The 57,671-nt window shown below is 44.8% G+C and carries 55 protein-coding genes, 1 tRNA gene and 2 pseudogenes (2 of these 58 running past the window's edge); 38 read left to right on the top strand and 20 right to left on the bottom strand.

The features are described from left to right. The 22 genes from C6G87_RS00775 to C6G87_RS00650 form a co-directional block, all read left to right on the top strand. On the top strand, nt 1–305 hold the end of the coding sequence (locus tag C6G87_RS00775) for an aromatic amino acid transport family protein (protein ID WP_233708934.1). Its footprint begins 946 nt before the window's first position; the window shows 305 of its 1,251 coding nt (coding positions 947–1,251); its start codon lies off the left edge, out of view; its stop codon occupies nt 303–305. Nucleotides 306–334: 29 nt separating this feature from the next. Further along, on the top strand, nt 335–1,741 hold the full coding sequence (locus C6G87_RS00770) for an L-serine ammonia-lyase (RefSeq protein ID WP_104751636.1): 1,407 nt from the start codon (nt 335–337) through the stop codon (nt 1,739–1,741). Between the two features lie 127 nt (nt 1,742–1,868). Further along, a complete protein-coding gene (locus C6G87_RS00765) occupies nt 1,869–2,825 on the top strand; it encodes a Gfo/Idh/MocA family protein (protein WP_104751635.1) in 957 nt (318 codons plus the stop codon). 79 nt (nt 2,826–2,904) lie between these two features. Then, the gene (locus C6G87_RS00760) at nt 2,905–3,609 is read left to right on the top strand and encodes a hypothetical protein (RefSeq protein WP_158653059.1); all 705 of its coding nucleotides are present in this window, start codon (nt 2,905–2,907) and stop codon (nt 3,607–3,609) included. 116 nt (nt 3,610–3,725) lie between these two features. Further along, nucleotides 3,726–5,696, top strand: a complete 1,971-nt coding sequence (gene uvrB / locus C6G87_RS00755; RefSeq protein WP_104751633.1) for an excinuclease ABC subunit UvrB — start codon at nt 3,726–3,728, stop codon at nt 5,694–5,696. Nucleotides 5,697–6,333: 637 nt separating this feature from the next. Further along, a complete protein-coding gene (locus tag C6G87_RS00740) occupies nt 6,334–6,612 on the top strand; it encodes an iron transporter (protein ID WP_233708933.1) in 279 nt (92 codons plus the stop codon). An 11-nt stretch (nt 6,613–6,623) separates the two neighbouring features. Next, nucleotides 6,624–7,046: a hypothetical protein gene (locus C6G87_RS00735; protein ID WP_104751631.1), complete on the top strand. Its 423-nt coding sequence runs from the start codon at nt 6,624–6,626 to the stop codon at nt 7,044–7,046. 15 nt (nt 7,047–7,061) lie between these two features. Continuing rightward, nucleotides 7,062–7,364 carry an iron transporter gene (locus C6G87_RS00730; RefSeq protein ID WP_104751630.1) on the top strand — a complete coding sequence of 101 codons (303 nt, stop codon included), beginning with the start codon at nt 7,062–7,064 and terminating at the stop codon, nt 7,362–7,364. A 9-nt stretch (nt 7,365–7,373) separates the two neighbouring features. Further along, the gene (locus tag C6G87_RS00725) at nt 7,374–7,646 is read left to right on the top strand and encodes a hypothetical protein (protein ID WP_104751629.1); all 273 of its coding nucleotides are present in this window, start codon (nt 7,374–7,376) and stop codon (nt 7,644–7,646) included. A gap of 33 nt (nt 7,647–7,679) precedes the next feature. Further along, the gene (locus C6G87_RS00720; RefSeq protein ID WP_104751628.1) at nt 7,680–8,291 is read left to right on the top strand and encodes a hypothetical protein; all 612 of its coding nucleotides are present in this window, start codon (nt 7,680–7,682) and stop codon (nt 8,289–8,291) included. A gap of 826 nt (nt 8,292–9,117) precedes the next feature. Next, nucleotides 9,118–9,678 (top strand): hypothetical protein, encoded by a 561-nt coding sequence (locus C6G87_RS00710; RefSeq protein WP_104751626.1) that lies wholly within the window; start codon nt 9,118–9,120, stop codon nt 9,676–9,678. A 596-nt stretch (nt 9,679–10,274) separates the two neighbouring features. Then, the gene (locus C6G87_RS00700; protein WP_104751624.1) at nt 10,275–10,556 is read left to right on the top strand and encodes an iron transporter; all 282 of its coding nucleotides are present in this window, start codon (nt 10,275–10,277) and stop codon (nt 10,554–10,556) included. Nucleotides 10,557–10,575: 19 nt separating this feature from the next. Beyond that, nucleotides 10,576–10,851, top strand: coding sequence for an iron transporter (locus tag C6G87_RS00695; protein WP_104751623.1), 276 nt, complete (start codon nt 10,576–10,578; stop codon nt 10,849–10,851). Between the two features lie 39 nt (nt 10,852–10,890). Further along, nucleotides 10,891–11,202, top strand: coding sequence for a hypothetical protein (locus C6G87_RS00690; protein ID WP_104751622.1), 312 nt, complete (start codon nt 10,891–10,893; stop codon nt 11,200–11,202). A gap of 9 nt (nt 11,203–11,211) precedes the next feature. Further along, on the top strand, nt 11,212–11,523 hold the full coding sequence (locus tag C6G87_RS00685; protein WP_104751621.1) for a hypothetical protein: 312 nt from the start codon (nt 11,212–11,214) through the stop codon (nt 11,521–11,523). Between the two features lie 16 nt (nt 11,524–11,539). After that, nucleotides 11,540–11,998, top strand: a complete 459-nt coding sequence (locus C6G87_RS00680; RefSeq protein ID WP_104751620.1) for a hypothetical protein — start codon at nt 11,540–11,542, stop codon at nt 11,996–11,998. Nucleotides 11,999–12,113: 115 nt separating this feature from the next. Continuing rightward, on the top strand, nt 12,114–14,183 hold the full coding sequence (locus C6G87_RS00675) for a methyl-accepting chemotaxis protein (RefSeq protein ID WP_104751619.1): 2,070 nt from the start codon (nt 12,114–12,116) through the stop codon (nt 14,181–14,183). A gap of 124 nt (nt 14,184–14,307) precedes the next feature. Further along, a complete protein-coding gene (locus C6G87_RS00670) occupies nt 14,308–15,453 on the top strand; it encodes an FtsW/RodA/SpoVE family cell cycle protein (protein WP_104751667.1) in 1,146 nt (381 codons plus the stop codon). Beyond that, nucleotides 15,415–15,491: transfer RNA gene (locus tag C6G87_RS00665), tRNA-Ile, on the top strand. The genes C6G87_RS00670 and C6G87_RS00665 overlap by 39 nt, the downstream gene beginning before the upstream one ends. 15 nt (nt 15,492–15,506) lie before the next feature. After that, on the top strand, nt 15,507–16,136 hold the full coding sequence (gene rpe, locus C6G87_RS00660; RefSeq protein WP_104751618.1) for a ribulose-phosphate 3-epimerase: 630 nt from the start codon (nt 15,507–15,509) through the stop codon (nt 16,134–16,136). 40 nt (nt 16,137–16,176) lie between these two features. Next, nucleotides 16,177–16,944, top strand: a complete 768-nt coding sequence (gene fliR / locus C6G87_RS00655; RefSeq protein ID WP_104751617.1) for a flagellar biosynthetic protein FliR — start codon at nt 16,177–16,179, stop codon at nt 16,942–16,944. 9 nt (nt 16,945–16,953) lie between these two features. Beyond that, nucleotides 16,954–18,168, top strand: coding sequence for a molybdopterin molybdotransferase MoeA (locus tag C6G87_RS00650; RefSeq protein ID WP_199767585.1), 1,215 nt, complete (start codon nt 16,954–16,956; stop codon nt 18,166–18,168). Nucleotides 18,169–18,174: 6 nt separating this feature from the next. Here C6G87_RS00650 and C6G87_RS00645 read toward each other — a convergent pair whose 3' ends face one another. The 14 genes and pseudogenes from C6G87_RS00645 to napA all read right to left on the bottom strand — a co-directional run bounded on the left by C6G87_RS00645 (nt 18,175) and on the right by napA (nt 35,914). Next, nucleotides 18,175–19,491 carry an outer membrane family protein gene (locus tag C6G87_RS00645; protein WP_104751616.1) on the bottom strand — a complete coding sequence of 439 codons (1,317 nt, stop codon included), beginning with the start codon at nt 19,489–19,491 and terminating at the stop codon, nt 18,175–18,177. A gap of 118 nt (nt 19,492–19,609) precedes the next feature. Further along, nucleotides 19,610–21,232: an outer membrane family protein gene (locus C6G87_RS00640; protein WP_382262650.1), complete on the bottom strand. Its 1,623-nt coding sequence runs from the start codon at nt 21,230–21,232 to the stop codon at nt 19,610–19,612. Between the two features lie 238 nt (nt 21,233–21,470). Continuing rightward, on the bottom strand, nt 21,471–22,922 hold the full coding sequence (locus tag C6G87_RS00635) for an outer membrane family protein (RefSeq protein WP_104751665.1): 1,452 nt from the start codon (nt 22,920–22,922) through the stop codon (nt 21,471–21,473). A 161-nt stretch (nt 22,923–23,083) separates the two neighbouring features. Beyond that, on the bottom strand, nt 23,084–24,448 hold the full coding sequence (locus tag C6G87_RS00630; protein ID WP_104751614.1) for an outer membrane family protein: 1,365 nt from the start codon (nt 24,446–24,448) through the stop codon (nt 23,084–23,086). Nucleotides 24,449–24,457: 9 nt separating this feature from the next. Beyond that, a complete protein-coding gene (locus tag C6G87_RS00625; RefSeq protein WP_199767584.1) occupies nt 24,458–26,065 on the bottom strand; it encodes an outer membrane family protein in 1,608 nt (535 codons plus the stop codon). A 188-nt stretch (nt 26,066–26,253) separates the two neighbouring features. Further along, a complete protein-coding gene (locus C6G87_RS00620; RefSeq protein ID WP_104751663.1) occupies nt 26,254–27,702 on the bottom strand; it encodes an outer membrane family protein in 1,449 nt (482 codons plus the stop codon). Nucleotides 27,703–27,925: 223 nt separating this feature from the next. Then, on the bottom strand, nt 27,926–28,864 hold the full coding sequence (locus C6G87_RS00615; RefSeq protein ID WP_104751613.1) for an ACP S-malonyltransferase: 939 nt from the start codon (nt 28,862–28,864) through the stop codon (nt 27,926–27,928). Between the two features lie 27 nt (nt 28,865–28,891). Next, on the bottom strand, nt 28,892–29,482 hold the full coding sequence (locus C6G87_RS00610; protein WP_233708932.1) for an outer membrane protein: 591 nt from the start codon (nt 29,480–29,482) through the stop codon (nt 28,892–28,894). Nucleotides 29,483–29,532: 50 nt separating this feature from the next. Further along, a complete protein-coding gene (locus C6G87_RS00605; protein WP_104751662.1) occupies nt 29,533–29,850 on the bottom strand; it encodes a hypothetical protein in 318 nt (105 codons plus the stop codon). Between the two features lie 195 nt (nt 29,851–30,045). Continuing rightward, a pseudogene (locus tag C6G87_RS09090) lies at nt 30,046–30,699 on the bottom strand (methyl-accepting chemotaxis protein); the annotation flags it as partial. Between the two features lie 63 nt (nt 30,700–30,762). Next, nucleotides 30,763–31,017 (bottom strand): annotated as a pseudogene (locus C6G87_RS08680) (PAS domain-containing protein); the annotation flags it as partial. 552 nt (nt 31,018–31,569) lie between these two features. Continuing rightward, nucleotides 31,570–32,361 carry a quinol dehydrogenase ferredoxin subunit NapH gene (gene napH, locus C6G87_RS00595; RefSeq protein WP_104751610.1) on the bottom strand — a complete coding sequence of 264 codons (792 nt, stop codon included), beginning with the start codon at nt 32,359–32,361 and terminating at the stop codon, nt 31,570–31,572. Then, nucleotides 32,361–33,092: a ferredoxin-type protein NapG gene (gene napG / locus C6G87_RS00590; protein WP_104751609.1), complete on the bottom strand. Its 732-nt coding sequence runs from the start codon at nt 33,090–33,092 to the stop codon at nt 32,361–32,363. The genes napH and napG overlap by 1 nt, the downstream gene beginning before the upstream one ends. A gap of 2 nt (nt 33,093–33,094) precedes the next feature. Next, nucleotides 33,095–35,914, bottom strand: coding sequence for a periplasmic nitrate reductase subunit alpha (napA, locus tag C6G87_RS00585; RefSeq protein WP_104751608.1), 2,820 nt, complete (start codon nt 35,912–35,914; stop codon nt 33,095–33,097). A gap of 148 nt (nt 35,915–36,062) precedes the next feature. Here napA and C6G87_RS00580 point away from each other — a divergent pair, with 148 nt between their 5' ends. Genes C6G87_RS00580 through dxs form a run of 5 tightly spaced genes read left to right on the top strand, consistent with a single transcriptional unit; the run spans nt 36,063 to nt 42,164 of the window. Continuing rightward, complete coding sequence (locus tag C6G87_RS00580) at nt 36,063–36,767, top strand: phosphatase PAP2 family protein (protein WP_104751607.1); 705 nt, start codon at nt 36,063–36,065, stop codon at nt 36,765–36,767. A 16-nt stretch (nt 36,768–36,783) separates the two neighbouring features. Next, the gene (gene fliF, locus C6G87_RS00575) at nt 36,784–38,487 is read left to right on the top strand and encodes a flagellar basal-body MS-ring/collar protein FliF (RefSeq protein WP_104751606.1); all 1,704 of its coding nucleotides are present in this window, start codon (nt 36,784–36,786) and stop codon (nt 38,485–38,487) included. Continuing rightward, nucleotides 38,488–39,516, top strand: coding sequence for a flagellar motor switch protein FliG (gene fliG, locus C6G87_RS00570; RefSeq protein WP_104751605.1), 1,029 nt, complete (start codon nt 38,488–38,490; stop codon nt 39,514–39,516). Then, a complete protein-coding gene (gene fliH, locus C6G87_RS00565; protein ID WP_199767587.1) occupies nt 39,503–40,303 on the top strand; it encodes a flagellar assembly protein FliH in 801 nt (266 codons plus the stop codon). Before fliG ends, fliH begins: the two co-directional genes overlap by 14 nt. Before the next feature lie 19 nt (nt 40,304–40,322). Next, nucleotides 40,323–42,164: a 1-deoxy-D-xylulose-5-phosphate synthase gene (dxs, locus tag C6G87_RS00560; protein ID WP_104751661.1), complete on the top strand. Its 1,842-nt coding sequence runs from the start codon at nt 40,323–40,325 to the stop codon at nt 42,162–42,164. A 61-nt stretch (nt 42,165–42,225) separates the two neighbouring features. Here the strand turns inward: dxs and C6G87_RS00555 are convergent, their stop codons facing one another. The 4 genes from C6G87_RS00555 to dnaG all read right to left on the bottom strand — a co-directional run bounded on the left by C6G87_RS00555 (nt 42,226) and on the right by dnaG (nt 46,307). Continuing rightward, a complete protein-coding gene (locus tag C6G87_RS00555) occupies nt 42,226–42,600 on the bottom strand; it encodes a serine protease (protein ID WP_104751603.1) in 375 nt (124 codons plus the stop codon). A 118-nt stretch (nt 42,601–42,718) separates the two neighbouring features. Continuing rightward, the gene (locus tag C6G87_RS00550; protein WP_104751602.1) at nt 42,719–43,564 is read right to left on the bottom strand and encodes a DUF5718 family protein; all 846 of its coding nucleotides are present in this window, start codon (nt 43,562–43,564) and stop codon (nt 42,719–42,721) included. A 33-nt stretch (nt 43,565–43,597) separates the two neighbouring features. Beyond that, nucleotides 43,598–44,656: a 7-cyano-7-deazaguanine synthase gene (locus tag C6G87_RS00545; protein ID WP_104751601.1), complete on the bottom strand. Its 1,059-nt coding sequence runs from the start codon at nt 44,654–44,656 to the stop codon at nt 43,598–43,600. After that, nucleotides 44,634–46,307: a DNA primase gene (gene dnaG / locus C6G87_RS00540; RefSeq protein ID WP_104751600.1), complete on the bottom strand. Its 1,674-nt coding sequence runs from the start codon at nt 46,305–46,307 to the stop codon at nt 44,634–44,636. The genes C6G87_RS00545 and dnaG overlap by 23 nt, the downstream gene beginning before the upstream one ends. Nucleotides 46,308–46,508: 201 nt before the next feature. Between dnaG and groES the strand changes: the two genes are divergently transcribed. The 4 genes from groES to C6G87_RS00520 all read left to right on the top strand — a co-directional run bounded on the left by groES (nt 46,509) and on the right by C6G87_RS00520 (nt 50,136). Further along, complete coding sequence (groES, locus tag C6G87_RS00535; RefSeq protein WP_053941367.1) at nt 46,509–46,853, top strand: co-chaperone GroES; 345 nt, start codon at nt 46,509–46,511, stop codon at nt 46,851–46,853. A 61-nt stretch (nt 46,854–46,914) separates the two neighbouring features. Further along, nucleotides 46,915–48,561 (top strand): chaperonin GroEL, encoded by a 1,647-nt coding sequence (gene groL, locus C6G87_RS00530; protein WP_104751599.1) that lies wholly within the window; start codon nt 46,915–46,917, stop codon nt 48,559–48,561. Between the two features lie 46 nt (nt 48,562–48,607). Next, complete coding sequence (locus C6G87_RS00525) at nt 48,608–49,519, top strand: DNA adenine methylase (RefSeq protein ID WP_104751598.1); 912 nt, start codon at nt 48,608–48,610, stop codon at nt 49,517–49,519. A gap of 2 nt (nt 49,520–49,521) precedes the next feature. After that, nucleotides 49,522–50,136, top strand: a complete 615-nt coding sequence (locus C6G87_RS00520; protein WP_104751597.1) for a GIY-YIG nuclease family protein — start codon at nt 49,522–49,524, stop codon at nt 50,134–50,136. A 163-nt stretch (nt 50,137–50,299) separates the two neighbouring features. Here the strand turns inward: C6G87_RS00520 and C6G87_RS00515 are convergent, their stop codons facing one another. Then, nucleotides 50,300–51,070, bottom strand: a complete 771-nt coding sequence (locus C6G87_RS00515; protein ID WP_104751596.1) for a restriction endonuclease subunit S — start codon at nt 51,068–51,070, stop codon at nt 50,300–50,302. Between the two features lie 14 nt (nt 51,071–51,084). Further along, on the bottom strand, nt 51,085–53,121 hold the full coding sequence (locus C6G87_RS00510; RefSeq protein WP_104751595.1) for an HsdM family class I SAM-dependent methyltransferase: 2,037 nt from the start codon (nt 53,119–53,121) through the stop codon (nt 51,085–51,087). 102 nt (nt 53,122–53,223) lie between these two features. Between C6G87_RS00510 and C6G87_RS00505 the strand changes: the two genes are divergently transcribed. The 7 genes from C6G87_RS00505 to rpsP form a co-directional block, all read left to right on the top strand. Beyond that, nucleotides 53,224–53,706, top strand: coding sequence for a KdsC family phosphatase (locus C6G87_RS00505; RefSeq protein ID WP_104751594.1), 483 nt, complete (start codon nt 53,224–53,226; stop codon nt 53,704–53,706). Between the two features lie 674 nt (nt 53,707–54,380). Continuing rightward, complete coding sequence (ndk, locus tag C6G87_RS00500; RefSeq protein WP_104751593.1) at nt 54,381–54,779, top strand: nucleoside-diphosphate kinase; 399 nt, start codon at nt 54,381–54,383, stop codon at nt 54,777–54,779. An 18-nt stretch (nt 54,780–54,797) separates the two neighbouring features. Continuing rightward, entirely contained in the window at nt 54,798–55,169 is a 372-nt protein-coding gene (locus tag C6G87_RS00495; protein ID WP_233708931.1) for a hypothetical protein, read from the top strand. Nucleotides 55,170–55,178: 9 nt separating this feature from the next. Then, nucleotides 55,179–55,328 (top strand): 50S ribosomal protein L32, encoded by a 150-nt coding sequence (gene rpmF, locus C6G87_RS00490; RefSeq protein ID WP_104751591.1) that lies wholly within the window; start codon nt 55,179–55,181, stop codon nt 55,326–55,328. A gap of 15 nt (nt 55,329–55,343) precedes the next feature. Next, nucleotides 55,344–56,375 (top strand): phosphate acyltransferase PlsX, encoded by a 1,032-nt coding sequence (plsX, locus tag C6G87_RS00485; protein WP_104751590.1) that lies wholly within the window; start codon nt 55,344–55,346, stop codon nt 56,373–56,375. A 16-nt stretch (nt 56,376–56,391) separates the two neighbouring features. Continuing rightward, nucleotides 56,392–57,390: a beta-ketoacyl-ACP synthase III gene (locus C6G87_RS00480; protein ID WP_104751589.1), complete on the top strand. Its 999-nt coding sequence runs from the start codon at nt 56,392–56,394 to the stop codon at nt 57,388–57,390. A gap of 48 nt (nt 57,391–57,438) precedes the next feature. After that, a protein-coding gene (gene rpsP, locus C6G87_RS00475; RefSeq protein ID WP_104751588.1) for a 30S ribosomal protein S16 crosses the window boundary here: on the top strand, nt 57,439–57,671 show its 5' portion. It continues 4 nt past the right edge of the window; 233 of the gene's 237 nt are visible here — the first part of the coding sequence; it begins with the start codon at nt 57,439–57,441; its stop codon lies beyond the right edge, outside the window.

Raw genomic sequence — 57,671 nt, 5'->3', positions numbered from 1 at the left:
TGGTGGTCCAAACCTTTCTCAAGGACAAGCTCAGTCCAAGCCGTCATCGACAAATTGACATCTGTGTCACTTTGTTCTTGTGGATCAGTATCATTTTGGTTTCTTATTACAACCCTAGCATCTTGGGTTTCATTGAAAGTTTGGGTGGTCCTGCACTAGCGACCATCACTTTTATTCTGCCCATTGTGGCGATGTATCTGTTGCCTTCTATGAAGGATTTTAGAAATCCTTGGGTAGATGGCTTTTTGTTGATTGTGGGGGTTTTGACCGTGCTTAATGCCATCATTGGACTCGTGTTTAAGTGATTGCGCTAACCTGCAAGAAAGGATGATCGATGGACAACACCCAACAAGAAATCTATGCGCAGTCTATGACTTCTATCTTCAAAATCGGCATAGGACCTAGCTCCTCACACACCATCGGACCTATGGACGCTTGTGTGCGCTTTTGTGCGCTGTTGCAAGAAAAGGGGTTGCTAGAACGCGTGGCGCGCGCGCGGGTTACTTTGCATGGCTCTTTAGCTCTCACGGGTAAGGGGCATTTGAGCGATTTGGCATGTTTGGTGGGTTTGAGTGGGATCAGCGCTAGAAAAGTCAGCGTTGAGCAACGCCACCAAATTGTACAAAGGGTGCTCAAAGAGCAACGCCTTTATCTTGCCCAACACCATGATATTGTCTTTGATTTTGCGCATGATATTCTCTTTGAAAACAAGGCTTTGAGTCTCCATGAAAATGGCATGGTGGTGCGCGCCTTTGACGCGCAAGAGCAAGAGTTGATTCAAGAAGTTTACTACTCCACAGGGGGGGGGTTTATCTACACCCAAGAGGAGTTACAACATAGAAAATCTAGCCCCACGCATGCCAAACACACCCCCTTTGACTTCAATAATGCCAAAGAGCTAGAAAGTCTATGTGCCAAGCACCATTGCCATATCGCCGCTATTGTGCAAAAACATGAAAGCGCGCTTTTTGGGGAGGATTATGCCAAGAACCACTGCTTAGAAGTGTATGAAGCCATGCTAGCCTGCTTTGAGAGCGGGGTGCATGCTAAGGATAAACGCTTGCCCGGGTGTATTGGTATGGAGCGTTTAGCCCCTAGTATCCAAGAGCGCATCGCTAGCCAATCCAACCCGCAAGACCCCCTAGCGGTGATGGATTACATGACCATGTACGCGCGCGCCATTAGCGAAGAAAATGCCTGCGGTAACAAGGTTGTTACCGCGCCCACCAATGGCGCGTGTGGGGTTGTGCCCGCCGTGTTGCTTTACTGCCATCGCCATATCAAGCCTTTAAGTCAAGAGGAGATTGTACATTTCTTGCTGACATGCTGTGCGATTGGCTATCTCTACAAAAAGAACGGCTCGATCAGTGGGGCAGAAGCGGGGTGTCAGGCAGAGGTGGGCGCGGCTTCTTCTATGGCGGCGGCTGGTTTTGCCTTTGTGATGGGCGCAGGAGTGCATCAAGTGTTGAGCGCGGCAGAGATCGCTATGGAGCACCATTTAGGGCTCACTTGCGATCCGGTGGGGGGGCTAGTTCAAATCCCCTGCATTGAGCGCAATGTAGTGGGGGCAATCAAAGCCGTTACGGCGGCGCGCCTAGCCCTAGAGCATGGCTATCAAGCCAAAGTTGGCTTAGATGAGGTGATCTTGACGATGTTGCAGGTGGGCAAATCCATCGATTCTAAATACCGCGAAACCTCTTTGGGGGGCTTGGCGGTCAATGTACACATTCCTAGATGTTAAATTACCAAAGTTGCCATGTCTGAACTTCAAGAGGTAATGTCCTCTTGCTAGGAAATTGTTTAGCATTTAAAGAACCGCCTTAACTTACTTTTGTTACCATTGCCAATCATGTCTAAGGAGCGTACACATGTTATTTGGGGTTATTGGGGTGGGAGGCTTTATCGCCCCCAAACATCTACAGGCTATCCGAGAACTAGGGCATGTTCTTGATTGTGCTATGGATATTCACGATAGTGTACGGGTTTTAGATCAATATGGGCTTGATTGTGAGTTTTTCAGCGATCTTGAAGATTTACATCAGTATTTGCAAGATTGCAAGGAGCGGGAAAAGTTTTTAGATTACATGGTGATTTGTAGTCCCAATTATTTACATTTTGAACATATCGAATTTGCACTTTCACATGGCATCCATGTAATTTGTGAGAAACCTTTGGTGCTTGATCCTAGCGAGCTTGAGGAGATCAGTGCATTAGAAAAAAAATATCAAAGACGGGTTTTCAATATTTTGCAATTACGCCTGCACCCTAACATCATCGCTCTTAAAGAAAATGTGTCTGCAGAATTGCTTAAAGACCCCTCTAAGGTTTATGAAATTTCTTTAACATATCTGATCTTGCGCGGAAAGTGGTATCTAAACTCTTGGAAGGGCGATGAGAATAAAAGTGGAGGGTTAGCCGCCAACATTGGCGTTCATTTCTTTGATATCCTGTTGGATATTTTTGGGGATGTGGTGGATAATGTCGTGCATGTGCACCAAAATGATTGCATGGGAGGGTTTTTAACCCTAAAGCATGCTAGGATTTCTTGGTTTCTGTCTATCAATCCTGAGCACTTGGGCGTGCACCGCGATAGCGCATACCGATCTTTAATCTCAGAGGGTAATGAGATTGATTTCAGTGATGGCTTTGACGATTTGCACACTCAAAGTTACAAACAAATCTTAGAAGGCGATGGTATAGGGGTGGAAGACGCACGCGCAGCTATCGAATTGGTAAATGCCATTAGGTGCATGTCTCCTAGCAATCCAGAGGAAAGTTGTCATCCTCTGTGTCATAAGGTCTTGCATGACGATGTGTCGGAATAAAAGAGGTTGAAAAACAACTCTAGCGAAGATTTTCTCTAGAGTGTCTCAGTCCTAAGCCTTTTTTTTATCCCAAAATATAATGAACCCGCCGTCAATGCAAGTGGGGTTTTGGATCGGTTGGATCATCTGTATCGCCCTAGCTTACGCCCAAGAAGCCACCCCAACTCAAATTGATTTCCCCGGACATGTCAATTCTGAATGTGTCTTAAAATTTATCTCTTTGGTGGAGCATAGCTCTTTTAATTTTAAGCAGTGGGATAGCGATCACAAGGGCGTAAAGTGGCTCAAAGCACATATCTCCTACTACATAGACACATGGGATCAAAACCATATTATGGCTAAATTGTATTTTAACTGGCAACAAGACCCCAAGCACCCTGAGTTTTTAGGCACAGGCACAATAGGCTGGGCAAATTATGATCTCAAAACGCATAAATTACAAGATTTAAACAGGGTTAATCTCACCTTCCCCTTACAATACGCCCACCAACTAGCAACATGTTTGCAATTTTGCGATGCTAGCCAAACTAAAGCCTTGCAGGCGCGCTTTAAAGATCAGGAGGTACAAGCCCACCCCCTAAAAACCATTGTAGGCAAGGGCAGGGCATATTTTTACTCCGCCCCTAACAAGCATTGCAAGATCAACGATCTCTTTTTAATCCCCAAAGACAGGGTATATCTTTTACAACAACAAGACGCATTTAGTTTTATCGCTTTTAGGCGCAAAAACGGCGAGATTATTAAATCATGGATTGAGAGTTTCAGAATATCAAATTTACCTTGAAAAAATGCGTGTGATTTATGGCTCTTTGGATTTTTGGGATTGTTTGTATGGTAAGGACAAAATTAGTTAGAAAACTCCCCCCTTAGGGTGTGCTATGATTAGCAAAAAGAGAGATGATGTCAATTTTTCAATTACACGCCCCCTATGCGATGAGTTTAGAGCAAGAAAAAGTCGTGCAAATTTTGAGCGAGGGGGTGGCACAAGGGGCGCGTTATCAAACTTTGATCGGGGTTACGGGTTCGGGCAAGACCTTTAGCATGGCTAATTTGATCGCGCGCTTGCAAATGCCCACTTTGATCATGAGCCATAATAAAACCCTCTGTGCCCAGCTTTATAGCGAGTTCAAAGGCTTCTTCCCTAAAAACCATGTAGAATACTTTATCTCCCACTTTGATTATTACCAGCCCGAGTCCTACATCCCTAGACGCGATCTATTCATAGAAAAAGACAGCTCCATCAATGAGGATTTAGAACGCCTGCGCTTGAGCGCGGTCACTTCGCTATTAAGCTATGATGATGTGATTGTGGTCGCTAGCGTCTCGGCTAATTATGGGCTGGGCAACCCGGGGGAGTATTTGAGCATGCTAGAAAAAATCCAAGTGGGGCAGGTGCGCCCTTATAAGCAATTCTTGCTCAAACTGGTAGAAATGGGTTATAGTCGCCAAGACATCTTAGAGCGGGGCAAGTTTAGGGCGGTGGGGGAGTGCGTGGATATTTTCCCCGCTTACAATGATGAAAACTTTATCCGTGTAGAATTTTTTGGCGATGAGATCGAGCGCATCACCAGCATGGACGCGTTAGAAAACACCCCCTTAAAGCAACTAGACTCTTACCCCCTCTATGCGGCAAACGCCTTTATTGTGAGCCCGGAGCGTTTGCAACAAGCCATTAAAGACATTGAACAAGAATTGCAAGCGCGCCTAAGCTTTTTCAAACAAGCCCAAAAGCCCCTAGAGTATGAGCGCCTCAAAACCCGTACTGAATTTGATTTAGAAATGATTAGTGCCACAGGCATTTGTAAGGGCATTGAGAATTACGCGCGCCACTTCACGGGCAAACAAGGGGGGGAGACCCCCTATACTTTGATGGATTACTTCGCCCAAAAGCAACGCCCCTTTTTGGTGATCGTAGATGAGTCGCATGTGAGTCTGCCCCAATTTAGGGGGATGTATGCGGGGGACTTGAGCCGTAAGCAGGTCTTGGTAGATTATGGCTTTAGATTGCCTTGCGCGCTGGATAATCGCCCCCTTCAATACGAGGAGTTTATCGCCAAACCCCCCCATTTTCTCTTTGTCTCAGCCACCCCCAACCCCCTAGAATTAGAACTCTCACAAGGGTATATCGCTGAACAGATCATCCGCCCCACCGGGTTACTAGACCCCGAATACGAAGTGCGCCCTATTGCTAACCAAGTGCGGGATTTATACGAAACTATTAAAGAGGTGGTGGCAAGAAAAGAGCGCGTGTTAGTAACCACCTTGACTAAGCGCATGGCTGAGGAGTTGTGCAAGCACTATTTAGAATGGGGCTTGAGGGTGCAGTATCTGCATAGCGATATTGATGCCATTGAGCGCAACCATTTGATTAGAGAGCTTAGATTAGGGGTTTTTGATGTGCTCATTGGGATCAACTTGTTAAGAGAGGGGTTAGACTTGCCTGAAGTGTCCTTAGTGGCGATCTTGGATGCGGACAAAGAAGGCTTTTTGCGCAGTGAAACCAGCTTAATTCAGACAATGGGGCGCGCCGCACGGCATGTACATGGCAAGGTGATCTTTTATGCAGACAAGATCACAGCAAGCATGCAAAGGGCGATGCAAATTAGCGATGAGAGACGGGCTAAACAAAAAGCCTTTAATGCAGAACATGGCATTGAGCCTAAAAGTGTGCAAAGGCATGTGGAAGAGGAGTTGATTGATAGCCTGCCTGCAAAGCCCAAACGCTCCAAAGCCCTAGAAAAAATGCCCAAGAGCGAAAAAGATCGCTTGATCAAAACTTTAAGGGCGCAAATGCAACAACGCGCTAAGGTGTTGGACTTTGAAGAGGCGGCAAGATTGCGCGATGAGATCGCACGGATTAGAGGGTTGTAGATTGATGAAAAAATTTTTCTTAGGGCTGGCGTTGGTGCTCATGCCCCTCTTCACGGCGTGTATGTGCATTGGGATAATCGTAATATCGCTTGATTATAGTTGCGGGGCTTTGGCAAATATAGTCTTGATGGGCATAGTGGTGTTGTATGGGCTGTCTTTTTTGCCCATTAGAGAGATTTATAAATACACGGGTTGGCGTGATGCCTGTGTGGTGAGTGGGATTGTTAATGCAGGGAGCGTAATACTCGTCCCCATGATATTACTCTATATAAAAATGATAATGATAGAACTCCATATATAAAATTACATTAAAAGGTAAGCCATGAAAACTAAACAAGTGCTCTTAGGGCTGGTGTTGGTATTAATGCCGCTCTTCACGACATGTATGTTTTTTGGGATAATCGCAATGTCGTTTGATTATAGTTGCGGGGTTTTGGGAAATATAGCCTCAATGGGTGTATGGGTGTTGTATGGGCTGTCTTTTTTGCCCATTAGGGAGATTTATAAATACACGGGTTGGCGTGATGCCTGTGTGGTGAGTGGGATTTTTAATGCAGGGAGCGTAATATTATTTCCTACAATATTATTACACATAATATTTTGATAGCACTCCATATACAATATAAAAAGGTGAGTGGTGAAAACTAAAGAAGCGTCTCTCTCAGGGCTAGTGTTGGTGTCAATGCCCTTTTTCACTCTGTGTATGTGTTTTGGGGTGATAGAAACATTGCATGAGTGTGGTTGCCATGCGCATATTTTGGGGAGTGCGAGCGTAGCGGTGCTGGGCGCGCTGTCTTTTTTACCCATTAGAGAGATTTATAAACACACGGGTCGGGCTTTTGGCTGTGTGCTGAGTGGGGGTTTTAATGGATTAGTGATGGTATTCTGCTATATGATAGCATCCCACACATATTAAAAAGGTTGGTGATGAAAAATAGACAAGGGTTTCTAGAGCTTTTGGGGCTAGTGTTGGGGTTGATGCCTGTTTTGGCGTTTGGGGCGTGTTTGTTTGTGGGGAGGCAACTTGTGAATGCCTGCCATTCTCACTTAGCAGCTTTAAGCCAAGTGCCCTTAGGCGCGCTGTTTCTTTTGTTAGTTTTTGGGATTTACAAGCGCACGGGCTGGGCTTTTGGCTGTAAAATGAGCGGGATTTTCACCTTATTAGTGGTGCTGAGTGGGTTTTTTGTGGGGCTTGGGGTTTGGGATCGCCCTTGCTATGCAGAGCGGTGCGTGTGTGAGGGGATGTGTTATGAGAGCCCTTGTCCTACAGACCCTGTGAAGGATAAAGATAGTTGTATCGGACAGCAGTGCCCTGAGTGTTTGGGTCGCGCTACTAGGTTTCCCGACTAAGATGTTTTAGGGGTTATGAAAAAGACTAAGGCGTTTTGCTTGGGGGCGGTGTTGGTGCTCATGCCCCTTTTAACTTTTTGGGTGTGTTCAAAAGCGATGATATACTTTGGTCCTTGCCATGTGCGTTTAGCCTGTCTGAGTGATGTGCTCTTAGGGGCTCTCTCTTTTGTGCCCCTTGTCAAAATCTATCAATACACCGCCTCTAGTAAGACTTGGGCTTTGAATTGCAAGATCAGTATGTACACTAATATGATGGTTGTGGTGTACTTGCTGATTATAGGGGGACTACTTTTAGACATGCAATCGTTTCGTTGTTAGGAGCATAAAATGAAAAAGACGACATTGTTTTGCTTGGAGTTGGTGCTCATGCCCTTTGTTACTTTTGCAGCGTGCCTTTTCTTTTGCGTGCTGGTTCTTTGCATTGTTAGTGATCTTAACCTCGCCCTTATCGCTTCATTGATCTTAGGGGGCTTGTCCTTTTATCCCATTTTTAAGATTTACAAGCGCCATGCGCCTAGCGAAGTTTGGGCGTGGCGTTGTGTCATTAGCGGGGTTTTTTATGCTCTAGCTGTGGTGCTGTGGTATGCCTTATTTATTTAAGGCTTGCGTTCTATGCCCTAGTAAGGATTAATGTTGAAAATTTTTTTCTTGTTCTTGGGGTTAGTGTTGATATCCCTTATTATTTTGTTTGTGTATGATAGGTTGAGTTTGGAGCGTGATAGTTCAAACTCAGCAGGGATTTTAATGGACGACAAGCTGTTTGGTAAACAAGCTTTACATGCCGCCAATATTTTTTCGTTTGCCTGGATCGTGTTTTACATCGTTTTTATTCACGATGGTTTGCGCGCACGATGGATTGATGTATTTCCTTTCGTAATGTGCCTTGAGATGGGTGCTATCATTTTAGCGTTATGTCCTAATAAACACATCTCTTTAGGACTCATTGTTTTAGGATTTGTGCTGTGTTACTATGGCTCTCCCCCTCCCCCAAGATACATGGGAGCAATCACATTTAGTGTAGGAGCTCTCATCTTTTGGGCATATATTGGCGATAAAAAATGGTGGCTCTTTTTCATTCCGCCTTCAATCGCTATCATCATGTTAACCACGCTAATCTACTGTGGCGTTATACTTTTTTGCGTGTTTTGCACTTATCCCATTAAAAACGCACATTGGCTTGAGCGCTGTTCCATAGCTATAGCTATTTTATTGTGTCTCTTTCCCATAATGATGATTGTAAATTAACCATTAGTTGCGCGCCAACAAGGCAACGATGTCGGGTTGCGCGCCTAGTGGCATGGATTGCTTCATAGCACGATGAGGGAGGCGCGCAAAAAATCTTATTCAAAACTCAGCAAGGATTTTAATGGACACGCTGTTTACTAAACAAGCCATGAAACAAGCTTTGCATGCCGCCAATATTTTTTTGTTTGCCTTGATCGTGTTTTGCATCGTTCTTGCTCACGATTCACGCGCATGGGGATGGGAACTTGATGTAACTTTCTTTGTAGCATGCCTTGAAATGGGTGCTGTTATTTTAGCGTTATACCCTAACAAACGCATCTCTTTAGGACTCATTGCTTTAGGACTTGTGCTATGTTGTGCTCCATTTATCCCTCCCCCAAAACACGGAACAATCGTACTTAGCGTAGGAGCTCTCATCTTTTGGGCGTATGTTGGTAATAAAAAATGGTGGCTTTTTCCCATCCCGCCTTTAATCGCTATTATTCTTATCTTGTTTGAGTCGCATGATGCGTGGAAGGCGTTCGTGTTCTTGTTTAAAATGTTAAAAGTCACGCTGAGTTGCTATAGCATTGTATTTCTTTGCACGCTTTGCACTTATCCCATTAGAAACGCGCATTGGTTTTTGCGCTGTTTAGTAGCTATAGTTGTTTTTTGGCTTCTCGATCTTCAAGTTATATTGCTCCTAGTGTCTCTCCTTTTTGGTAAATAGGTTATACGCTAACAAGGCAACGACTCCAAGTTGCGCGCCTAGTGGCATGGATTGCTTCATAGCACGATGAGGGAGGCGCGCAAAAAAATCTTATTCTGAACTCGTCTAAGGATTCTCATGGATAAACTATTTATTAAACAAGCTTTACATTTTGCTAATACAATTTGGTTCTTTGTTATTGTCAATACAATGATGGCCCCTAACCACTCTCATGGAGTAGGAGGTGGAATGGCAATCATGCTATTTGGCTTGCTTGCCTACATAGGCGCTATCATTCTGGTGTTATGCCCTAACAAACGCATTTCTCTAGAAATTATCGCTCTGGGGTTTGTGCTGTGTTACTGCGTATTCGTGCCTCCTGCAAGGTATATGGGATATGTTATAGGGAGTGTAGCAGCTCTTGTTTTTTGGGCGTGTTTTGGGGATAAAAAATGGTGGCTTCTCCCTATACCGCTTTTAATCGGCATTGTTTTTTCTTTATCCGGGCGTAAATTGTCGGTATCAGGGACACTGGTATATTATGTCCTCCTGCTTTTTCCCATGCTCTGCACATACCCCATTAGAAACGCCCATTGGTATTTGAGGTTCTTGGGCGTTCTGGTTGTTACATTTGTTTTTTGGTGTATATTATTTGTTTTTGAACCCTTAAAGTATTTGAAGCCATATATTGGGACTTAAGTTTATGTTCTCTATCTTTGCTCCATGCCTGCTTTCTGCACTCATACCCATTTTGATCTTTGTTCATAAACCCAAGTTTAGGTCGCTAGCCCTCATCTTGGCTTTTGCTCCGATGTTCTTGCTCAATGCCTTGGATTTTTACGATGTTCTTAAGGATAATTACAACATATGGGGCTTACTGCAACACGAGTTGCGGGTCTCTAAAAGTGTCTTCTTGCTATATAAGGGTGTTTGTTTGATAATCTATACACTTCTACTATGGTTTGGGCTTAGAAAGTCTAAGGCGTGTGTGTTTATCCTTGCCTGTTTTGTTTTATGCAATCTATTGATACCCTTTAATCTTATGGAGCAGTTTTTATTGGGGAGGTGATTATGCCTATGGCTAAATTCTTTAAAACTAAAAGACTTATCGCTTTTTTGTGGATGTTTGTTAGCAAGGCTAATAATCTTTTTGTTTTATGTGTTATCTCTAAACTTTTGGGGGTTGCTCTTTTGTGTTTTTGGACCTATATTGGTAAGTGTTCCTAGTTTTGAATACCCTAAGGCGAGTTTGTTGAGATGAAGTTAAAAAGCTTTGGTGTGCATGGGGGGTGTGCATGGATGTTAAAACATTTTTCTTAGGGCTAGTGTTGGTGCTCATGCCTATTTTGGTGTTTGTGGTGTGTGCATTGGTAGGGGCAGGGCTCATTATGATTTGCCATTCTTACCTAGCGCTTTTGAGTGAAGTGCTCTTAGGCATGCTGTCCTTTTTGCCCATTGTCAAAATTTACAAACACACAGGTTGGGCTTTTGGCTGTAAGATGAGCGCGACTTTTACTTTGCTGGTCGTGTTGAGTGGGTTTTTTATAGGGCTGGGGTATTTGGATTACCCTTGTTAAAACGCGTGGGGTTAATAAGATGAAAGCATTTTTCTTAGGGCTAGTGTTGGTGCTCATGCCCTTTATCACTTTATTTGTGTGCGGTGTGGTGGGCGCATGGCTGGCTAAGGCTTGCCATTCTCATTTAGCAGTGTTTAGTGAAATCATTCTAGGCTCTTTGTCCTTTCTGCCTATTTTTCAGATTTACAAATACACCAACTGGGCTTTTAGCTGTACGCTGAGTGGGTTTTTTAATGGTTTGGTGGTGGTGGGTGGGTTTTACATGGGGCTGGTGGCTTTAAAGCCGTTTTGTTAAGATGGGTGTTCTTGATTTGACAGGATTTAAAGGGGCGTTATGAAGAAGTGGATCAAGCTCATAGAGCGGTTTTATTTAGGGGTTTTGCTTTTCATCACACCCTTTTTAACGCCTTTTTTATGCGCTAGAGTGGGGAGCATATTATTGCATTCGGGGCATGAGATTTTAGCGCTTTTGAGCGTACTCCTTTGTGGTTTGTTCTCCTTTTGGACAATTTATGGGGTTTATGATGACACAAAACCTAGCAAGGTGTGGAAGGGGGCTTGTTTGGCGAGCGCCGGGCTTAATGGGGTGATTTTAATAGGAGGCATGGGCTTTGTCGCATGGGTTTTCTTTGGTCCGCATGATTAAAGGGGCGTTATGAAGAAGTGGATCAAGCGCGTATATCGGTTTTATTTAGGGCTTTTGCTTGGCATCACACCCTTTTTGACGCTTTTTTTATGCGCTAGAGTGGGGGGCAGATTATCTTATTTGGGGCATGAAATTTTAGCGCTTTTGAGCGCACCCCTTTGTAGTTTGCCCTCCTTTTGGATAATTTATGTGGTTTATGATGAAACAAAACCTAGCAAGGTGTGGAAGGGGGCTTGTTTGGCGATCGCCGGGCTTAATGGGGTGATTTTAATAGGAGGCATGGGCTTTGCGGCATATGTTTTCTTTGGTCCGCACCATTAAAATAAGAAGGAAAAAGATGAAGAGAATACTTGGGCTTTTATGCTTGCTAGGGGGTGTTGTTTTAGCACAGGGGAGATTGGAGATTGTGTGCGCCAAGTCTTATCAAGAAAAACAATGCGGCGATGATTTTAGTTGCGGGGCTTCTAAATGTTGGATCAAAAATACAAATCTTTTAGGCGCGCTCAAAAACGATCTTAACTATTGGTTAGAAAAGACAAGTCGCGACCCTAATGGGGGCGATGCGCGTTGCATACAATTTTTTAAGCGGGTACTAGCCTCCAAGTCCCTTTTGCAAAATCAAAAATTTGGACCCCAAGAAGAGAATTTTTATGGCTTAGAGATCAAACGCCTTGATGCCAAAACCATCTCTGTACATACAGATCTCTGTATGGGTGGGGATGCGGATTTTGCATACACCTACCACCAGAAAGGCAAAGATGTGGAGAGGATAGAAATGTCAGACAAGGGGGAGTGAAAGAGTTACAGACTTTGTTCTTTGGACTTTTATCATGCTAGAGGAATCCTTGCTCTTGCAATACTAACTTTCTTATGTTAGACTGAAAGTTTTTAATTGTCCTAAAAGGGAAGCGATGTTTAAAAACATGACTTTGCGGAATAAAATGGTGCTTGCTATCGGGTCGGTGTTGGCAACATTGATCATTGTGATGAGCTATGTAGTCTCTTATAAAGTGGAAAGACTCTTAGAAGAAGAAGCCCTTAACCGCCTACAAGCACAGGTACGCAACGCAGGGCAAGGAGTACAAGCCAGCATCGCGCGCGCGCTAGTGCGCTTGCATATCTTAAGAGTCGTGCTCTTAAAAGATAACATGTCTCCGGATGTTGTCTTTGAAAAAAACCTTTTGAGCGAATACTTATACTACACAAGAGCTGTTTTTGCACTATCTATTGCTCTAGAAAATGATCATAAAAATGCCTATGTGTTTGATAAAAGCGTGCGAGATAAGATGTCTGCCAATAGCTTAACGGGTGCGGGCAAGATTGAGATCACCCATGCCCCCGATCTCTACACACATCCCCTTTATCTAGCTAGCAAAAATAGCTCTAGCTTCACTTTAGGTAAGCCTTATGTGCGCAAAATGCAGGATGGAAGTAGCATCTATGGTGTTGATGTGGGCTACCCTCTTAAAGATGATAAGGGGATTTTCAAAGGGGCTATTATCGTGTTTATTAATATCGATCGCTTTGATTCTGTGCTTAAGGCTTATGGTGTGGGCGACACCAAGTTTAACCTTGCTTCTCAAGATGGCACGGTTTTAGTTGCTCATGGGGCTCCAAATTGGCGTGGACGCCCGTGGGCAGAACAGAATGCCAACTTTGCTAGACAGGGACTACCCTTGATTCGCAATGGAGAAAAAAAGGTGATCCAAGTGTATTCACAAATCAGCCATGAGCTATCTTATGGAGCGATCTATCCTTTCAAGGTTTTAGAGGGCATTGACAACAATTCGTATCGTTGGGCTGTAGTGGGCTTGAGAAGTGAAAAGCGTGTGTTTAGAGATATTGACTCCATTAAATTCACCGTGCGTATTACGGGTATCGTTGGGCTAATCGTGGTGATTGGCATCATCTACTGGTTACTCTATACCTTAATGAGTCGGCGCATTGGCAATGTCTCTCGCAATTTGGAGAACTTCTTTAAAATTCTACGCCATGAAGTTTCTCCAGAACATATTAAACTCATCCCTGCCAATAGTGGGGACGATTTGGGCAAAATGCAGAGTGCGATCAATGAAAATATCCAAAGGGTGCAACGCACGATTGTGCAAGATGAAAAAGCAGTGCAAGATAGTATTGAAGTGGCTTCTAGGGTAGAGGTGGGGGATTTTAGCCAGGTTATCAGTGTAGAACCTAGCAACCCCTCTTTGATTGCGCTTAAGAAAAATATCAACAACATCATTTTTTATATGCAAAAGAACATCGGCATGCATTTACGCACAATTAACGATGCCTTTGAGCGTTATTCTCAATACGATTTTAGAGAGGGTATCCCTCAAGCGAGTGGGCATATTGAAATTGTGCTCGATGCGCTTGCTAGTGAAACACGGCGCATGCTCAGCACCTCAGCAGATTTTGCCAAAGAGTTAGATGGCAAGGTGGATATCCTGAATGATTGCGTGGATCGTCTTAATGAGATTGCCAACAGCCAAAATAATAGCTTGGATAAGACGATTGGGAGCATCGGGGGAATCACCAGCGGGATCACAGAAGTCGCCCATAAAAGCGAGGGCATGATCCAGCAAGGGCAGGATATCAAAAATATCGTTGAGATCATCCGCGACATCGCCGATCAAACCAACCTGCTCGCGCTCAATGCAGCGATCGAGGCTGCACGCGCGGGCGAACATGGGCGGGGCTTTGCAGTGGTGGCTGATGAAGTCAGAAAACTGGCCGAGCGCACGCAAAAATCTCTAAGCGAGATTGAGACTAATATTAATGTGCTTGTACAGAGCATTTCAGATACATCCGTGAGTATTCAAAATCAAGCCAAAGAAGTGGAATCCATTAACCAATCCTTAGAGGAATTTAAAAAGGATATCGAGAGCAATATCGCGATCGCCCGCGACTCTCTAAACGCCTCTCAAGATGTTAACCGCATCTCCGAAGAGATTTTAAAAGATGTGGAGCGCAAGAAGTTTTAAGGTCATTTGCCATCACCTTTGGTAGGCAGAACTCCTGCCAAGTCAGCTTTTGAATAGCTCCTTGTGGTTCTATCTAGCTAGATCCTAGTTTGCCAGTTTTAATCTTTTGTGCTATGCTAGCGTTATGCAACCCATACTGGATCGGCGTGTACTCACGCACTTTGATTTTTTGTTGTTCTTTTTCTTGTTCCCGCTGATGGGATTGTCTGCCTTTCTCATCCATGAAGCCAACGCCACTTTAAGTTTTAAGCAAGGGCTATATTTCATAGTTGCCTTCGTGGTTTTTTGGGGCATGCTCCTTGTTCCCTTTAGGAGATTGGATCGTAGTTTCTATATCATTTACTGGTTTTGCATTTTCTTATTGGTTCTAGTCAATGTGGCGGGCACAAGTAAATTAGGCGCACAACGTTGGCTGAGCATTCCCATTTTGTCTATTTCTTTCCAACCTAGCGAGCCCGTTAAAATCGCTATTTTGCTCTTACTAGCGCATCTAATCCGCATCAATCCTGTACCCAATGGGGGTTATGGTTGGAAAATTTTTGGCAAGCTGAGTTTCTATATCGTGCTCCCTGCTATTCTTATTTTAAAACAGCCCGATTTGGGCACAGCCCTAGTGATCCTCATCATGGGTTTTGGCGTGCTTTTCTTGGTGGGCGTACACCCCAAAATTTGGATCACTTTGGGCTTGGTCTTTGCCATCGCCTCTCCCCTTATTTATAGTTCTTTACATGATTACCAAAAAAAGCGTATCCATGACTTTATTGCCGAGAAACCCAATTACCATGTCCGTCAATCCATCATCGCCATCGGTTCGGGGGGTTTTTTGGGTAAATCCAAAGAGGAATCAACTCAGGCTAAGTTGAAGTTTTTACCCATCGCGACGAGTGATTTTATTTTTGCCTATTTTGTGGAGCGCTTTGGATTTTTGGGAGCGTTGTTGCTCTTGAGTTTTTATATGGTTTTTGTCATGCACTTTTTAGCCTATTTTAAAAATAATCCCACAGATCATTTTTTACAGGCTATTGTCGTTGGGATCGCGATTTTGATTTTTGTTTATACGAGTGTGAACATTGCCATGACTTTAGGGCTGGCCCCTGTAGTGGGTTTGCCCTTACCTCTATTTAGCTATGGGGGAAGTAGTTTTATCACATTTATCGCTCTCTTTGGTATCTTTGAAAATCTACTTGCATTTAAATTTAGTTTTGGTTATAATCGCCCGTCTAGAAAAAAGGGATTCTTAGCTCAGCTGGTTAGAGCACTCGGCTCATAACCGATTGGTCGTAGGTTCAAGTCCTACAGAATCCACCAGCTTTAAGGATCTAGATGCAAATCGCCGCAAGTCTCCTCAGCGCGGATTTTATGAATCTCAAAACGAGCTTGGATCGTGTAGCAGGTGTGGATTTTTTCCATATCGATGTGATGGACGGGCACTTTGTACCTAATCTAACCTTTGGACCTTGTGTTCTGAAAAATTTACATCAATATTTTAAGACCCCCCTAGATGTCCATTTGATGGTAGAAAATCCCCTTTTCTTCATCGATCTTTACAAAGACTTACAACCCGCTTTTATCACCTTGCATTTAGAAAACACTCCCCATTTGCACAGAAGCGTGCACCACATAAAAAGCTTAGGAATCAAGGCAGGTATTAGTTTAAACCCCTCCACGCCTCTATGTGGCTTGGATTATATTGTGCAAGATTTGGATTTAGTTTTGCTCATGAGTGTCAATCCGGGTTTTGGAGGGCAGAGTTTCTTACCTTTTGTGTTGGATAAAGTAAAGGCGTTTAGAGCGCGCTTTCCCCACTATCAAGGTGTCCTTGAAGTGGATGGGGGAGTTAATGCGCATAATGCCCCTTTGTTGCGTGCTTGTGGAGTCAATATGCTTGTGGTGGGCAATTATCTCTTCAGCCATGACAATCCCACCCACGCATTACAGACACTACGCACCTAAGCCTTATTCTTTCTTAGCGTCCTTACGCTATAATGCGCCCATGCTAGATTGGCTCGTATGGATGCAAAGTCAGAATATTACGGGATTTTGGTTACTTTTCGTGCGTTTGGCTGGTGTGATGGCATTTTTCCCTTTTTTTGACAATAATCTAGTGCCCGTATCCCTTAGGGGCGCATTAAGCTTTTTCTTAACCCTTGTCTTTTACCCCACAATCCCCCACGCCCCCTTAAACCTCGATTCTCAAGATTTTTTGATCGCCTTGCTTTCTGAACTCTTGCTAGGATTATGTGCCTCATTTTTCTTACATTTGGTATTTAGCACACTAGCCTTTGCTACCGATACGATCAGCTTTTCGATGGGCTTGACGATGGCAAGCGCTTACGATCCTATCTCGGGCGCGCAAAAAGCAATCGTGGGGCAAGTGGTTTTATTGTTGGCAATCTTGATCATGCTCCAAACTTCTATGCACCATTTCATCATTCTTTGGGTGCAACATAGTTTAGAAAGAGTGCCCTTAGGCAGTTTTAGCCTAGCCCCTGATGTTGTTAAGGCAAGCGTAAAGGCATTTGCTTATCTCTTCAGTATTGGTTTTAGTATGGCTTTCCCCATTCTTGCGCTCATTATGCTAAGTGATATTGTCTTTGGCATGATTATGAAAACCCACCCGCAGTTCAACTTACTAGCGATTGGTTTCCCCTTAAAGATTGCCATCGCATTTATTGGGCTGATCATGGTCTTAGGGGCGATGATGCATCGCTTTAAAGATCATTTGCTAGATGCTTTCCAATTGCTTTCTAAATTATTTTAAAGGATCACAATGAAAATCCCCTTGATGGAGTATGATCAGGCGCTCGCGCTGAGCTTAGAACTTATCAAACACACGCCTGCTGTAGAGGAAATCGCTCTAGAGGATGCGATGGGGCGGATTTTATCCCAAAGTGTGGTGGCGCGTGAGCCTCTGCCCAAAGCAACTAACTCTGCAATGGACGGCTTCGCTTTGCGCTTGGAAGATGTGGGCAGACCTTTAGAAATTGTGCAAACTATCTATGCTGGGCAGAATGTGAAAGGAATACAGATTCCTACGGGTGCATGTGCCAAAATTATGACGGGAGCGTTAGTGCCTAAGGGAGCAGAAATTGTTGTGCCCTTTGAAGAGATGGATTTTTTTAACCATAAGCAAGCTCAAGCCCCCGCCAAAACATTTAAGCAAGGGGCTAATATCCGCTTTATGGGCGAAGATATTCATCAGGATGAGCTTATTGCCCATATGGGCACAAGAATCCATGCAGGCACAATTGCCCTACTCGCTTCACAAGGGATTGCACGCGTTCAAGTTTTTAAACAGCTTAAGATCGCCATTTTTAGTAGCGGAGATGAGGTGGTTGCTTTGGGCACACAAGCACAGGAACATCAAATTTATGATAGCAATGCCCCCATGCTTGCCTCTCTTTTAAAAAGCTATGGACATCATATAGTACATATAGGTAGGCTTGGGGATAATTTGGAAAGTCAATGCCAAGCTATGCAGACATGGGGGGATTATGATGTGGTGGTGAGCAGTGCTGGGGTGAGTGTGGGGGATAGGGATTATTTCAAAGATGCCCTATTGCAACAGGGCGCAATTATCCATTACCACGGGGTTAATCTCAAGCCGGGTAAACCCATCATGCTGGCTAGTTTTACTTCTTCTGTGCGCCCTACTTTTGTCTTTGGCATGCCCGGCAATCCGGTGAGCTGTATGCTCACTTGCCTAACCTTAGTGTTACCCATGTTAGAAAAACTTGCCGGTGCTTGTGGACAAGATGAGATATTGCGTGTACCTTTAAGCGAACCTTTATTTTTTAAGGGACAACGCCTGCATCTTGTTTTAGGGCATGTCAAACAAGGGGTATTTACGCCCTATCGCCACAATCGTTATGGCTCAGGCGCTATTGACGCACTAGGGGCGTGCAACGCCTTAGCGCTTATCAAACCGGGCGTGTTAGAGGTCAAAGAGAGCGTAGAAGTGTTGTTTTATCAACGCTTTCTGTAGAATTTCTTATAAGATTTGAAACCCATAGGTGAGAGTGAACATCAAATGGCTGCGATCGGAATCCACATTGTGGGGCAGGGGGAACGCACCCCATGAGCTACAATAGCCGATACAATAGCCCTTTTTGGTGATGTTGTTATAATATTCCAGTTTAAGATCGAATTCTAGGTTGTATTTGCTCCAAAAATAGTTCAAAAACAGCGCCACACTTTGCTCATTGGCACGCGGGGAAGCGGTAAGCCGCCCTAGAATTTTCCAAGTGAACCCCCGATAGTGCGATCCAAAATATAAAAACCCATTGATCGCGTCTTTGCCAACGATGTTGTTAATCTCAGCATCGTAAATACTATTGGTCCAAATATTGTAACCTAGAGGGTCGCCATAAATCCCAATATCACCATTAGCGTTACCGATATTTTTATAGATGCTTCCCCCAAAGCTCCATTTATTATAGTAAAAACGGGAGCGGAAAAAAAGGGTCTGCGCGTCCTTTCCAATAGTTTCTTGTTGGAAAAGAATAATATCAGGACCACGCCCTGAAGGGGGAAAAAAGGGGAAGAGTCCCACAAAAGTACCCACCCATCTAAAGCCCTTATCTCTAAAATTAGGGTTGGTGTCGTAAGTAATGTTGATTCCGGGAGCATTCATACGCCCAAAGATAGAATAAAAGTAGGGATTAACTTTCCACCCTTTTTTTTGATAGCGCAACTCGGCAATCATGAGAGGTTTGCCGCTAGTGTAGTAACGCCCATAGGGCCAAAACCAGTCGCTCGAGGCAGAAGCACGCGCATCGGAGTAGAGTACGCGTAACTTGGTGTCTTTATATTTAACATAAGCCTCTACACCCTGACTAAAAGAGGTAAACCAATCATAGTCAGAGAGCTCATAACGCCCGCCCTTGATCCCAAAAATTCCTTTGTAGTCATAGCTTAAATAGGCATTGTGCACCATCGCATAACGGGGCTTTTGCACATGTAAACCGCTATGTCCTGCATACCAGCCAATGTATTCCCAAAATATTCCCCCGTCGTGTTTATAGTAATCTCCGGGTCCTCCGGGTTGCCCCGGGGGAATGTTATTTCCCTGATAAGCTGTCGAGTCATAGGGTAGACCCGCCATCATTGCTCCCACTTCTGCGCGCAGACCCTTATAAATGTTCACACTCATATTCATTTCCGCGAGCAAAGAAGTATAACTTCCTGTGGGGTAGATCAAGTGTGCTGGGTCGTATTTTTGGTTATTAAAACCAATCTTGGTATAGGTGCTCAGCTTGCCCGTTAGACTGAGATCGAACGCGACAACATGCCTAACAAGTACTAGCATGAGTCCTAATAAAATGAGTGTCTTGCGTCTGATGGATTGCCCTTAATCTATTTTTACGATCAAATGAGGCGATTATAGCTAAATTCCGCCCCGCTTGGGTGCGGGAATTAGCATTTTTTTAGAAGCTGTAGCTGATGTGAGTCATCAAGTGGCTACGATCTTGGGTAACGGCGTGTTTGATCCCACCTACATTCGCGTAGTTTTGGGCAAAAGAGCTAGAAGAGAAAAGCCCGGTGTTCATGTTGAAAGGTTGCCCGTATTTGCTTAGGAAGCCTACGCCGGGGTTGTAGCCCGGATTGATGGTAGATAAGAACCACTCAAGCTTAAGCCCCACATTGACATGCTTGCCAAATTGATAATTCAGATACAACGCTAAAGCCTGTTCTTTGGCGCGTGGGGAGTTGGTATAACGCTCTGCAAGCTCCCAGTTGAACTTCCCATAAACACCACCGCCTTTCCAATATGCGGTTACAGCGTCGGCGGCGGTGATGTTGTTGATACTTGCAAACCCTAAGCCATAGATACTGCCGGTCCATTGTTCGACCCCATCGATCGCCACTGGGTTACCATAGGTCCCGATGTTAGGGTTGGGGTTACCGATGTTCCAGTAAATCCCAAAAGAAGTGTTATAGTTGTTAATATCAAAGCGTTGTTTGAAAAGCAAGGTTGCCCCTCCGGGGCCTTGCAAGCCATTTCTTGCCCAGTAACTCCCATAGAGATTCCAAGTATCCCAAGTGTTATAACGGGCTAGCCCGTAACGCCCAACATGTCCGATACCCGGAACATAGTCGTTCTTCCACTGGTAGACATACATGCCATAGAAGGTAGTCTGAGCCCTAAACCCACGCCCGTCAAAATCGGGGTTAGTGTCATAGTAGAGCTTGATCTCAGGAGCGGTGAACACCTGAGGGGAAAACCACACATGGGGGTGGATAGAAAAATGCTTGTTAACTTGGTAAATTAACCCTACCTTGTGCTCCCCCCAAGGCTTCTCGCGGTAGATAGGGAACATCCATTGCCCATCAGCGATACCACGACCCCAGGAGCTGAAAATCTGAAGTTCCACTTTAGGGTGCAGCTTGAACAGCCCGTAAAAGCCCTGTGTGAGCTGATAGAACCAATCAATGTCCTTAACTTGGGTTGTGTCGTAACGCCCTAAGATCATCCACACCTTATCGCTTTTATACTGGATATTCGCCTTGTAGATCTCATAACGCCGTGATTGTCCGGGTGAATAGGCATAGGCAGGGTAGTAGTTAGGAAACAGCCCGTTCCACTCCCCCATAAACATATAGCCAATCCCCCTAGGGTCAGCCACCCCTCCTGGAGAGTAGGCGTTAGCATAAGGTCCACCTGTAATAATGGACGAACAGAACTGCCCTCCTAAAGTGCTACACTTATCTTTGTCAGCTTGCCACTGATCCCATAAAGACTTCCCATCAGGCAGAATATAGGCTTTCGCATCCGCTTCCACACTTTTAGAATAGGTATCATAACGCGTGCCATCATAGGGCATACCCCCTAGCGCTCCGCCCACACTCACACTCCAACCCTTGCCTAAATGCATGGTGCTCTCTAGCTTACCAGTTAGTTCCACAAAGGTTCCCGTAGGGTAAAGCCCTTTAACGGGGTTAATGGGGGAGTTATTAAAACCCACCTTAGAGAAGTTGATGAGATCGCCATGGACCTCGTAAGTTATCGCGTCCAAACCGCACAGCCCCAAGGAAGACGAGGCGAGCAAGGCGGGGAAGAACCTACTAAAGGCTGATCGAGTCAGCCCCCCTGCCTCGTCTGTCTGCTTCTTTGTTGCCTTCTTCATATTGTGCTCCCTTCTTTGACTTAAAATTGAGCTGGCTCTCCAAAAACACGCGCTCTCGTGCGCGCATTTTAGTATTTTTTTTCTTAAAAAAACCCTAGTTTCTCTCTTTTTTGTTGTCGTCAAGAATGTTATTTTAAGTTTTTTATTCATACTTTCATCGTTAGAATTTTAAGGTGATATTGGTCATCAAGTGGCTTCTATCTTGGTAATTTGCTCTAAAATCTGGGTTTGTGAACTGAGGCAGTCCAAAGTAGCCCACCTGATAGCCCTGATGGATTTGCACTCCATAATACTCGATCTTAAAGTGAAGAAGTATTGAGGGTGTGAACGCGTAATCCAAGCTTAGAGCCGCAGAATATTCATTAGCCCGCCCTCGATGTCCTTGCGGGTCTTTATTGGCATTGCTCACCCGCCCAAAAATATGCCATGCAAATTTTTTATACACACTCCCCACAGAGCCATAAATAGTTGTGGTGTTGGCATTAGCCAGCGCATCGGATAAACCATCATACCCGGTATTATCCCAAAAGTCATAAGCAACAATCCCATAAATGTCATTGACATAGGAAGTGTTGTTCCCCATGGGCATGGTGTGGCTACCGATCAAGCCATCGGAATTGCCAAAGGTGTTGTAGAGCCCCAAAATATAAGTAAACTTATTCCAGCGGAAAATCTGACGGATATTGAGAGTTACGCCATACTTGCCAAGTCGTGAGCCGTGTTGGGCTTCGTCCCAAATGCTATAAAGCCCTGTTTTAGGATTATACCAACCAGAATTATAAATAGGCACGGTTACCATTAGCAAGGTTTGGGAGCGAAAGCCCACTTGTTGAAAATTCTTATTAGTGTCGTAAACGAGTTTGAATCCCGGAGCGTTGTAGGTTTTAGGGGCGAAGTAATAATAAAACTCCGCGCTCAACTTATCGTAATCGTAAGTGGCGCTGATCCCATGCCAACCGTAGTTGATGTATTGCCCATTTTTTTGTAAATAGGGGACAACAGCGTAGAATTGATAAATCCAAGAGTTAAACGCCAAGCCCCGCCCAAAGGAGCTCCACCACCATAGCTTGAGATTTCTGATAGGGCGGTAATAAAACTCAAAACCTTGGTTAGATCCGCTCATCAGATCGATGTTGGCTGCATAGCGCCCTAGTTTTATCCCAAAAATATCTTTATACTGGTAGTCTATGTAAGCGGTGTCTAAAATATAGGGGCGCGCATGCCATGCTCCTGATTGAGCATGCCCTGCATAATCGGGTCCAAAATACTTATTGAAGAAGTAGCCATGCCATCCCCCGATGAAGTTATAGACATCAGAACCAAAGACCTTACCGTTAGCCTGATCCACTAAATACTTCGTAGAGTCATAAGGTACCCCTGCCATCTCGCCCCCGAGATGGAAATTAAGTTTGTGATCGGTGGTATGCTTAGGCAGCAAGCCCACCCTAATTTGGGCAGTACCCGCCACATCGACAAAACTTTCTGTAGGAAAAATGCCAAATTTAGTATTGATATGAGAATGGTTAAACCCAATCTTAGAAAACGTATCTACTTGCCCGCTAAAGCTGTAATCAAAAGCATAGAGCCAAGACACCCCCACAAAACCCAACATGCCAATTAGGCGACTAGAACAAACACGCACACCCTTAAATCGGTGCTCTGACATAAAAACTCCTTATTCATGATTCCTACCATAGAGTGCTTTTTTTGAATGAAAAACCAAGTCATATACTAGACATTATATCTTTTAAATATTACAAAACGATACATTTATTAGAACTGCGCCTTGAGAGAAGTCATTAGGAAGCTTCTATCTTGGGTGTTGGGCGCAAAATCAGGGTTAGTAGGATCGTAGGGTCCATTATAGCCCACTTTATAACCCCGGTGTGTGCTCACCTCATGGTAGACGATACGCACATCGCTAGTAACATATTCATTCCACCGAATTCCTAAGTTAAAGGAAGCGGTTTGTTCATCGGCTCTAGGTGAGTAGGTGAGCTTCCCCAGTAGACCCCAATAAAATCTTTTATACACCCCACCTCCGAAGATAAAACCCGTGATCGCATCGGGTGAAATCATATTATCTAGCAATCCTCCATAAACGCTATTATCCCGGTAATCGATCCCAATAGGTCCTCCATACCATGTAATCTTAGCGCTAGCGTTACCAATGTTTTGAAAATACCCACCTCCAAAGTTGAATTGGTTATAATCAAAACGCTGGTTAAAATACAGACTTGCCCCCCAAGATCCCAAAGGGCTACCCCTGTAATAGGTGTCATAAAGATGGTGGCTATAAGTGGGGAAGATCACAACAACCTCCGTCAGAGATTTAAACCCCACTCCTTCAAATTTAGGGTTACTATTGTAGTGGAATTTAAACCCCGGTGTGATGTAGGTATTAGGGGAAAAATATAACAAAGGAGAAAAACCAAAATGCGCGGTGGTGTAATCAAGTCCAATAGCATGAATGCCCAGATTAATGGGCTTGCCGTCTTTAGTGGTGGTGGTAATGGGGGCATACCAATCGCGGATAAATTCCCCTACCGCCAGCGCACGCCCAAAAGAGCTAAACCATCTGAGGCGAAAATTCTTCAAAAAGTGGTAAGAAACTTCAAAGCCTTCTGTATACCCGCTCATAAAAGTTGTTTTTGCTAAATACCTACCTACGATGATCGTAAGCGTTTTTGCATAATCATAACGCAAATAGGCGTTGTAAAGAACATAGGGGCGGGTGTGCTGATCGGATTGCACATTGGATACCTTCCATGGCGCATTGCCCAAGTAGCCCCACCACCTGCCCATGTAATAAAAAACCTTAGAGCCGTAAATTTTACCCGTGCTTTGATCGACAAGGTAGCGCGTGCTATCATAAGCTAGTGATCCCAAAGCCCCCCCAACACCACTACTAATTTTATGCTTATTTTTGTTAAACAAAGTCGCATCTGCTTGGGCTTTTATAGTCATCGCCACAAAACTTTCTGTAGGATAAACGCCCTTGTTGGAATTGATAGGAGAATTATTAAAGCCTACTTTAGAAACCGACTCGGCTACACCGCTCAGCTTATAATCAAAGCCTCGCAGAAGTGCCCAACCTAGCGCACACACAGAAAGCAGAGCGCACGCAACTTTGCGCATGCAAACCTACTACAGTTTTACCTTAATTTCCGTAAAGATATGGCTTCTGTCCTGATCTGTCGCAGCTTGGAGGGGCAGATAGGGACCATTCCAGCCCACCTTATACCCATGATGCATATTGATATTGTAATACTCCACTTTAATATCTGCATAAAAATGTTTGGAAAATTCATAGCCTAAGTTGAAAGAGAAAACTTGTTCGTTTGCTCTAGGTCCATAAGTTAGCCGCCCTAAACAACCCCATAAAAATCGCCCATGCACACCCCCCCCGAAGAGAAACCCCGTAAAGGCATCGGCATCCATCATGTAAGAGAGTGAATTAAGCGTGTTTGCATAAACGCTATTGGTCCAAAAGTCAAAGCCTAAGCGGTTCCCGTGATAGCCAATCATCCAGTTAGCGTTGCCAAAACTCTTATAAATCCCGCCCCCAAAGTTATAGTTATTGTAGTCAAAGCGTTGCTTAATCATCAAGCTATGCGCATTCTTTTTAGAAAGCATACCAAATTGGTAAGTATCCCAAAAGCGCTTAGCGTAAAAGGGGTTTAAGACCGTGATATCCGTTTGTGAACGCCAGCCCAACCCCTTAAAGTCGGGCTTGCTGTCATAAAGTAAAGTGAAGTTGGGATCGTACTCGTTGTCGGGAGAAAAATAGAAGAAAGGTACAATGCTAAAGCCCTTATACTCCCATGTAACATAGAAAGCATGCACCCCGGGGTTGATTTTCTTGCCATTGGCTAGAGTATAGGTTTTAGGTGAGTAAAAATTATAAAGCCATTCGTTGTAGGCAAAGCCCCGTCCAAAAGAGCTAAACCACCAAAACTTGAAGTTCTTCACCTTAAAGGTCATGTCAAACCCTTGCGTGTAACCACTCATGTAGTCTGCAGGGGATTCATAACGCCCACCCCTGAAGCGGAAAATATCCTTATAGGAATAATCGATGTAAGCGTTATAGATCACATAATCCCTACTATGATCAGCATAACCTTGAACACAATTAGAAGCGTCCTTCCCATTCAGCCAAGTGATGTTCTTAGAAACGGGGAAATTGACATTGCCGGTATAATCAGATAGAGCCTGTAACTGCTGTGCGCTCAAGCCTGCATAATCCGCTTGCGAGCCCCCTCCAAGTCCATACCAGCACTGCGCCCATGGTTTTTGCGCCACCAGCCCCCCCCAATAGCCAAAGTAGTTCCAAGCCATGTCGCCGTATTTCTGTCCTGTGGACTGATCGATAAGATTGCGCGTACCATCATAGATGAGTCCCCCGCCCATACCCCCTAAGCTCCCTGAAAGATGGTGTCCGGCGGCATTAGCGCTTTTAGAAAGCAATTCGGGGAAATCTAGTTGCAAATACGCCACGACAGTCATAAAAGTTTCTGTGGGGTAAAGCCCTTTTTTGGTGTTGATGGGTTTGTTGTTGAAACCCACTTTCGCAAATGATTCTGCCCCTGCCTTAAACTTGGCAAAGGATTCTAAATTACGCCAATCCAGCGCGTCGACCTCGCTCCACAACCCTAGCAAGGCTGCTAAGCTTCGTGATAATAAAGCGATCTTTTTCAATGCCCGCCCCTTGTGTGTGATGAGGGGTAAATGTCCGGCATGCGCCTTAAGTTGCATTTACCTTTGATTGGCATGCTTCCCCTATTCTAGACTAGAGGTTTTCGGTGCTTAAAAGCCCGCTTTTTGCGGGACCCGCGGCCCCTTTTTAAGAGTTGATGCCCTAACTCCGCGCGATCATAGCATGCGAGAAGTTATTTTTTTCTTAGTGTGCTCGATTTGCTAAGAAGTTACACCCTAAATCTGTTTCAAAAAGTAGCCACTAAGCTTGTTGTTAAGCTACTGCGATCTTGATAGCCTCCTTGACAAGTCATGATGTAACCCTCGCTTGGTTTTTCTGGATTTGTGTTTTGCCCAGCTATACAAGCCTGTGTACTTATATCGGGCTGATAACCTTTGCGTGTATGGATTCCATAATAGCTAAGATCCACGGTTGCACTCAAGATTTTATTAAAGGTATACTGGAATAACACACCCACACGCGCTGCATAAGCCACAGGCGCGCTTGTCCATTGCCATTGCATTTGCCACACGAATTTATCTTTGAAATGTGATCCACCGTAACCAATGTTGCCTGTTACGGCATCTCCAGTTATAGCAGGTCCCTTGATCCCAACCCAAGCACTATCGCTACCAAATTCTACCCCAGCTGGGTTACCCATATTCCCAATTTTATAGTTAGGATTTTTGAAATTCTTTAAGAAGGTTCCTACTAAGTAAAATTCGTTAAAATCAAAGCGTTGTTTGATCGCTAAGCTTTGGCCATTTTGGGTTACTGGGCGGCCATATTGATAAATATGCCCTCCGCTACTATTAATCACCATCCATGGATAATAAATGGGGAAAAATGCAAGAATGCTCGTTTGAGAACGGAAACCCCGGTTAGTAAAGTTGGGGTTGCTATCCCAAGCGACTTTAAAGCCCGGAGCATTATAAATCTTAGGTGAAAAATAGAAGAAGCCTTCCAGCGAGAGTTTATGCCGCTGGTAGTTAACCTGCAGGGCATGGGTGCCTAAAAATGTCTGAGCGCCATGCGAATCCCAGCCCCCTTGAGCATTTTTCGTATAATTGCCATAGTAGGTTGTGCGTGGGGCATACCAATCCTTAATATAAGAACCAGTGGCGAAAGCCCGACCAAAGGAACTAAACCACGTGAGGCGGAAATCTTTGAAACCTCCATACACTTCAAAGCCTTGTGTATGTCCAGTTTGATACGCCATACTAGATTTATAACGCCATCCCTTAAATCCAAAATACTGCTTGTATTGGTAATCGATATAAATATCGCTCCAAGTATAGTTGCGCGTGATAGTCTTATCACCATTTGACACTATAAAGTTCTCATCATCTGACAAGAATTTATACCCCCCCATAAAACCATTATAATCTCCAAAGATATCGCTGATGATCGAGCCCCCTTGTTTAGACTTCGTGCCATCATAGAGCACACCCCCCACGATGCCCCCGATTTTAGCCTTTAGACTGTGATCCTTTGTATTTTTGGGCAGCAAGTCCATGTCTAAGCCTAAATACCCGGTGATGGTGGCGTAACGCTCTGTGGGGTAAATTCCCTTTTCTCTGTTAATTTTGCTGTTGTTAAAACCGATGAAAGCGGATTGGTCGGCAAAGCCCCCAAGTTTGAATTCATAAGATTGAAGCGCGCCAGTCACAAAGGCCAAGGAGCTAGCTACAACCATCAGAGAAGTTTTTGAAGTACCCTGCTTAGAAACACACAAACCCTGCTGCACGAAGCCTCCTAAAATTTAGAGTAGAGAATTTTAAACACACCTTTTTACAGATAGTTTACTATATAGTAACAAAAAAGTTGTAATAGTGTTATTAAGAAGTGCACGCAGTTTCTATTTTCAAAACTAAAATAGATTGCATGCTACATGAAGTAACTAAAACAAGGGCGTGGGGTTATTTTGACTCTTTTGTGCGCGCGAGGAATTCTAGGGATTCTTGCAAGCTTGCGGAGTCTGTGATGCTTAAGGTGGGCTTGGAGCTGAGGCGTTTATTAAGATTTTTAAGCACGCTTGTGCCAAATTCTAAGTAATAGGACGCGCTAGATTCACATAGTTGCAAGCAGGCATCATATAGTACCGGTTGGATTAGCTGTACGCTTAGGCACTTTAGCGCTTCCTCTTTAGAGTTATAGAGCAGAGCGTTCGCGTTGGAAACTACGCTAAAATGGTAGCTATCTTCTAAACTCGTCGCTAGAAGTGCGCTAAAATCTTCCAGCATGGGTACTAGAATTTCACAATGGCTTACCACGCTCATGGGCAGTAGCACTAATTTTTTAGCCCCTAAATCTTTAGCTTGCAACGCGCTCAAATCTTGCTTAACTCCTGCAAGCACCACTTGAGAGCCATTAAAATTAGCCGCATACAACACGCGCCCTTGCGATCTAGAATGGGCGCAAAAATCTAAAATAGTTTCTTTAGACGCGCCCAAGACCGCTAGCATGCCCAATTCTTTAGGGCTTTGCGCGCACACGCGTTCCATCAAACGCCCCCGTTCAAACACGAGTTTTAACCCCTTTTCTAAACTGAGCGCTCCACTAGCTGCATTTGCGCTAATCTCCCCCAAAGAATGCCCTAGTCCTACACTGATTGGAGATGATCCGCTCTCTGCGATAAACACTCTAAAAGCCACCATAGAAACTAAAAAAAGCGCGCTTTGGGTATAAGGGCTCTGATTGAGCTGATCGTTATCTTCCCACAACAGCGTTTGCATGTTTATTTTTAAGACTTCACTAGCCTCTTCGAACATTTCTCTAGCTAAACTAAAATGGGTGCAAAAATCCTTACCCATGCCCACATGCTGAGCACCTTGTCCACCAAATAATGCAATCGCCATGTCGATCCTTTTTATGAAGATTGTAGCCTAAAAATACCAAGTATGCGAGACAAAAACACTATAATCACGCACAAATTTAGAGCCTATTTCATTGTCGAAAGGGAATTTAAACCCCACTTCTACCGAGACATCATGGTAAAGAATAATGGTTTGGAATCGTATCCCTACTTGCCCAAAAAATCTAAAGAAAGTGTCTTTAAAACGCAAGCTGGTGAAAGATCGGTAATTTTCAATGAGAAAATTCCGCGAGTAACGCGAAGTGGTCCATGTATTGCCCGCTATCATCATGCCATAGAAAAGCCCCCACACATTCAGGGGGTTTTTATGGTACTCTATCACCAAGTCCGCACCAGCACCATAGGTGAACATGTTGGTTTCCACATTGCTGCTTTTATCCAAAATCACAAAACCATAATCCAAAAAGCCGTAATAGCGTGTGTAAAACCAGCGATCTAGAGGGTTGTATTCATAGCCAAAAATAATACTCGCGCCCTGAATAAGGCGGTAATTTTTGATTAAATCCCCTTGGGAGTTTTTGGTGTAAAAATGCATCTGCCCCACTTGGTACTGACTTAGCAAAAAAGTACGACTCTTGGCAGCATACAAAGAGGAAGTCACTAACCCTAAAACCCCCAAAATCCACAGCAGACGTATGAAAATACCTATCCCTAATAATTATGATTGAGTGGCGAACTCAAATTATCTTCGTGGTTGTTCCAATTTTGTAGAACATTATTATTTTGGGGTGTAAACATCGGTCCAGTGGGCTGAGTGGCATCTTGGATAGCATTTTCCGTATTGATAATATTATCCAGTCTTTGAGTGGTTTTAGCATCGTCAAGCTTGTGTTCTAGGCTCTCTAAGGTGGGGTCTTGTGTGCCTATATTTTGGACTGGTGCAGACTTGCTAGATCGCGCTGTATCCTTGCAACCCCCAAGCAACAAACACCCTATCAACAGAGCGCAAAGACTAAACAAGCGCATCATACTATTTCCTTTTTGGGCTATAATAGCATGGTTTATCGAAAAAAAATGAATCAATCCTAGCGAAAGCTCCTTCACAAGCACACCGCGCTGATGTTCTAAGTCCGCAACTCGCAAGCTAAAGCTAGGAAATCTGAGGGGTGTAGCCAAGCGCGATGATAATCGCACTTGCGGAGACACTAAGTCCTAAGGGTGCTCCGATCTAAGCAATGCTCCAATTTCATTGGTCGCATCGCTGGTTTTACTTGCTAGCTTGCCCACCTCATCAGCCACCACCGCAAAACCTCTTCCATGTTCGCCCGCGCGTGCAGCTTCGATCGCCGCGTTGAGCGCGAGCAAGTTAGTCTGTTTAGCGATCCCATCAATCTTAGTGATGATCTCGGCAATATTACTCAAGCTTTCCTTAGCCTTGTTGTTAAACTCCTCTTCTTTAGCGATGAACTCCGCCTGTTTTTTCTGTGCATCAATATTAGAGAGCACCCCCACAATACGCTCAGAGCTACGGCCCTCCTCATCTTTCCGAATAGCTGTGGCCTGAAATTTGTAGGCATAGTAATGTTGCTCGCCTTGGGGCTTGATACTGATTTCTAACTCTATGGGCTTGATAGCCTTATTTTGAACAAGTTCCTGAGCGAGTTTCTCCAAAGCCTCTAGGAAAAGCGGTTTGCTTTCCGCAGAAAGACATGCTAGCAAGACACGTAAAGAAGGCTGGTCGGTGTGCAGAACGCTTTTAGCTAAGTGAGGAGAAAACCAACAAGGATTGTTAGGAGAGAGTAGATCTCTATCCTGCAAGCGGATATCAAAGAGTTGATCGGAAATGAGAGAAAGGGATAGCGTAAAGCGCTCAACAATATTATCTAGCTCCTGCTTATGGCGAATCTCATTGTCAATATCTTGGAAAGACCCGGCGATAAAAATCGGATTGCCATGTACATCACGCTTAATGTCTCCATTAGCCTCAAAGTATCTATAAATGCCTGCTTTGTTCTTAATGCGGTATTTGCATGAATAGACGGTCTGCCCCGTCCTATCTGCCAAGGACGCGCTAAAGAGCGCAAAGACGCGTTGCGCATCATCAGGGTGTAAGCGGTCTGCCCATGAAGACAAGACATTAGGGAAATCCTCTTCACTCTCAAAGTCTAGGAGTTTACGAAATTTCTTGGACCACATAAAAGGCGTGTTGCCATCTACTTGTCCACTGGCCGGATAGTGCATATACCACAAACCGTTCAGACTCGCATCCGCCATGTTTTGGGCGACATAACGCTCTTGATCTAGGGTTTTAGAACTTTCTCTGAGTGCCTGCAATTCTCTAGAGAGATGGGCATGTTCTTCCAAATTGGTGCGGAGAGCTTGGATAAGGGAAACAAAAACATGTACCAACGCGCGCGCCTCGTCGCAGGGAAACTCACGCAAATCCTGCAACTTGGCGCAAGTAGCATCTAGGGTTTTGAGTTCCCTCCATTCTGCTTGAACAACAACGGAGTTAAGACGCTCCAAGAAACGCGTGTAGGGACCGGAGAACATGGTATGCTCCTGAGAGATTGATATCATGATCGCATAGATCATGATAGATCATGATAGATCATGATAGATCATGATAGATCATGATAGATCATGATAGATCATGATAGATCATGATAGATCATGATAGATCATGATAGATCATGATAGATCATGATAGATCATCAGTGTTTATTATAGCAGAAAAAGTTAATGGTATTAACCAAAATTCCTCTTAGAATTAAAATCTAAAAGACTAAAGTTTAATGCATCATCTTCGCACACTTCAATACAACGTCCACAACGCGTGCACTCCCCGGAATTGACCGCTGCGCTCTGCAAACCCACCATCCACAATACCTGCGCCTCTGGGCACACTTCTAAGCAGAGATCGCACTTGGTGCAACGCATGGCATGGTGTTGTACCTTTAAGAGCGCATAACGCCCACTGAGGGCGTAAAAGCCCCCTAGGGGGCATAAATGCGAACAGATGAGCTTATCGCCTATAAAGGTGTCGATGCCAAAAAGCAAGAGCGCAACCCCCACCCACGCGCTAGTGCCAAAAATGATCCCCCGTTGCACAATGCCGATGTAGGACACGCTCTCAAATGCGGGCAAAGACAGCACAAAAGAGAGAATCAAGCTCAGGGCTAAGAGTATATAACGGGTGTGTTTGGGAACAGACACAGACACCCGTGTAAGACCTAGCTTACGCCGCACCCAAGCAGCGCTATCGACAATGGGGTTTATGGGGCACACCCACGCACAAAAAGCGCGCCCTAAGAACAAGCCATAGAGCACTAAAATAAAAAGCGCCCCTAGCAAGGCTTCTAAATTTATCTGCAAACTCGCCAAATACACTTGTAACACCGCAAAAGGGTCGCTCAAAGGCACACGATCAAAGAGCATAGACGCGCTCAGATTGCCTTTTAAAATGGCGTGCGCCCCACTCCATGCAAAAAGGGCTAAAATCCCTGCTTGTACCACGCGCCTAGCAAGCAAGTAGCGCATTACAGATCGCCTTGATTGAGATAGTCCATAGGGTTACCCTTATGGGGAGTTTTAGGGGGTGGGGTGTTGGGGGGAGCAGAGCTCCCCATTTTGAGGTAGTGGGTATCAGTCTGCCCGCTCACAAACGCGCTGGGCAAAACCCGAATGGCGGGCTCTTTAGTGATACAAGCGCGCTCGCACAGCCCACAACCCACACACACGCTCGGTTCTACGACAGGCAACATGTAGGCGTGTTTGTTAGTGCGGCTATCGTGCTTGAATTCCAATTTGATCGCCTTGTCGATCAGGGGACATACGCGATAGCACACATCGCAACGCACCCCCCAAAACGCCACACAAGAATGCGAATCCACCACCGCAATCCCCATCTTAAGCGAAGTGATCCCTTGATCGGGTTTGAGATGTTGGTGATCAAGCGCGTCTGTGGGGCAGGCTTGGATACAGGGAATATCCGCACAGAGATAACAGGGAACTTGGCGCGCGTTAAAGAAGGGGGTCCCGGTTTTGGGAGTGTCTAACAAGCTAGCTAGTTTGAGGGTGTCATAGGGGCAAGCGCGCACGCACAGCCCACAGCGCACGCACGCGCTCAAGAAACGCGCCTCATCTTCTGCGCCCGGGGGTCTGAGCGCGTAGGTGCGCTTGGCTTTGAGCAAAGTCCCCAAGAATAACCCACCCCCCGCGCACAAACACGCCCCCCCAATCGCCTTTTGTAGGAAGGCGCGCCGTTGCATGGTTAGGCTTTAGTGATCTTCACGGCGCATTTCTTGTAGTCGGTTTGTTTGGAGAGTGGACAGGTCGCATCTAAGCATACCTTATTGATGTACACATTCTCATCAAACCATGGTACATAGACCAAACCAACCGGAGGCGTGTTGCGCCCGCGCATATCGACTCTAGCCTTTACCTTGCCCCGTCGCGACTCGATCCACACCGCATCGCCCTGATTGACTCCAAGTTTCTTGCCATCATCCTCGTGCATGTAACATAGAGCCTCCGGCACAGCCCTAAAGAGTTCGGGCACGCGCATGGTCATCGTGCCGCTGTGCCAGTGCTCCAAAACCCGCCCTGTTGCTAACCAGAAGGGGTACTCCTTATCGGGGCGCTCGGGAGCCTTCATAAAGGGTCTAAAGAAAATCTTGGCTTTATTTTCTAAGCTTTTAGGGGTGGTGCCGGTGGGGGCCTTGAGATCCCCACTGACGAGCTTTTTCATCGCCTTGCCATAGAAGGCAAAATCGCTATCTGGGGCTGCCTTTTTAGCGTAATAATCATATTGCGTGTTGAAGCGCCAACGGGTTTCCTTGCCATTGACCACAGGCCACCTTAAGCCTCTAGCGTGGTGGTACGCATCAAAATACGCCAAGTCATGCCCATGCCCGATTCCAAATTTGCGGTATTCTTCCCAAAGGTACTTTTGGATAAAGAAGCCATAGCCCTTAAAGGGCTTGCCATCACTGCCCGCCACATGGCGCTTATCTCCATGCACTTCTGAATTGGGCGCACCTTTGGCAATGGGATCGTTACTTTTGTAGCGTCTGGCGTATTTGTTGGCAAAGAGCACATCATAGAGCGTGTCGCTCTCCTTATAGCCCATTTTGCGCGCTTGAGCTAGGATGTTTGGCAAGGTGAGTTTGTCATCGACCTTTTGTGCTTTCCAAACCTCTTTAAGCTTGAAGCGTTTGGCAAATTCTAAAATCTGCCATGTATCGCTCATCGCGTGCCCCACAGGGGTAACCTGCTGTTTCCAATGCTGTGATCTTCTCTCAGCATTTCCATAAGCCCCCCATTTCTCATAGATCATCGCGCTGGGCAGAATTAAATCCGCCACTTTCGCGCTAATCCCCGGATAACAATCGCTCACCACGATGAAGTTATCCATCTCCCTAGCGGCTTTGATCCAGTGGTTGGCATTGGCGGTGTTCTGCCATGGGTTGTTGACCTGTACCCAAATGAATTTGACTTTGCCATCTTCTAGAGCGCGCATCATCGCTAGAAAATCATAGCCGGGTTTGGGATTGATGGTGCCATGGGGTACATGCCAAAGCTTTTCGGCGGTTTTGACATGCTCGGGGTTGGTAACCACCATATCTGCAGGTAGGCGGTGGGCAAAGGTACCCACCTCTCTAGCTGTGCCACAAGCACTAGGCTGCCCGGTGAGAGAAAACGCCCCACAGCCCGGTTTAGCCTGTTTGCCTAGCAAGAAATGCACCATGTAGGCTTGCTCATTTGCCCAGGATCCTCGCGTGTGTTGGTTAAACCCCATAGTCCAAAAGCTCACCACCTTGCGATCTTTCTCAATGTAAAGTTTGAGTAATTGTTGCAGTTTATGCTTGAAACTTTCCATCGATTCGTTGGCATCGCCCTTGGCCACCTGTGCGACATAGTCCAAAGTGTAGGGCTCTAGAGCTTCTTTGAATTGTGCAAAGGTGATTTCCCAATGCTTGCCCGGTTCATTTTGGTGTGTCATATGCAACACATCGCCGGCCTTGACTCCTAGATGTTTGAGCGCGGTCGCCTCTTGCGCATCTAGAGTGATGGCGTTTTGCTTTTCTAGAGTATCTTTTTCACTGGGCTTAAAGCCGGGATGACTGGGATCAGAGCGCATGCCATAGCCAATATCTGCATATCCGGTGGCAAACACGATGTGTTTGTTGATGAACTCTTGATCGATCGCCTCAGGGTGGCTATAAACGATCTCCCTAGCAATATAGTTCCAAATGGCTAGATCGGTGTTAGGAGTGAAGATGATCTCCATATCCGCCACACTAGAGGTACGGTTAGAGAATGTGGTGAGATTGACGACCTTGACTTTATCAGGGTTGCTCAATTTGTGATCGCTCACTCTAGACCACAAAATGGGGTGCATTTCAGCCATGTTCGCCCCCCAAGTGATGATAGTATCCGTGGCTTCGATGTCATCATAACACCCGCTAGGCTCATCAATACCAAAGGTTTGTATAAAGCCTACCACCGCGCTAGCCATGCAGTGGCGCGCGTTGGGATCGATGTTGTTGCTTCTAAAGCCTGCTTTCACCAACTTGCTTGCCGCATAGCCCTCTTGGATTGTGTATTGCCCACTCCCAAAAACCCCAACTCCACTTACGCCCAACTCTTGGTAATACTTCTTAAATTGCTTCTCCATCTCATCAAAGGCGCGCTTCCAAGAGATTTGTTTAAATTTGCCCTTTTTGTCAAATTCCCCTTGCTCATTCACTCTCAAAAGTGGTTGTACTAAGCGATCAGCGCCATACATGATCTTGGCATTGAAGTAGCCTTTGATGCAGTTCAATCCGCGATTGACAGGAGCAAGTGGATCGCCTTTAGTAGCAACGATCTTATCGTCTTTTGTGGCAACCATGATCCCACAACCCGTGCCACAGAAACGGCACACTGCCTTATCCCATTTCCAGTCCGCCTGGGCTTGTTGGGCTTTAGCGGCTAGGCTTGGGGGGGTAAGCAGTCCCGCACTACCCAAAGCCGAAGTGATGGCGACAGATTTCAAAAACTCGCGTCTAGAAGCATCCTGTGCATGATTTTCATGGGGTTGGTTTATCATGAAACCTCCTTACTAGTGATTAGCACGCTATTATATTCTAAAATCCGTTTAGATAAGTATGCTATTGCGCGTTCTATAGTTACTTTTTATCATTTTTTGGTTATGATTGCGTGCATTACGGGCTTACAATACAAGCGGAGAATCTATAATGGGGAGTCCCTACAAACATTTGATCAGTAATGCGGGTGTGTTGTCCCCTGCAACACGCAAATGGATCGACTATGCATGGATTTTAGGAAGCGTGTTGTTGGTGTTGCTGTGCGTGGAAACTTTTTCCATCAAAACCCACCAAGAGTGGGTACAGCATTTGGATAAAGCAGTGATCTCGTGGGTGCGCACCCACCCTATCCCTGTTGCAGAAAGTGGCTATGTGCAAGCAATTAAATTCATCACTTTTTTTGCAAAGTCTAAATTTACTCTGACTTTAGCTGCACTTGTGGGGCTGTTTTATATCTTTGTCTACAAAAATAAGATGTTAGGGCTGAGTTTTTTCTTGAGCGTTGTTGTAGGTGAGAGCGCGCTCAAAGGGTTTAAGATGTGGATCGCACGCCCTAGACCTAGCACTAATGGAGAGGTAGCCCTCGCACATGGTTTTAGCTACCCTAGCGGGCATGCCCTAGCAGCAAGCTTGTTCTATGGTTTATTGATCGCACTCGTGTGCATAAGCTCTATAAAAACCAGCGCTAAGTGGTCTTTAAGCCTCGTTTTGTTGTTGTGGATTTGGCTGATGATGTATACGCGTGTGTATCTGGGGGTACATTACCCTACCGATGTGCTGGGGGGTTTTCTCATGGGTATCGCATGGGCATGTTTTTCCGTAGGGTTGTATGCTAAATGGTCGCAAAAACACTAATGGCATAGGATAGCGCGTGGATTTTAAGAGTTTATTCCAGCAGATCATCGACCTGTTTGCTAGGCTCAATAAAGCACAAAAGATCACAATTGTGAGTGCTTTTGTATTGGTAGTTGCGTTTTTAATATTTTTACTCGTCTACCCTACACGCGGTAAGGACACGCTTTCAGATTATGGTGTGCTCTTTGAAGGAATGGATAATAGCGACAACGCGTTAGTGCTGCAATATTTACAACAAAAACAAATTCCCTATAAAATTCCCAAAGACGACACGATCTTAATCCCTAAGGACAAGATTTACGAAGAGCGGATTGCGTTAGCTTCGCAGGGAATTCCCAAAACTAGCAAAGTGGGCTATGAAATCTTCGACACTAAGGATTTTGGAGCAACCGATTTTGATCAGAATATCAAATACATTCGCGCCATTGAGGGAGAACTCAGTCGTACCATTGAGAGTCTCACCCCCATAGAGAAAGCCAATGTGCACATTGCGATTCCTAAAGATAGTGTTTTTGTGAGTCGCGAAATCCCACCCACCGCCTCAGTGATGCTCAGTATCAAGCCTAACATGCGCTTATTGCCCAAGCAGATTTTAGGGATCAAAAACTTGATTGCCGCTTCTGTGCCCAAGCTCACCGTGGAGAATGTAAAACTGGTGAATGAAAATGGTGAACCTTTGGGAGAAGATGATGAACTAGACAGCACACGCGAGTTAGCCCAAGCTCAACTACATTACAAGCAGAACTTTGAAAATCTCTTAGAAAATAAGATTTCTAAAATTCTAAGCCCGATTGTAGGAGGGCGTGATAAAGTGGTGGCTAAGGTGAGCGCAGAGTTCGATTTTAGTCAAAAAAAGAGCACCAAGGAAACCTTTGATCCTAACAATGTCGTGCGCAGTGAGCAAACGATGGAAGAAAAAAAGGAAGGTTTCCCTAAAAAGGAAGTGGGGGGCGTGCCCGGGGTGGTGAGCAATATTGGTCCTGTGCAGGGTGTGGCTAATGACCAGCTCAAAGAAAAATATGAGAAGTCCACCAACACCACTAATTACGAGGTGGGTAAAACTATCAGTGAGATCAAGGGGGAATTTGGGGTGCTCACACGCCTAAATGCTGCTGTAGTGGTCGATGGGCGTTACAAAAAGGTGGATAAAAACGGGGTTGAAACCATCGAGTATATCCCCTTGAGTGCTGAAGAAATGGATAAAATTAATGCGCTCGTTAAACAAGCGATTGGCTATAACCAAAGTCGGGGTGATGCAGTAGCAGTAAGCAATTTTGAGTTTAATGCTAAGGCGACTAAGTATGTGCCCATGAGCGCCTATGAAAAATTTGTCCATACAACAGAGAAATATTTAGGACCTTTCTCATCCCTCTTGAAGTATCTCATCATCGGATTGGTACTCTATGTCTTTTACAAGAAGGTTATTACTCCCTTCAGTCAGCGCATGCTTGAAATCCATCCTGATGAGGAGGAGCAAGTGCAATCTCTCTTTGCTGTTGACGAAGACGATGATGAGGAAATTGATCGCTTTGGGGAAATGCGTAAGAAGGTGGAAGATCAATTGGGCTTGAGCGCGAGTTTTGATGAGGAAGATGTAAAATATGACATCATGCTAGAGCGTGTTAAAGGGGCGTTGAAGGAAAGACCCGAAGAGGTGGCTTCTTTGTTTAAATTGCTTATCAAAGACGAGGTAGCCATTACGAGCACGAAAGGAAACTAGATGGCAAAGCTAACCCCTAGACAAAAAACCCAACTAGACGAATTTACCATGTCTGAAAAGCTCGCAATTTTGCTCATTCAAGTGGGTGAAGAAGCTACAGCAGGCATCTTGCGACACTTAGATGTGGATTCTATTACTGAAATTAGTAAGCAAATTGTGCAGCTCAATGGCACAGATAAAGCCGTAGGTGCAGCGGTGCTAGAAGAGTTTTTTGCAATCTTGCAATCTAACCAATACATCAATAGCGGAGGGTTGGAATACGCGCGTGAGCTTTTGATCAAAGCCCTAGGACCCGAGCAGGCTAAGATCATTTTAGAAAAGCTTAGTCGATCTTTGCAAACTCAAAAGAACTTCGCTTATTTGGGGCGTATCAAGCCCCAACAACTCGCTGACTTTATTATCAATGAACACCCTCAAACCATCGCGCTTATCTTGGCTCACATGGAATCGCCCAATGCTGCAGAAACTCTTAGTTTTTTTCCTGACGACATGAAAGCTGAGGTGAGTATCCGCATGGCGAGCTTAGGAGATATTTCTCCTCAAGTTGTCAAGCGTGTTTCCACCGTGCTAGAAAATAAACTAGAAGCGCTCACTAGTTATAAAGTGGAAGTAGGAGGTACGCGTGCGGTGGCTGAAATCTTTAACCGCTTGGGACAGAAAGCAGCAAAAACTACCTTGGCGCGCATTGAAAACATCGATGCCAAGTTGGCTAATGACATCAAAGAAATGATGTTCACCTTTGAAGATATCTCTGGCTTGGATAACTTTGCTATCCGTGAAATTCTCAAAGTAGCAGACAAAAAAGACCTTACCTTAGCCCTCAAGACTTCTACAGAAGAGCTTAAAGCGAAATTTTTAAGCAACATGAGTAGCCGTGCAAGTGAGCAATTCATCGAAGAGATGGCTTACTTGGGCGCTGTTAAAATTAAAGATGTGGAATCCGCCCAAAGAAAGATCATTGAGATTGTGCAATCGTTAGCAGAAAAAGGCGTGATTCAAATGAGCGGAGAGGAAGATATCGTTGAATAACTTTAACGAAGAGAATTTAATCGCTAAGGACGATCTCTCTAAGCATACCATCGCGCGTTATGAATTTAAATCCATTGCCGATTTTCCCTCTGAAATTGAACCTGATAAAACTCCACCTCGCACGCCCCCACCCCCCCCAGCAGAACCTCCAGAACCCATTACCCGCTCTATCCAAATGGAAAACGAGCTGATCGAGTGCTTGCTAAAAAAAACTGATGAGCTCTCTAGCCATTTGGCTAAGTTGCAAATGCAATTTGAAAAAAGCCAAGAGGAAAACCAAACTCTCTTGCAACAGACCCGCGAAGATAGCTATAAATTAGGCTTTAAAGAGGGCGAACAAAAAGCTAAGGACGATTTGGGAGCTAGCGTTGATGAGGAAAAAAAGCATCTTTTACAATCCTTAAGCGCGATTGATCAACAAATGCAACAATCTCAAAACCATCTAGAAACCTTAGAAAAAGAGCTTAGTGCAATCGCTGTTGAGATCGCCAAGGAAGTCATTGTTAAAGAGGTCGAGGAAAAGAGCCAAGAGGTTGCACTAGCCCTAGCCAAGCAACTTTTGCAAAATATCATGGATGCGACTGACATTTGTGTTAAAGTCAACACCCTAGACTACCCTTTCTTATCTCAACATCTCAAAGACATGCCTAAAATCAAGTTAGAGCCTAATGATGCCATTGCCAAAGGTGGGGTATTGATTAGCAGTTCTCAGGGCAATATTGATGGGAACTTAATGGCGCGCTATAAGAATCTCAAGGAAAGCGTACTAGATAATTTGAAGGTGTGAGATGGAAGCGCTAATCAGTATGAGGGAGTTAGAAGTTTACGGGCAGGCGGGCGCACACCTAGAGAAGGTCTGTGCTTTGTTGAGGCAGCGGATTTTAGAGGTGGTGAGCGCTAAGGGTGGACATTTAAGTTCATCTTTGGGTGCAACTGAGCTCATTGTGGGCTTGCACAGCGTCTTTGATAAAGACAAACACCCTTTTATTTTTGATACCAGTCATCAAGCCTATGCACACAAGCTTTTAACGGGGCGCTTTGAAAGCTTTGACACCTTGCGCCAAATTAATGGCTTGAGCGGGTTTTGTCGCCCTAGCGAATCGCCCTATGATTATTTTATTGCTGGACACAGCTCTACGGCAATTTCTGTAGGTGTTGGGGCAGCTAAGGCGTATGCACTCAAGGGAATTGCCTCTGTGCCTGTGGTGATGGTGGGCGATGGGAGTCTGAGTGCGGGGTTAGCTTATGAAGCGCTCAATGAACTAGGGGATCGCAAATATCCCCTAGTGATTCTCTTAAACGACAATGAAATGAGCATTGCTAAACCTATTGGGGCGATTAGCAACGCCCTATCTCAGCTGATGGCAGGCCCCCTTTATCAGTCCCTTCGCGATAAAATTAAGATAATTTTAAAGTCTATGCCTGAAGGAGTGAATTACCTAGCTAATCGCCTAGAGGAATCCTTTAAGCTTATCACTCCGGGAATTTTGTTCGAAGAGCTAGGCATTAGTTATATGGGGCCTATTGATGGGCATGATTTAGAGGCAATCGTACAAGCGCTCAAACTGGCTAAAGAAACCAAAGGACCTTTGTTAATCCACGCCCAAACTACAAAGGGTAAGGGGTACAAAATCGCCGAGGGACCTTATGAAAAATGGCATGGTGTAGGACCCTTTGATTTGGCCACAGGCTTACCCAAAAGCGTTAAAGATAGCTCAAAACCTTTAAGCCCTACAGAAGTTTATTCCAAAGTGCTATCAGAGCATGCCGCTCAGGATACCAAAATTGTAGGCGTTACTGCAGCGATGCCAGGGGGAACAGGACTGGGTAAACTCATGGATACTTACCCTGATCGCTTTTGGGATGTGGGCATCGCCGAACAACATGCCGTAACCTCTATGGCCGCCTTGGCTAAAGAAGGCTTTAAGCCCTTTGTGAGCGTCTACTCTACCTTCTTGCAACGCGCTTTTGATCAGATTGTGCACGATGTGGGCATCATGTCTTTGCCCGTTAAATTTGCTATCGATCGCGCCGGGATTGTGGGCGAAGATGGCGAAACCCATCAAGGCTTGTTGGACATCGCCTATTTGCGCTCCATCCCTAGCATGACTTTGTTAGCCCCCCGCGATAACGCCACCCTAGAACACGCCATTGCCTTTGCTCAAGGATATGACGCTGGTCCCTGCGCTTTTAGATACCCGCGCGGGGGGTGGTTGCTCCCAGAGGGAGTGTTTGAGGCAAGACCCTATGCGCATGGCAGAAGTGTACTCTTACAAAAGGGTGGAGATATTTTATTTATAGGCTATGGCAATGGGGTGGGGCGGGCGTATCAAACCATGAAGATTCTCGCCCAAGAGGGACTAGAAATTGCCCTACTTGATCTATGCTTTCTAAAGCCTCTCGATGCCCATTTAAAAGAAGTCCTGCCTCGTTATCCTAAAATTTATGTCTTTAGCGATTCGTACCGCTTGAATGGAGTGGGGAGCGCGTTATTAGAATACTTGGCAGAGATAAACCACTTCCCTACCCTCTTTAAAAGTTTTGAGTTGCCCGACCTCTTTATCTTACACGGCAACAGTGCGCTTATTGAGCAAAGTCTAGGTATCGATCCTGCCAGTCTAGCCCAAAAGGTGCGAGAGGACCTCTAAAGACACTAAGAAAACTCCATACTCAATGCCTTAATGAAATAAAGGCGCTTCTATTGACCTATCAATCCCAATCTGAGGGAGACCTACCTTCTTTAATTCTTTGAATCTTGACTTCGTAGCGGCGAATAGAGGTTAAGGTATTATTGTAAGTGCGCCTAAATTTTTCAAAAGACTCGCGGATTTGGTGCATGGCGATTTTATGGCGTTTAGAAAATTCGCGCAGACGCAGGTAAATATCGCTAAGTGGCTTGTAGGCTTGCATGCGATCGACAAAAAATTTATGGCGCGTGCGAATATCCTTGCAACCATAGAGATTACGCTTGCTCTCTCTAAGATAGGTAGAATAAACGCTTTCTTGTCGCCAATACTCTTGCTTGAGCCTATTGAATTCTTGGTGGAAATCCTGATGGGAATCTAAACCCTTATTGACCTTCATATTTGCCCTCTGTTTATAAAATTTCATCTTATTTTTAATAAAAAGTGATTTAAAAAACTCTTAATAAGAAGTCTCAAAGAGTATTACATATGTAATTAAAAAAATAATTCCTATAAGGTTAGCGTAAATCGCCCTCTAAAACAACCTCCTGTTGGACATAAGACACCGCTTTAAGACGCGTTTTGCCAAGCTGTTGGGTGGAAACGACTTCAAAAATTTTTTCAAAGCTGTAACGGCGGTGATTATAGGCAATGATGGTCACCACGTCGCCTTTTTGCAAGAAATTCTCTTGAGCAAAGGGCATGTAGGGGGTTGCCCCGATAGTGATGATACACTGCTGTACAAGGTGCTGCTCTTTCAAGAGGTGGTGCAAATCTTCTAAACTCCCCTCATTTTTTTGGGTGTTGAGCATTTCTACAATCCAGCTTAAGAGTTTGTCATAAAAGTACTCGTATTTAACCAACTTGGAGTTTTCTCCATAAACATGGGTCGTGCCCTCCCTCGTGAGAAAAGAGGCGATGGAATAATCATTGCACACCCCCCCATAGACAAAGCGATCGATGAGCAATTTCTCGCCCATGCCCTTAGACCCCTTAGAAAAGTTTTTCTTTTCTGAAAGTTTTTCTGCTTGTAAATTGCGGATAGAAGTGTCATTAAATGCCATAAAGTGGCTGGGCACAATATCTTCTACAAAACCTTCCTTATTGTAGAGAATTTCGCATTCTAAGGCAATCTCTGGTTCAGCCTGCACATGTAAATCAGGCACATCAGGTACAATGATATACTGGTTATCAATACAATAACGTCCCAAATACCCGCTATCATGGGGAAGATAAAAAGGAAAAAGCCCCTTAGGCGCGTCTTTTTCGATGTGTTTCATATTGATGAAAGTATGGATTTCACCTGCTTGTTCTAAGTGTTTTGCAAAATTACCCACGACCCCTAATCCAATAAATTTTTCCATCACTAGCTCCTCATCGTGCCATTATACACACTCTCAGCTCATGAAGAGATATTTTTGAGCCTCTTCTCTGTGCATGGGATTTAAGTGTAACACCACATCGCCCACCTGTACACGATAAAGCGTATCAAGTTGACTTTTGCCATAACCGAGCACAATTTGCGCAGCCAAACTTTTTTCTTGTGCGCTAGCATGCTTTTCAACAAGCCCTAAAGGACCTTTGCAATCTAGTAATTCGATGCGATCCATTAATGGATGGTTAATATCTAGCTTGGTATTCTCTAACTCATTGCGCGCCACCACACAACGCGCCCCCCCCACCACCATGTAACGCCCTACTTTTACGATCACATTGTCTTGTACCACCATTGTTTGTTGAGTACTTTGGCGATGGGCTTGTAAATCTTTCAGCTTTTGACTCACACTTAAATCTGTGAGCAGACACCCCCCACTAGGATTTTCATAATGCTCTAGCCCAAGTTCTTTGATCTTAGCTAGTTGGCGCACTCGGCTACGCCCCTGCACATCCCACAACCGCGTGCGATCCACCCAACCCTGCTTTTCCATAAAGCTAGGCTCTAGCAGTTGGGCACTCATAGGTCTTAGCAAGAGTTGATCTAAAAATTGAGGCTTATTGGGGTTATTGCCCTGACGATCCAGCAAGCTATCAAAGCAACTTTCTTGCCCAAAACTACGCACGAGTTGTTGCACCTGTCCTAAAGCTTCTTTGCGTTGGCTTTTAGGGCGTTGCCCTAACACCTCCCCGCTGATCACAAAATCTGCCTGTAACTCTAAGAGTTTGTAGAAGGCCTGCCTAAACATATTAGCATGGCAATCAATGCAAGGGTTAAAGTATTTACCATAGCCGTATTTAGGCGCAAAGAGTACTTGATCAAAAAATTGTTCTTGAATGTCGCACAATAATAATTGTGCACCCACTTGTGCACTCGCTTTTTGCAAGTAATCGCGTTTATCCTTATTGCCCCCAAATCCAATATTAAAATGCAAGGCGATCACCTCAATGCCCTGTGAGGCCACAAGGTGCATGGATAATAAGCTATCTAACCCTCCGCTAAATAAGGCTAAGGCTTTCATAAAAATCTCCTTTTTTTTGTTCTAGTTGTATAGCTTTAATGCGCAAATCCATCAGCATTTCTAAGCGCTGTTCGGGACTCAGGTTTTGATATAAAGTTTCAACTTGGCGTTGTTGCTCCTGATAGCGCATTTTAAGAAATTCTACCAATTCCCCCCTAAATCCATTTTCACGTACGGGTAAACTTGTGTCTAAACGAATCTTGACCAATCGCGGATCATCAAATTTACCTGCAAGTAAAGCACTTAGCTCGCTAGCCAAATTCTCAAAGAGGGTTATTTCTAAAAAAGGACGCGCGCGGGCTAGCAAAGACACATCGTTTAAGAGATATTTGAGCAACAGAGCTTCTTGGATGTAGCGTGGCATAGAATGCTGTGGAGTAATGTGGCGAAAACAATGCGACTCTTTATGAGCTTGCAGGCGTACAAAGGCAGGGGAGATATCTAAAAGATGTGCAACCATCCCTTGATAATCTTTCTGTAGCAGAGGGGGCAAGGTATGCAAAAATTCAAGCACTTCTTGCAAGATCTGCTGTTTGGATAGAGGGTCGTGCAGATTGGCCCTTGCACACATGGTACGAATCACATAAGCAACAAAACGCGTTGGGTTTGCTAGAAGCGTGCGCATCGCTTCATCCTTGCCTTGAGCAATCAACTCTGCAGGATCTGATCCCTCTTTAAAAAGCACAACTCCCCCGCGCCTATTAGCCGTAGCAAGCATCCGTGCACCTTTAAATGCGGCTGCTCTGCCCGCCTTATCCCCATCATAGCTTACCACCACATCAGGATCAAAGCGCTCTAGCAAGGGTAAATGTTGTTCGGTTAAAGCCGTGCCTAGAGTGGCAACAGCATTATTAAAACCCACTTGATGGAGCAAGATCACATCTAAATACCCCTCTGTCAAGATGAGTTGTTGACTCTTAGCGATGTGTTGGCGCCCTTGAAAATAGCCATAGAGCAATTTAGATTTATTAAAGAGGCGACTTTGTGGGGAGTTAACGTATTTAGCCATTTGGGAGTTTTCTTGCAACACCCGCCCCCCAAAGCCCACAATCTTACCATTGGGGTTGTGGATGGGGAAGATGAGGCGATTAGAAAAACGCGCATAGATTTTACCCCTCTCATCTTGCCCCAAGACTCCCAAGTCTAAAAGGGCTTGTTTGTCTAACCTGCGGCGTTGGATAAACTCTAACACCCTAGGACCCAAGCAAAAGCCCAAGCGAAACTCCTGTATGCTTTTAGCCTGCACGCCCCGGCTGGCTAAATAATCTTGGGCTTCTTTGTGGTGCTCTAACAAATTTTGATAGCAACGCGTGATCTCTTCTAAGAGGTCTAACTCTTGGGCGGGTTGGGGTTGGGCGGTGGTGTATTCTAGGGCAACAGAAAACATGTTGGCGAGTTTTTGGGTCGCTTCTACAAAGTCTAGTTTTTCATACTCCATCACAAAGGTGATCGCATTGCCCGCCTTGCCACAACCAAAGCACTTAAAGCTATTGCGCACAGGGTTGAGGGTAAAACTAGGGGTCTTTTCATCATGAAAGGGGCAGATCGCCACATAGAGATTCCCCGCTTTTTTGAGTTCTAGGTAGGTTTGCACCACCGCCACAATGTCGGCGACTTGTTTGAGTTGATCTAGAGATTCTTGGGTGATCATGGGCGCATAGTAGCCAAGATAGGCTTATTTGTCAAAAAAGATTATTTATACTCTACTTTATAGATAATATTAGTCTATTTATATAAAGTTTGTTAAGTAAAATATTTTAATTTTAAAATAAGCCTTGACTTATCCTAGAATTTTTGTTATTATTTGGCACTTAAATTTTTAAGTGCTAATTTTTGTGCTAAAGGAGATACAATGTTTAAACCATTAGGTGAAAGAGTGCTAGTTGAAAGACTAGAAGAAGAAAAGAAAACCGCTTCTGGGATTATCATCCCTGATAACGCCAAAGAAAAACCCCAAATGGGCGTGGTCAAAGCCGTCAGCCACAAAATCAGTGAAGGGTGCAAATGCCTTAAAGAGGGCGATGTGGTGGCGTTTGGCAAGTACAAAGGCACAGAAATCGTACTAGGCGGGAAAGAATTTATGGTTTTAGAGCTTGAGGATGTGCTAGGCGTGGTGGATTCTTGCTGCCATGGGCATGAGCACGGGCATAAAAAAGGCGATCACAAACACGAGGGCGACTGCTGTCATAGCCACTAAGCTAGACTTTGGGGCGTTTTAGCGCGCCCCTCCCATTCATACAACAAAAAAAGGACAAACAATGGCAACTAAAGAGATCAAATTTTCAGACAACGCACGCAATAAACTTTTTGAAGGTGTGAAACAACTCAATGACGCGGTTAAGGTTACCATGGGACCTCGCGGGCGCAATGTGCTCATTCAAAAAAGCTATGGCGCGCCTAGCATTACCAAAGACGGCGTGAGCGTGGCTAAAGAAATTGAGCTCGCCTGCCCTGTAGCCAACATGGGCGCGCAACTGGTTAAAGAAGTGGCGAGCAAAACTGCCGATGCGGCTGGGGATGGCACCACCACCGCCACCGTTTTAGCTTACAGCATTTTTAAAGAAGGTTTGCGCAACATTACCGCTGGGGCTAACCCTATTGAAGTCAAACGCGGGATGGATAAAGCCAGCGAAGCCATCATTGCTGAGCTGAAAAAATCTAGCAAAAAAGTGGGTGGCAAAGAAGAAATCACCCAAGTTGCGACCATTTCGGCTAACTCCGATGAAAAAATCGGCAAATTAATCGCCGATGCGATGGAAAAAGTGGGCAAAGACGGCGTGATCACCGTTGAAGAAGCTAAGGGAATTGAAGATGAACTAGATGTGGTGGAGGGCATGCAATTTGATCGTGGCTATCTTTCTCCCTACTTTGTTACCAACGCCGAAAAAATGACCACCCAGCTAGAAAACGCTTACATTTTGCTCACAGATAAGAAAATCTCTAGCATGAAAGACATTTTGCCCTTGTTGGAGCGCACCATGAAAGAGGGCAAACCCCTTTTGATCATCGCTGAAGACATTGAGGGCGAAGCGCTCACAACTCTAGTGGTCAATAAACTTAGGGGTGTACTCAATGTGGCAGCGGTCAAAGCCCCCGGCTTTGGCGATCGCCGTAAAGAAATGCTCAAAGACATCGCAATCCTTACAGGCGGGCAAGTGATCTCTGAAGAGCTAGGCAAAACCCTAGAAAACGCCGATGTGAGCGATCTAGGCGTGGCGGCGCGCATTGTGATTGACAAAGACAACACCACCATCGTGGATGGCAAGGGTCAAGCGCATGCCGTTAAAGATCGCATCGCCCAAATCAAAACCCAAATTGAATCCACCACCAGCGATTACGATAAAGAAAAACTTCAAGAACGCTTGGCAAAACTCAGCGGTGGCGTGGCGGTGATTAAAGTGGGTGCGGCTTCTGAAGTGGAAATGAAAGAAAAGAAAGATCGCGTAGATGACGCGCTTTCTGCCACCAAAGCCGCCGTAGAAGAGGGCATTGTGATTGGTGGGGGCGCGGCTCTCATCCGTGCCGCCCAAAAAGTGCATTTAGAATTGCACGAAGATGAAAAAGTGGGCTATGAAATCATCAAACGCGCCATTAAAGCTCCTCTAGCCCAAATTGCGGCCAATGCGGGTTACGATCGCGGTGTGGTGGTCAATGAGGTAGAAAAGCACAAAGAAGCCCATTTTGGTTTCAACGCGAGCAATGGCGAATATGTGGATATGTTTAAAGCGGGCATCATTGACCCCCTCAAAGTAGCGCGCATTGCTTTGCAAAATGCGGTGTCTGTCTCTAGCTTGCTCTTAACCACAGAAGCCACTGTGCACGAAGTTAAAGAAGACAAGCCTGCTCCTGCTATGCCTGATATGGGTGGCATGGGCGGTATGGGTGGCATGGGCGGTATGATGTAGCCTTGCCTTTGCTTTTTGGAGGGGGCAAGGAGGGGGAATTTCTGCTATGTATTCAGTCAAAAAATCTCTTTTCTTAGAAAATCTGCGTTCCCAAAAGTTGCGCTACAAACGCTACACTAAAAGCCCTTTGCGCTATGGCGGGGGTAAATCTTTGGCGGTGGGCTTTATCTTAGAACACATGCCCGCTCGCCTCACAAGGGTTATTAGCCCTTTTATGGGCGGAGGGAGTGTGGAAATCGCCTGTGCTAGAGAACTGGGCTTAGAGGTGTTGGCTTTTGACATTTTTGATATTTTGGTGAATTTTTGGCAGGTGCTCTTAAAAGATAAAGCGCGTCTTTATGAAGCCCTGCTTGCACTAAAACCCACGCAAGACACTTATAACACCATTAAAGCCGAGCTCAAAGCGCATTATCAAAAAGAGCGCGTATTAGACCCGCTCATTCTAGCGCGGGATTATTATTTTAACTTCAACTTGAGTTATGGCCCCGGGTTTTTGGGCTGGATGAGCAAGATTTATACCGATGAAAAACGCTACCATAACGCCCTAGCTAAGTTAAAAAACTTTGATGCCCCCACTTTAAGCGTGCAATGTGCAGACTTTAAAGAAGTGCTTTTAGCCTACCCTAATGACTTTGCCTATTTAGACCCACCTTACTTTTTAGAGGGAGATTCTAAGATGTTTAAAGGGATTTATCCCATGCGCAATTTTCCCATACACCATAATGGTTTTGCCCATGAAGAATTAGCCCAAATCTTAAAAACACGCCCCGGACCCTTTATTTTGAGTTATAATGATTGCGCCTTTGTACGGGAGGCGTATCAAGATTTTAACATTGTTGAATTGGCATGGCAATACACGATGGGGCAGGGAGAAACCAGAATGGGCAAAAACCGCTTAGAGCGGGGCGATGTGGGGTATGTGAAAAAGTCTCATGAACTTTTAATTATTAAGGAGTGAAAATGCGCATTTTAGAAGTCAAAACAGCCTTTAAAATCGCAGATGTGGAGTTTGTGCCCGGTAGTACAAAACTTAACTTCAATTATCTTAAAGAATTGAGAGATGAAGACCACAATCCCCTACCCCAAAACATTTTGAGTAAAAATATCACCCGGGTGTATTTAATTGTTGTGGATGGGATGATTAAAAAGATCGGGGGCTCTCAAGCACAAGGGGGGATTAAAAACACCCTAGAAATTTATAGAGATGGGGGTGTGAAAGGGAGACCGAGCATCCGCAGTTTTGGGATTTGGTATTTTCTCTACCACACCATTTTATCGGGCAAAAAGATAGAATTTTACATGATTTATCAAGATAATTTTAAGGCGCATGTTAAAGGTTTATTGGGGCTACACGAAGTGCCTGAGCCTTCTCTTAGCTATAAATTTTTAGAAAATGCGTGTCTATTAGATTACCAAAAAGTGATGGGGTGTTACCCTGAGTGGAATGTCCAAGAGCAGGGCAAGGATTGGCCCAGTGAGGCTAAAGACACCCACGCCCGCCTTTTACAAAACGCCCAATTAAGGGAGAAGAAAATTAAAAGAGGGGCGATCAAAGATCCCAAGATAGATAAATGAGGCATACGATCTCTAGTGTGCACGGTATTCCCCCCACAACCGAGCGATGCTCATTCTCTTTGTCCAAGTGCATTTGCTATAAAATGTCCTCACAAGCTCTTTAGTTTTTGCTTACATGCTATCTTCTTGCATACATAAAGAGAGGCGCAAATCTTTCTTGTGTTCAAACAGGCATTTCTAGTGTGTCTTGTACAATCCTAGCCACAGCCTCCATGTCTCTTTCAAACAAGGCATAGACATCTAGCACTACCCCCTTAGCGCGCACCACCCCGGCCACCCCCCTTGCATAGATGGCGTGGTAAAAAGTCTGCGGCTTGGTCTGTATTTGTACCCCAAAGCTTCTCCAACACGCCCCCTCCCCTCCCCGCGAACGCCTAAAGTAATTTTCAAGGACTTCAAAGGCATGTGTTTCTTCTGGGGTTAGCTTGGTGTCCTCTAATCCTGTTACTTTTAGATACGCTTGAAGTTCCTTTATAAAGGCTTCCATTGCCTCAAAAGCAATTTCCCCATTGGGGGTGTGGGGCAAAGAAAAGCGCAGCTTTTCCATATCGCTAATTGTGCAATTAGTGCCCCAACTTAAATGGGCGACCGACTTTTGTAAAGCGATAGCGACAAAAAGCCCGTTATGCCTGTTAAGAGAGAATTTAGGCACAAGAATCTTAAGGTTATTCCCCGTAAAATAGGGTCTTTCTTGGTAAAACACGCTAAAAGTGTCCATCGCAAAACTTAAAGTATTGCCCGGGTTTAGAAAGACTTCATCTTGTTTGATAAAGCCCCTAATGCCGTTGTTGCGCGCACTCCGCACCACATAAGGGTAAAAATACTCTTTGGGCTTCTCTTCAATATCTAAAGTGTTGGCATGAAAAATCTTACAGCTAGAGCGCACCTCAAAAATCCCCCTTAACTGCACCCCACGCCACTCTAAAGCTTGCAAAGCTTGGTAGCTTTTTAGGCGTGGGTTAGGGGCTTTCCCTCCGTGCCTTTGAGCACTAAGGACACTTCATAGGCTAGAAACTCCGCTACGCTCCCTTTAAAATTCCCCATTTGGGGCATGGTGTCGATTTTTTGGTGCTGGGCATAGGTCCAGTCCTTGCCCTTTAAATTGATGGTGTCCTCTATGTAGTGATCTTTATAAAAGTTGGTTGCGCGCTTTTTACCTAGCGCAAGGGCAACAAGCTCAGCGTAACGCTCCTTAGCGTGGTCGGTGTCGCGTAAATTTGTGCTAGCTCTTGCCTTTTTGCGCGCCGCGCGGGTGTAGCCATCGTTGCTAAAGTCGATGAATTTCACTAATTTATCTTCAGAGTGAGGTGTGCCCACTTCAAAGACATAGATCGCCGTCTGCACGCTGGATTTACCCACAAATAAATCAGTGGGCATTTTAATACTGGCTAATAGAGTGCTGTGTTCTAAAATCTCCTTGGTGTAAGGCAGTCCATTCCCACTCCCCGCATTTTCTTGGATGATCACCACCGCGCGCCCCTTCTCCATCCTCTCTAAGGCCCTCTCTACAAAAATAAAGCCCTTGCCCTCAACACTATAAGGGGGGTTGAGTAAAAACACATTGGCAGGGAAGCGTTCGTTCTCTTTGCCTTCCCCTTGTTCGTAAAATCCCTCAAATTCCTTAAGGCTGTCTTTGTGCAAAAAATTCGCACTCCCATCGCCAAATAAAAGCATGTTCAGCACGCCCAGCAAGTAAATATCCGCCCTCTTTTCAATGCCTAAAAGTTGGTAGGCTTTAATGTGGGCGATCTTTTTCTCTCTCTCTTTGGGGTTGGTGATTTTTTCCTTGCAATCATTAATCATTTTATTCATGCTAGAGATCAAGAACGCCCCCGAGCCCGTGGCATAATCCCAAACATAAGAGTCCTTATTGACTTGGGCGAGTTCCACCATCAAATCCACCACCTCACGGGGGGTTAAAACGACATCGTTATAATCATCATTTTGCACTTTTAACCACCGGGTCAGACAATTAAAAAGTCTGCCCGCAATGTCTGCACTGCCGAGCTTTTTCACTAAGGGGAAAATGTGTTCTAAAAGCCACCCATAGGTTCTTTTAAGTGGACTTTCTACACTGCTATAAGCCCCTCTGTATTTTTTGCACGACCACAGACCAGAGTGGAGAAAGGCACGCTCTAACTGATTCATCACGAGGTTTATCTTGTTTTTGGGTAACTTCTTATTTTTTAAAAAGACTTTGATTCTATCTAAAAAAATTGCCCCGTCATTAAATTCATCGTCTTGTCCGCCTTTTAAATCCTCTACTCTTAGGGGTTCTATCGTGTCAGCAACCCCAGTTGCTGCCATGATCATACCCACAAACAAACCTACACGATCATTAGGGTTAAGCCCCTCGACTCTTTCAAATAAGAATTGATCAAGGTCTTTTAGTTGCTTTTCTGTCTCGCTCTCTAAATCCTCAATGGCTTTATTGCGCTCTGCCTCGCTTAAGGTGAGCTCATTTAAGGTTTTTTCTAACTTTTCTAAATCCGCCAAAATCCCCAAATCACTAAATTCTCCGATCTTTTGGGGCACGGCTAGGTGCTTGGTGTTGAGATAGTAAAGGGCGTATTCTTTGTAAAGCTTGCCTTTATCCTCATAGCCATTGATCCCTATGGCGATCGCCTCGTTGTAGCTGTAGCTATAATCTAAAATCGCATTGGCGTAGTGCAACGCTCCATTGAGGGCGTAATTTTTAATGGCATTGGTGGTCAGCTCTGGGCTGTAGTCTTTATCAAACTTGGCTAAACGCCCCTTAAGCCCCTTGACCTCGATCATCACGGGCAATTTGCGCGCGCTGGGCGTGTTTAAAAGCAATTTGAGATCGGGGTAATTCTTGCCACTCCCCCCGCTTTTTGAGGGGGCTTGTTCTAACGCCCTTTGGGTTTCCTCGTTGATGGGGGCTGTCTTGGCGTAGTAGGCGATCTTGAGATTTTCTAGTTCTCTTTTAGTTTGGTCTTCTATAGTTTCTTCTTGGCTGGACATATTTTCCTTTCATCAAAATAGGGAATTATAAGAGATTTTGACTTGGTTTAACCTCCTGCTGTGCTAGAATACCCCTTATTTTCCAAATATTAAAGGAATGCCATGCACCAAATTAAAGTCTTTTTATGCGATTGTGATGGCACGCTCACTGATGGGGGGATGTATTATTTAGAAGATGGCAGGCAATTTAAAAAGTTCAGCGTGGCTGATGGGATTGGCTTTGAATTGCTCAAGAATGTGGGGATCAAAACGGGCATTCTCACCGGGGAAATCACCCCCATTGTAGAGCACCGGGCTAAAAAGCTCAAGGTAGATTATCTCTATCAGGGCTGTAGTCCACAGGGCAAATTGGAAGCCGCACGCGCAATTTGTGCGCAAGAAAGGATCGGTTTAGACCAAGTGGCTTATGTGGGCGATGACATCAACGATTTACCTCTTTTGGAGCAAGTAGGCTTAAAAGCATGCGTACAAAACGCCCAAGAGAGTTTGAAAAATCTACCCGGGATTCTTATTTTAAACAAACAGGGGGGGCAGGGTGCACTAAGAGAACTGATTAATTTAATCTTAGCATGTCATCAGTTCTAAAGGGAGTATCTGTTACCCGATACATAAGCGTGTCGCATTGTAAAATTTGATTCGAACCATCTAATTTAAGGGGCTTGCATGGTAAAAGTGGTGTTACGGAATGGAAATGTGATTAACAAGGTATACAAGGTGGGGATTTAGTTGGACTGTCTTATTTTTGCCCCTTTGTACTTTTACCGCTCCGCCGTAAAGCCCCTAGCTTTAGTTATGGGGATATAATGGCTAGCATTAGCAGTTCTTATACTGATATCTATCTCACAATCAAGGGATCATACCAGGGTTGGAGCATAATCTTTAGAATAGGGAACACAAGACTCCAAGGCGAGCTGTCCTGTTTAAAGCATGAACTCTGCTAAAGTTAGAATCCCTCAATGTTAGCTATGAGAAGCATGTCAAGAATCAAGCAACACAATAGGTAGGTTTTGGGACATATTCCCCTCTTGTTTGGCTGTATTATGGCTTTCTTCTACAATAAAATTTATTTTACACGGATGGAGTGATCCTTAGTCTCATAACATGGTTTGTATTACACATAAGCGCGTCCGATAGCATAAAATATGGTGTATATGCAATTCTAGGCAGGGTGCTAGGCAAAATACAAAGGACCTTTAAGCTAAAAATTTTGCAGTTCCTGTTATAATCGGCGGTTTAGAAGATTGATTTTAAGGACAGGAATGGCGCAGACCCTTTCGATTATTAAGCCGGATGGTGTGAAGAAGCGCATCATTGGCAAGATTATTACACGCTTTGAAGAGGCGGGTTTGGAGGTTGTTAAGATTAGGCGCTTGCACCTAAGCCCTACTCAAGCACAGGATTTTTACGCTGTGCACAAAGAGCGCCCTTTCTTCAAGGATCTAATGACTTTTATGACTAGTGGCGAGGTGGTTGCGATGGTTTTAGAGGGGGAAAACGCGGTAGAGAAAAATCGCGAGTTGATGGGAGCAACTGATCCTAAAGTTGCTAAACCGGGCACTATCAGGGCAGATTTTGCAGATAATATTGACGCAAATGTCGTGCATGGGAGTGATAGCGAAGAGAATGCCCAAAGAGAAATCGCGTTCTTCTTTGCTTGACTAGCCGTGAAATTAGAGATGCGCAAGATTGGAGCAGCTGCTAAACATTTTTGTGTCAAAGAGGAGGGGTTGTGTTGGGAAGGAGAGGTAAGGCGCGCGCAAGCCAAGCTCTACTTGGTAGAGGGGAAGCTATACGGGCACTTGGAGGTGCAATGTGCCTCAAGTGGAACGCTGTTCGAAAAGCCCATTTCCCAAGAGATGGTGTTGTGTATCTGTGATGGGCTTTATACGAGTACGGACAGAGAGTGTTATGTTGGGGGGAAAATACTAGATAGTATGGATGTGGTGGAAAGTTTTGATGGATGTATTGATTTAAGTGCACTCTTGCATGCTGAGATCCAATCTATTCGACAAGACTACCATTATGCCAATCAAAACCAAATTCAATAAAGGATAATTATGGCAGTTCCTGATAGACGCGTGAGTAAAACTAGAGGTAGAAAAAGGCGTACACATTATAGCGTGAAGCTGGCAATGCCCGTTAGAACTAAGGAAGGTAGCTGGAAGTTACCCCATTTCACCGACAAATTTACGGGTGCTTACAAGTAGTGCCGGACTAGGGCAATGAAGATTGTCATTGATATGATGGGGGCGGATCTTGGGGTTCTGCCCGTCATCGAAGGAGTTTCTAAGGCGCTTAGTTCTACGGCTTTTGAAGCCGTTTTAGTAGGCGATAAGAGCAAGGCGAAAGCGTTTATTTCTAAGGATCTAGCCTCTAAGGTGGAGTTAATCCACTGCCCAGATTATATCCGTATGGAAGAGCATGCTACAGACGCACTCAAGCGCAAGGAGTCTTCGATTTTTGTGGCGATGGACATCTTGAAGAATGGGGCGGATGCACTGGTTTCAGCCGGGCATAGTGGAGCGACTATGGGGCTTGCTACACTCAAAATCGGACGTATTAGGGGGGTTAGTCGCCCAGCGCTTTGCACTCTTATGCCCTCTATCAAGGAGCGTGCGAGTCTATGTTTAGATGTGGGAGCTAATACAGATTGCAAGGCAGAATATCTTTTGGATTTTGCCATCATGGGTTACCAATATGCCAAAAGTGTTTTGGGCTATGAAAACCCAACCGTGGGACTTTTATCTAACGGCGAGGAAGATAGCAAGGGAAATTTAATCACTAAAGAGGCTTTTAAGCTGATCAGTGAATATCCTCTTTTTAGTCACCATCCTGAAAACGCTCCCATTTTCAAAGGCAATATAGAGGGGAGTGATATTTTTGACAATATTGTTGATGTGATCGTGTGCGATGGATTCGTGGGGAATGTGGTGTTGAAAACCACAGAGGGTACAGCTAGTGCGATCGGTTCTGTCTTTAAAAGCGAAATCAAGCATAGTTTGGGGGCTAAGGTAGGGGCAATGTTGCTTAAGGGCGCTTTTTGCACTCTTCGACAAAAGACAGATTATGCAGAATATGGCGGTGCACCCCTCTTGGGAGTAAATAAGGTGGTCATCATCAGTCATGGTAAGAGCAATGCGCGGGCAATGGAATGCGCTATTTACCAAGCTATTAGAGCTAAAGAAAGTGGGGTCTGCGAAACAATGGCACTTGCCTTTGAGCATAAACAAGCTCCCAAAGAAGTACCTAGCTAGAGCTTAAAGGAGAGACATGCCTTATGCGGCGTTAAAATCTGTGGCATCGTATGTGCCAAAAACCTGTATTGAGAACAGCGCGTTTGAACCCCTTTTAGATACAAGTGATGAATGGATTCAAAAACGCACGGGGATTCAGACGCGCTATTTTGCCACAGATGAGGAACAAAGTAGCGATTTAGGGGTTAAAGCAGCTCAAATTGCTATCGAGCGCGCAGGGATTACTAAGGAAGATATTGATTTGGTGTTGGTAGGCACGCTGAGTCCAGATTATATGTGTATGCCTTCAACTGCATGCGTTTTGAGCGCTAAGCTAGGTTTACAAAATGTACCAAGCATGGATATTTTAGCCGCATGTAGTGGATTTATCTACCTGCTTGCTACGGCAAAAGCCTTTATAGAAAGTGGCATGTATGCACATGTTTTAATCGTGGGGGCAGAGCGTTGTTCCAGTATACTAGATTTTGAAGATCGCAGTACTTGTGTCTTATTTGGTGATGGAGCGGGTGCGTGTGTGGTTGCGCGCACAGAAAATATCAAAGAGAGCATCCTAGATGTTAAGATCGCTTCTAATGGTCAACATGCTAATTACCTTTACACACCAAGGACACTTAAAAATAGCTCCTTTGTCCATGCTCATAACACTTCAACACAAGCTCTTCAAATGAAGGGTAATGAAGTGTTTAAGCTCGCAATTAAAACCCTACTTAAGGATGTGGAGGACATTTTGCAAAGTAATGCGCTAGAACCCAAAGATATCACTTACTTTATCCCACATCAAGCCAATTTGCGTATCATTCAGGCTGTGCAAAATCAATTGTCTTTCACTCCTGAGCAGGTGGTGTTGACTGTACAAAAATATGGCAATACCTCAGCGGCAAGTATTCCGATGGCAATGAGTGATATTTACGAACAAGGCAAGCTTAAAAAAGGCGATCTGATGCTTTTAGACGCTTTTGGAGGAGGTTTGACATGGGGTTCAGCTTTAGTTTACTATGGAGGCGGTCAAGCTTAATTTTAGGCAAAAGCGTTAGAATTTAACTTTAATAAAGAAAGGATTGCAATGACAGTTGTCAGACTTACACGCGTAGGACGCAAAAAAAAGCCTTTTTATAGGGTAGTGGTTACGGATTCTAGGAAAAAGCGTGATGGAGGCTGGATCGAGTCCATTGGTTACTATAACCCTTTAAGTGATCCTAAGGTGGTACACATCGATCATACCCGTTTGGCTTATTGGAAAAGCGTGGGGGCAAAAATGAGCGAACGAGTCTCTAAGTTGGCTAAAGGGGCACAAGC

Source organism: Helicobacter baculiformis (assembly GCF_900197685.1).
Classification (GTDB): domain Bacteria; phylum Campylobacterota; class Campylobacteria; order Campylobacterales; family Helicobacteraceae; genus Helicobacter; species Helicobacter baculiformis.
This window is presented reverse-complemented; position numbering and strand designations above follow the sequence as displayed.

Coding starts and splice junctions, on each gene's coding strand:
- C6G87_RS00770 (WP_104751636.1), top strand. CDS start 335: ATGGACAACACCCAACAAGAAATCTATGCGCAGTCTATGACTTCTATC.
- C6G87_RS00765 (WP_104751635.1), top strand. CDS start 1,869: ATGTTATTTGGGGTTATTGGGGTGGGAGGCTTTATCGCCCCCAAACAT.
- C6G87_RS00760 (WP_158653059.1), top strand. CDS start 2,905: ATGAACCCGCCGTCAATGCAAGTGGGGTTTTGGATCGGTTGGATCATC.
- uvrB (WP_104751633.1), top strand. CDS start 3,726: ATGTCAATTTTTCAATTACACGCCCCCTATGCGATGAGTTTAGAGCAA.
- C6G87_RS00735 (WP_104751631.1), top strand. CDS start 6,624: ATGAAAAATAGACAAGGGTTTCTAGAGCTTTTGGGGCTAGTGTTGGGG.
- C6G87_RS00730 (WP_104751630.1), top strand. CDS start 7,062: ATGAAAAAGACTAAGGCGTTTTGCTTGGGGGCGGTGTTGGTGCTCATG.
- C6G87_RS00725 (WP_104751629.1), top strand. CDS start 7,374: ATGAAAAAGACGACATTGTTTTGCTTGGAGTTGGTGCTCATGCCCTTT.
- C6G87_RS00710 (WP_104751626.1), top strand. CDS start 9,118: ATGGATAAACTATTTATTAAACAAGCTTTACATTTTGCTAATACAATT.
- C6G87_RS00700 (WP_104751624.1), top strand. CDS start 10,275: ATGGATGTTAAAACATTTTTCTTAGGGCTAGTGTTGGTGCTCATGCCT.
- C6G87_RS00695 (WP_104751623.1), top strand. CDS start 10,576: ATGAAAGCATTTTTCTTAGGGCTAGTGTTGGTGCTCATGCCCTTTATC.
- C6G87_RS00690 (WP_104751622.1), top strand. CDS start 10,891: ATGAAGAAGTGGATCAAGCTCATAGAGCGGTTTTATTTAGGGGTTTTG.
- C6G87_RS00685 (WP_104751621.1), top strand. CDS start 11,212: ATGAAGAAGTGGATCAAGCGCGTATATCGGTTTTATTTAGGGCTTTTG.
- C6G87_RS00680 (WP_104751620.1), top strand. CDS start 11,540: ATGAAGAGAATACTTGGGCTTTTATGCTTGCTAGGGGGTGTTGTTTTA.
- C6G87_RS00675 (WP_104751619.1), top strand. CDS start 12,114: ATGTTTAAAAACATGACTTTGCGGAATAAAATGGTGCTTGCTATCGGG.
- C6G87_RS00670 (WP_104751667.1), top strand. CDS start 14,308: ATGCAACCCATACTGGATCGGCGTGTACTCACGCACTTTGATTTTTTG.
- rpe (WP_104751618.1), top strand. CDS start 15,507: ATGCAAATCGCCGCAAGTCTCCTCAGCGCGGATTTTATGAATCTCAAA.
- fliR (WP_104751617.1), top strand. CDS start 16,177: ATGCTAGATTGGCTCGTATGGATGCAAAGTCAGAATATTACGGGATTT.
- C6G87_RS00650 (WP_199767585.1), top strand. CDS start 16,954: ATGAAAATCCCCTTGATGGAGTATGATCAGGCGCTCGCGCTGAGCTTA.
- C6G87_RS00645 (WP_104751616.1), bottom strand. CDS start 19,491: ATGCTAGTACTTGTTAGGCATGTTGTCGCGTTCGATCTCAGTCTAACG.
- C6G87_RS00635 (WP_104751665.1), bottom strand. CDS start 22,922: ATGTTGGGTTTTGTGGGGGTGTCTTGGCTCTATGCTTTTGATTACAGC.
- C6G87_RS00630 (WP_104751614.1), bottom strand. CDS start 24,448: ATGCGCAAAGTTGCGTGCGCTCTGCTTTCTGTGTGTGCGCTAGGTTGG.
- C6G87_RS00625 (WP_199767584.1), bottom strand. CDS start 26,065: ATGCAACTTAAGGCGCATGCCGGACATTTACCCCTCATCACACACAAG.
- C6G87_RS00620 (WP_104751663.1), bottom strand. CDS start 27,702: ATGGTTGTAGCTAGCTCCTTGGCCTTTGTGACTGGCGCGCTTCAATCT.
- C6G87_RS00615 (WP_104751613.1), bottom strand. CDS start 28,864: ATGGCGATTGCATTATTTGGTGGACAAGGTGCTCAGCATGTGGGCATG.
- C6G87_RS00605 (WP_104751662.1), bottom strand. CDS start 29,850: ATGATGCGCTTGTTTAGTCTTTGCGCTCTGTTGATAGGGTGTTTGTTG.
- napH (WP_104751610.1), bottom strand. CDS start 32,361: ATGCGCTACTTGCTTGCTAGGCGCGTGGTACAAGCAGGGATTTTAGCC.
- napG (WP_104751609.1), bottom strand. CDS start 33,092: ATGCAACGGCGCGCCTTCCTACAAAAGGCGATTGGGGGGGCGTGTTTG.
- napA (WP_104751608.1), bottom strand. CDS start 35,914: ATGATAAACCAACCCCATGAAAATCATGCACAGGATGCTTCTAGACGC.
- C6G87_RS00580 (WP_104751607.1), top strand. CDS start 36,063: ATGGGGAGTCCCTACAAACATTTGATCAGTAATGCGGGTGTGTTGTCC.
- fliG (WP_104751605.1), top strand. CDS start 38,488: ATGGCAAAGCTAACCCCTAGACAAAAAACCCAACTAGACGAATTTACC.
- dxs (WP_104751661.1), top strand. CDS start 40,323: ATGAGGGAGTTAGAAGTTTACGGGCAGGCGGGCGCACACCTAGAGAAG.
- C6G87_RS00555 (WP_104751603.1), bottom strand. CDS start 42,600: ATGAAGGTCAATAAGGGTTTAGATTCCCATCAGGATTTCCACCAAGAA.
- C6G87_RS00550 (WP_104751602.1), bottom strand. CDS start 43,564: ATGGAAAAATTTATTGGATTAGGGGTCGTGGGTAATTTTGCAAAACAC.
- C6G87_RS00545 (WP_104751601.1), bottom strand. CDS start 44,656: ATGAAAGCCTTAGCCTTATTTAGCGGAGGGTTAGATAGCTTATTATCC.
- dnaG (WP_104751600.1), bottom strand. CDS start 46,307: ATGATCACCCAAGAATCTCTAGATCAACTCAAACAAGTCGCCGACATT.
- groES (WP_053941367.1), top strand. CDS start 46,509: ATGTTTAAACCATTAGGTGAAAGAGTGCTAGTTGAAAGACTAGAAGAA.
- groL (WP_104751599.1), top strand. CDS start 46,915: ATGGCAACTAAAGAGATCAAATTTTCAGACAACGCACGCAATAAACTT.
- C6G87_RS00525 (WP_104751598.1), top strand. CDS start 48,608: ATGTATTCAGTCAAAAAATCTCTTTTCTTAGAAAATCTGCGTTCCCAA.
- C6G87_RS00520 (WP_104751597.1), top strand. CDS start 49,522: ATGCGCATTTTAGAAGTCAAAACAGCCTTTAAAATCGCAGATGTGGAG.
- C6G87_RS00510 (WP_104751595.1), bottom strand. CDS start 53,121: ATGTCCAGCCAAGAAGAAACTATAGAAGACCAAACTAAAAGAGAACTA.
- C6G87_RS00505 (WP_104751594.1), top strand. CDS start 53,224: ATGCACCAAATTAAAGTCTTTTTATGCGATTGTGATGGCACGCTCACT.
- ndk (WP_104751593.1), top strand. CDS start 54,381: ATGGCGCAGACCCTTTCGATTATTAAGCCGGATGGTGTGAAGAAGCGC.
- C6G87_RS00495 (WP_233708931.1), top strand. CDS start 54,798: ATGCGCAAGATTGGAGCAGCTGCTAAACATTTTTGTGTCAAAGAGGAG.
- rpmF (WP_104751591.1), top strand. CDS start 55,179: ATGGCAGTTCCTGATAGACGCGTGAGTAAAACTAGAGGTAGAAAAAGG.
- plsX (WP_104751590.1), top strand. CDS start 55,344: ATGAAGATTGTCATTGATATGATGGGGGCGGATCTTGGGGTTCTGCCC.
- C6G87_RS00480 (WP_104751589.1), top strand. CDS start 56,392: ATGCCTTATGCGGCGTTAAAATCTGTGGCATCGTATGTGCCAAAAACC.